Raw genomic sequence first — 54,943 nt, forward strand, 5'->3', positions numbered from 1 at the left:
ACCGCTGCTGAAGGAGCTTTCCGGTGGATGAGCGCACCCGCCTTGCCGACGCGTTTCTTGCGGATGCCGGCTGGGGCGGCGCCCGCCGGCAGGCGATCGCCGGCGACGCCCCGAACCGCCGCTACATCCGGCTGAAGAGCCCGGCCACAGGCGCCAGCGCCGTATTGATGGACGCGCCGCCCGAGGCGGGCGAGGATGTGCGCCCCTTCGTCCGGATCACCGGCTACCTGCGGGGCATCGGGCTGAGCGCGCCCGCGATCCTTGCCGCCGATACAGAGCGGGGTTTCTTGCTGCTGGAGGATCTGGGCGATGACCTCTTTGCCCGGCTGATCCCTGAACGTCCGGAAATGGAGCAGACGCTCTATGCTGCGGCGACTGATCTGCTGGTCATGCTGCACCGTCAGCCGCCGCCGGATCTGGCAAACTACGATCCGCCGATGATGGCGCGCCTTGCCGCGCTGGCGCTGGACTGGTACGCCCCCGGCGCTACGGGAACCAGGGCGAGCGAGGCCGACAAGGCGGCGTTTTTGGCTGAAACAGAGACTGTTCTTGAGGTGGTTCCACCCGGGGGGCGGGTGCTGGTCCAGCGCGACTATCACGCCGAAAACCTGCTCTGGCTACCGGATCGCGACGGCATCGCGCGGGTCGGGCAGCTCGATTTCCAGGACGCGGGCGCCGGCCATCGCGCCTATGACCTCATGTCCCTGGCCGAGGATGCCCGCCGCGACGTGGACCCGGCTTTGGCGGAAAGGCTTATCGCCCACTATGCCCGGCGCACCCGCCTGGATCCGGACAGTTTCCGCAGCGCGGCGGCCACCTGCGCCGCCCAGCGCAACCTGCGCATCCTCGGTGTTTTTGCCCGCCTGTCGCTGCATTTCGGAAAACCGCAATATGTCGACCTGATCCCGCGGGTCTGGAACCTGTTGCAACGCGACCTCGAACACCCGGATCTTGCCGGGCTGCGCGATCTCTGCGCCCTGCCTGAACCGACACAAGCCAACCTGCAAATCCTGAGGGACAAATGCGGCACCATCCCGACGCTGTAATGCTTTTCGCCGCCGGGTTCGGCACGCGCATGGGGGCGCTGACCGCCAACACGCCGAAACCGTTGATCCCGGTGGCGGGCCGCCCTCTGATCGACCATGCGCTGGACCTGACCGAGGGTCTGACCGTGGTGGCCAATACACATTACCTGCCCGAGCAGCTCGAAGCTCACCTGGCACCCAGGGGCGTGGCCCTGTCCCATGAACCCCGGATCCTCGAGACCGGAGGCGGGTTGCGGGCCGCCCTGCCTCTGTTGGGCGAGGGCCCCGTCTTTACCCTGAACTCCGACGCGGTCTGGATCGGGTCAAACCCGCTTGACGTATTGGCCAACGCCTGGCAGCCCGACCGGATGGACGCACTGCTGATGCTGATCCCGCGCGAGAACGCGCGCGGCCACGTGGGCCGGGGCGATTTCCTTGTGGGACCGAACGGCCACCTTTCCCGCGGCCCCGGCCTGATCTACTCTGGCGCGCAGATTGTAAAAACCGAATTGCTGCACAAGATCGAGGATGACGTGTTTTCCCTGAACATCCTGTGGAACCAGATGATCGATGCCGGGCGGCTTTATGGCATCGCCCATGACGGCGCCTGGTGCGACGTCGGACGCCCCGAAGGCATAGCCGTGGCCGAAGCGATGCTCGCCGATGTTTGAGCCAAGCCCCAAACCCCGCGTCTTTGCCCAGGATCCCGGCGTCGATTTTCCCGCCGCCGTGGTCTCAGGCCTGATTGCGCGTTTCACAGATCACCCCCCCGAGGCACTGGCCCGGGTCGAGCTTTACGTCAACACCGCCCGGATGCAGCGCCGTATCCGCACCCTGTTCGACAACGGTCCCGCGCGGCTTCTTCCGCGCATCCGCCTGATCACCGACCTTGCCCGCGACCCGGTTGCCGCCGACATCCCTCCAGCCGTTTCGCCCCTGCGCCGGCGGCTGGAACTTGCGGGCTGGATCACCCAACTGCTCGACGCGCAACCCGACCTTGCCCCGCGGGCGGCGATTTTCGACCTGGCCGACAGTCTTGCGAAACTCATGGACGAGATGCAGGGCGAAGGCGTGTCCCCGGACACCATCCGCGCGCTGGATATTTCCGACCAGTCCGGCCACTGGGCCCGCAGCCTGACCTTCATCTCGGCGGTGGACCGATTCTTTGGCCTCGACAGCGGCGAGGCCCCGGACGGCGAGGCCCGGCAGCGACTGGTGATCGAACGGCTGGCCAAACGCTGGGCGGACACCCCGCCCGACCACCCGGTGATCGTCGCGGGCTCCACCGGCTCGCGTGGCGCCACGGGTCTGTTCATGCAGGCCGTCTCCCGCCTGCCACAGGGCGCGCTGATCCTGCCCGGATTCGACTCTAACCTGCCTGAAAACACCTGGGATCAGCTCGACGACGCCCTTTCTGCCGAAGATCATCCGCAATACCGTTACGCCCATCTGATGCGGCTTTTGAACCTGCATCCCGGGGACATCCGCCCCTGGGTCGACACCCCGCCGCCCAGCCTCACGCGCAACCGCCTGGTCTCCCTCGCCCTGCGCCCGGCGCCCGTGACCGACCAGTGGCAGGTCGAAGGTCCGGCCTTTCAGGGCGTGACCGAAGCCACGCGGAATGTGACCCTGATCGAGGCCCCCTCGCCCCGCGCCGAGGCCACTGCGATCGCCACTGCCCTGCGCAAGGCCGCCGACGACGGGCGCTCTGCCGCCCTGATCACCCCCGACAGGGCGCTGACCCGGCAAGTCACGGCCGCGCTCGACCGCTGGGGCATTTCCCCGGATGACAGTGCCGGTCGGCCCCTGCCCCTGACCGCCCCCGGCCGCTTTCTGCGCCATGTCGCCGACCTGTTCGGACAGCGCCTGACCGCACCTGCGCTGCTGACGCTGCTGAAACACCCGCTGACCAACACCGGCAGCGGCGCGCGCGGCGAGCATCTGCGCCACACCCGCGACCTGGAGCTGGAGTTGCTGCGCCAGGGCCTGCCCTTCCCGACACGGGCCGACCTGGACCACTGGGCCGCCAAGAAGGAGGACCGCCCGGCCTGGGCCGCCTGGGTGGGGCAGATGCTCTGCGGTCACGACACGGTCACGACCCGCAGCCTGACGGAGCACATTACCCACCACCTTGCCCTCGCCGAAACACTGTCCGCCGGACCCGGCACCGAAGGGCCCGGCACCCTGTGGGAAGAACAGCCGGGCCACGAAGCCCTCCGCGTGACCGGACAGCTGGCGCGCGAGGCCGAACACGGCGGCGACTTCACCCCGTCGGACTACCGTGACCTGTTCCAGGCCGTGCTGAACACCGGCATGGTGCGCGATGCGGTGACGCCGCATGCGAACATCATGATCTGGGGCACGTTGGAGGCCCGCATGCAGGGCGCCGACCTGGTCATCCTCGCCGGGCTGAACGACGGCACCTGGCCGGAAATGCCCGCCGCCGATCCCTGGATGAACCGCAAGATGCGCCATGATGCAGGGCTGTTGCTGCCGGAACGGCGCGTCGGCCTTTCTGCACATGACTTCCAGCAGGCCATCGGCGCCAGGGAAGTCATCCTGTCCCGCGCCATTCGTGATGCCGAAAGCGAAACCGTGCCCTCCCGCTGGATCAACCGGCTGACCAACCTGCTGTCCGGCATGTCCGAAGAAGGAAAACGGGCGCTTCAGGAAATGCGCGCGCGAGGAGCGGAGTGGCTGGCTCTCGCTCAGGCAATCGAGGCGCCAACAGTCTCTATCCCGCCCGAACAACGCCCTTCTCCGCGCCCGCCTCTGGCCCATCGCCCCACGCAGTTGAGCGTCACGAGGATCGCCAGGCTGATCCGCGATCCCTATGCGATCTACGCCGAGCGCATCCTGGGCCTGCGCCCGCTGCAATCGCTGCACCAGACACCGGACGCCCCCCTTCGTGGCACGGTGTTGCATGCGGTGCTGGAGCGGTTCGTCAACGAACGCACCGGGGACAACGACCGCGACACTCTCATGGGCATTGCTGCCGAGGTGCTGGAGGACGAAGCCCCCTGGCCCGCCACCCGCGCGCTTTGGCTGGCCAAGCTGGACCGTGTGGCAGACTGGTTCCTGGCCCAGGAGGCCGACCGGCGCACCTGGTCCCGCAACCTCTCCAATGAGGCCCGCGCAGAACACCGGTTCGAGGCGGTGAATTTCACCCTCACCGGCTATGCCGACCGGATCGACGAGGCCAGCGACGGCACACTGGTCATCTACGACTACAAGACCGGCAACCCACCCACCGCCGACATGCAGAAACATTTCGACAAGCAGCTGCTTCTGGAAGCCGTGATCGCCGAACAGGGCGGCTTTGTCGATCTGGGTCCGCGCATCGTCTCGCAGGTCGCCTATATCGGGCTCGGATCCACGCCGAAAGTGGTCTCTATTCCACTGGATCAGGAAGAAATCACCGCCGTCGCCGAGGAATTCGAGGCCCTGATCCGCGCCTATCAGGATCCCGCGCAGGGCTATACATCGCGCCGGGCCGTGCACAAGCAGCGCTTTGACGGCGACCACGATCACCTTGCCCGCTCCGGCGAATGGGACGACAGCCAGCAACCCCACCCGCAGGAGGTCGGCCAATGATCCGAAACGAGGCAAGCCAGGCCCAGGTGGATGCCGCCAACCCGCACAGTTCGACCTGGCTCGCGGCCAACGCGGGGTCCGGCAAGACACGGGTTCTGACCGACCGGGTGGCGCGGTTGCTGTTGGGCGGGGTCAATCCGCAGAACATCCTTTGTCTGACATACACCAAGGCCGCTGCCTCCGAGATGCAGAACCGCCTGTTTGCGCGCCTGGGCGACTGGGCGATGAAAAGCGATGCCGATCTGACCGCCGCCCTGGTCGATCTGGGCATCGATGGCGCCGCCGATCTGCCCCGTGCGCGCCGCCTGTTTGCCCGCGCGATCGAGACGCCGGGCGGGCTGAAGATCCAGACGATCCACAGTTTCTGCTCGTCTCTGTTGCGCCGCTTTCCGCTGGAATCCGGGGTGTCGCCGCAATTTACCGAGATGGACGAACGCGCCGCATCTCTGCTCCAATCCGAGCTGGTCGAGGAGATGGCGGATGGACCCGACCGCGCCCTTGTCGCCGAACTGGCCCGCTTTTACACCGGCGAGGATTTTGTCGGCCTGACCGCCCAGATTGTGCGGCATCGCGACGGGTTTTCAGACGCGGAGCAAGCCGAGGTCTGGTCCTGGTTCGAACTGGATGCGGACTACGACGAGGCGCGGCTGACCGACCAGGCCTTTGCCCCCGGCGACGGCGCCATGCTGGCAGCTCTGATCCCATTGCTGGCAGCTGGCTCCAAGACCGAGCAGGCGGCGGCCGCCAAGCTTGGTACACTCGATGGCGGCAACCTGACCGTCCAGAACCTTCCGGTCCTGGAAAACGTGTTTCTGACCGGGGCCAAGACGAAGCAGCCGTTCAGCGCCAAGATCGGCTCTTTCCCGACCAAGGGCCTGCGCGAGGGGGCCGGGGCCGGACTGATGCCCGGGCTGGAGGGGCTCATGGCCAGGGTCGAAGCGGCGCGGCCGCTCCGAAACAGTCTCTATTCTGCCCGAAAAACGCTTGCGTTGCATCGCTTCGCCCAGCGCTTCATCGACCTGTATGAGATCCGAAAACTGACCCTTGGCTGGCTTGATTTTGACGACCTGATCCGCAAGGCCGGCGCGCTTCTGTCCGATCCGGCGGTGGCGACCTGGGTGCTCTACCGGCTGGATGGAGGGATCGACCACATCCTGGTTGACGAGGCGCAGGACACCAGTCCGGCACAGTGGCAGGTGATCGAACGGCTGGCAGCGGAGTTTACCAGCGGCGAGGGGGCGAAATCGGGCGAGGACCGCACGATCTTCGTTGTCGGCGATCCGAAACAGTCTATTTACAGCTTCCAGGGCGCCGAACCTGCGGAATTCACCCGGATGCGGGACAAGTTCCGCGACGAGCTTCAGCAGATCGGCCAGCCGTTCCAGGCGATGCAGTTGCAGTTCTCTTTCCGCTCGTCGCCAGCGGTTCTTGGCCTGGTCGATCACACGCTTGAGAAACAGGACGGTCTGGGCGAAAGCTTCCTGCATCGCGCTTTCTTTCATGACAAACCGGGCCGCGTCGATCTATGGCCCGTGGTTGAAAAAGTCGAGCACAAGGAGGATCGCGACTGGTTCGATCCCGTCGACCGGCCCGATCCGCAGGATCACCTGTCCACCCTGGCCCGCGCGATTGCCGCAGACATTGCCGAGAAGTTGAAAACAGGCTCTATCACGTCGGAAAAGGGCGAAACCCGGCCGATTGAACCAAAGGATATCATGATCCTGGTGCGCCGCCGATCACCGCTCTTCTTCGCCATCATCAGCGCTTGCAAGGAACTGGGCCTGCCCATTGCCGGGGCCGACCTGTTGCGCATTGGCGGCGAGCTGGCGGTCAAGGATCTGGTCGCGCTGCTGTCCTTCCTCGCCACGCCCGAGGACGACCTGTCGCTTGCCGCCGCCCTGCGCTCACCGCTGTTTGGCTGGAGTGAAGCGCAGCTTTACGCGCTGGCCCAGGGACGGGGCAAGCTCCCGCTGTGGAGGGTGTTGGAAGAACGTGGCGCGCAACATGCGGACACCCACGCCATCCTGCGCGACCTGCGGGATCAGGCGGATTTTCTGCGCCCCTATGACCTGCTGGAACGGGTGCTGATCCGCCATGATGGCCGCCGCCGCCTGCTGGCCCGTCTGGGCAGCGAAGCGGAAGACGGGATCGACGCGCTGCTCTCCCAGGCGCTGGCCTATGAGCGGCTGCAGGTGCCCAGCCTGACCGGCTTCCTGATCTGGATGGAAGCCGAAGAGGTCACGATCAAGCGCCAGGTCGATTCGGCCTCGAACCAGGTACGCGTGATGACGGTACATGGCTCGAAAGGGCTGGAGGCGACAATTGTCTACCTGCCCGACACGACGAAACCGCACCCGCAGGACCGCGACGAGATTGTCGAAGTCGGCGGCCATCCCTGGTGGAAACCACCCGCCACCCAGCACCCCGACGCCCTGGCCGAGGTGATGGACACACGCCACGCGCGCGATCGCGAGGAATGGGTAAGGCTGCTTTATGTTGCCATGACGCGGGCCGAACAGTGGCTGATCGTTGCCGCCGCCGGGGAGGTGGGCAAAACCGCCGAGGACAGTTGGTACGGGCTTGTCGCCGCGGGGTTGGATCAGGCCGGCGCCGTGAAGGCGGAGTTTCCGACCGGCACCGGCAAGAGGTTCGAGACCGGCACCTGGGCACCGCGTCCGGAGGCGGCAACAACGGTGGCGAAACAGGCTCTAACTCTGCCGGAATGGGCCCATACACCCGCACCGCACCGATCCGCAGAGTCCGTCGAAATACTCGCCCCGTCCGATCTGGGCGGGGCAAAGGTGCTGCCCGGCGCGGTTGGCGACGGGGATACCGAGGCGGCAATGACACGCGGCAGCCAGGTACATCTTCTGCTGGAACACCTGCCGCTTTATCCTGAGGCCGACTGGCCGGATCTGGCCGCGCGCCTGCTGGGCACCGGCGAGCTGGCCGCCACGCCGGCCGACTTGCCCGTGCTGTTGGCCGAAGTCACCGCTGTGCTCAAGGCGCCGGATCTTGCACCGCTCTTTGCGCCGGATGCCCTGGCCGAGGTCGAACTGACCGCCCCCGTTGGCGACAAGCGCCTGCACGGCGCGATCGACCGGCTGGTGGTCACGCCCGACCGCGTATTGGCCGTGGATTTCAAGACAAACACCCTGGTCCCCGACCGGCCGGAGCAAACACCCGAGGGGCTCTTGCGGCAAATGGGTGCCTATCACGCCGCCCTCGCGCAGGTCTTCCCCGATCGTCCGGTCGAGACGGCGATCCTCTGGACCCGGGTTGCGAAACTGATGCCCTTGCCCAACGATCTTGTCATGCGCACATTTGGTCGCCTTGACGGGACAGGCAACCATACCTAGGTTCACGACCAACGCCGAATTAGCAGGAGCAATGAAATGGCAACCGTCGCTGTCACCGACGCCACCTTTGATGCAGAAGTCCGCGACGCGGATGTGCCGGTGGTCGTAGATTTCTGGGCCGAGTGGTGTGGCCCATGCAAACAGATCGGCCCGGCTCTGGAAGAGCTGTCCGACGAGCTGGCCGGCAAGGTCAAGATCGTCAAGGTCAACGTGGACGAAAACCCGAATACCCCGGCCCAGATGGGCGTACGTTCGATCCCGGCGCTGTTCCTGTTCAAGGACGGTCAGGTGATTTCGAACAAGATCGGTGCCGCGCCGAAAGCCGCGCTGCAGGGCTGGATCGACGAAAGCGTCTGACCCGCCGGCCTATCCAGCCGCAAGATACAAAAAACCCCGCTCGGTCGAGCGGGGTTTTCTTTTTTCTGGCGCGCCTGCGCAACCAAGCCGAAGCTTAGTCGGCGAGGGCCACACCCAGCAGGACCAGCAGCATGAGCGGGATAACGATGCCAGCCGACGAGGAGGTGGCGGCTTCTTCGACGATGACGGTGGGTTCGACAACGGGGTCGACCAGGGCGCCGGCGTTGGCGGCAGTCGTCGCGGCGGCAACGGCCAGAGCGGCAAGGGTGATTTTTTTCATGTGACTTCTCCATGGGTGGAGCGCGGAACGCGCCCCGGTTTGTGATGGTAATACGGTCAGAAACCGCCAATTGTTGTGAATGGCAAGAGTGATGACGCAGTTTGCGCCCGGTGTTGTCAGATCAGCAACACCTGGGTGCCGGACACGGTCAGCGCAAAGAGCTCGGCGATGTTTTCGTTGTAAAGGCCGATGCAGCCATTGGAGGACTGGCGCCCGATCTTTCGCGTGTCTTGCGTGCCGTGGATTCGGTAGTATTTCCAGCTCAGGTACAGCGCATGCGTGCCCAGCGGATTGTCCGGGCCGGGACCGATGAAATCGGGCCATTCGGGATTTCGGATCTTCATCGACGGGGTGGGTGCCCAACTGGGCCCCTCGACCTTGCGCACAATTCGGGTCCGGCCCCGGCGGGTCATTTCCTCGGTCAGCGGCACGGAGGTCGGGTAGAGCTTGTAGATACTCTCGTCCTCACTCCAGTAGTGCAGTACGCGCGAGGTCGTATCGACAAGGATCGCCCCCTTGCGCAGGTTTTCGAAATACGGCTGCCATTGCAGCGACCGGAAGGACGAGATATTGCGCCGCACGATTTCCGGCTCTTCCTCCATTTCGGTGGTGGAGGCTTCATTCTGGGCGAATGCCGGCGCGGCCATCATGCCGGTGGCGGCCATGGTGGAGCTCAGAAAGGCGCGGCGATTGAGCTTGTTTTCACGATCCTGCGACATGGCACGGCTCCAGTTCGACTGAATTCAATTCTCATATTCTATATTGCCCAAATGCCTCAGTCGCAAATCAAACAAGCATCAATCTGCCGAAAGGGGGCCTGACGGGTTTGATTGACACAGTTCAAACCTATAGATGTGGCGGGATAATTTCCGGTTGAGGTGAAATGCTTATGAAACGTCTGGTCGCGATTCTGTTTGTCTCCGTACTGGCATTGGCGGGCTGCGAAGTTGCCGATGTGCAGACGATAGGCGCGGACGGGAAACCGTTGCCGCGCCCCTACCGCATCGGTGCCGGGTCGAAATCGACGATCCAGTTCCGCATGCTCGACAGCGTCAACGAACTGCGCGCGGCGGCGGGGGCCGGGCCGGTCCAGCTGGACAGCAAGCTGAACGCTGCCGCGGCCACCCACTCCCGCGACATGTCGGTGCAGAACCGGCCCTGGCATTTCGGCTCTGACGGGTCGTCGCCGCTCGATCGGGTGGCGCGCGTGGGCTATACGGGCATCATGCTTGGCGAGAACATCTCGGAAACCTATGAAACCGAGCTGCAAACCCTGTCCGCCTGGATGGAGCAGGCAGATACGCGCGACGTGATCCTGAACCCGCAGGCCGTGAACATGGGCTTTGCCTGGTATCAGGAATCAAACGGCAAGATCTGGTGGACGCTCCTGATGGGCAGCGCCCCGGTGGGTGTGGATCAGCCCTCCAGCTGACCCCCGGACGCGGTTGGTGCCGGCAGGTTTACCGGATAGATGTCCACCGGCGTACCGTTCCTGACCATGGAATAGATCACCTCGATCGCTTCGTCCGAGACCGAGATGCAACCCGCCGTCCAGTCGGGCCCCTTCGGATCCTGTCGGCGCGGCCCGCCGTGGATGAAGATATCCCCGCCCGGGCTGCGGCCCTGCGCCTGGGCGTAGTCCCGGTCGACATTGTTCGGGTAGGAAATCCCCAGGCTCAGGTGAAAGCTGCTTTCCGGGTTGCGACGGTTGATGAAATACCGACCCTCGGGCGTGCGCCCGTCCCCTTCGAACTGCTTGTGTCCCTCCGGCGCAAAGCCAAGATCGACCGAGTAGCTCTTCAGCGCCACGTTTCCATTCATCAGATACATGGTCCGCGTGTCCTTGAACACGGCGATCCGGGTCACTTCCGGCCCATCATACTGCAGGAATTTCGAACGCGGCTTGGCGCAGGAAGACAGGGCCATCACCCCGACCGCCGCTAGGATCGTCATGATATAACGCATGAGCACTGCTGCCTCGTGTTTTCCGATGTCATACACGAAACCGCCCGATCCCGAAAGCCCCGGGCCGCTCAGGTTGTTTTTCAGCGAGTCAGCCCGGCTGCAATCTCGACATGGGTGGACCAGCGGAACTGGTCGACCACTTTGACCGCGCCCAGAGTGAACCCGGCACGGATCAGGATCCCGGCGTCCCTGGCGAAACTCACGGGGTTGCAGGAGACCATGGCGACGCGGGTCAGGTTGCTTGCCGCGATCTCCTCGACCTGTGCCTCGGCCCCCGCGCGGGGCGGGTCGATCACCGCAGCGTCAAAGCGGTTCAGCTCATCGGGCAGAAGCGGGCGGCGGAACAGGTCGCGGGTTTCCGTCGTGACCCGGTGCAACCCTTCGGCGTGCCGCCATCCGGCGTCCAGCGCCGTCATCATCGCATCGATCCCCTCGACTGCGTGCACATGGGCGTGCTCCGCGACCGGCAGGCTGAACGTGCCGCTGCCCGCGAAAAGGTCGACCACGGATTTCGCACCGTCTACCGCGTCCAGCACGGTGGCAAGCAGGGCCGCCTCGCCCGCCTGTGTGGCCTGCAGGAAAGCCCCCGGCGGAGGCGTGACCCGCACCCGGCCAAACAGCTGCGAGGGCGGCACCATCGTCGCGATCACCTCGCCATTCCAGGTCAGGCGCGCCAAACCCTGTTGACCGGCCAGCTGCCCCAGCGCGGTTTCCAGCGCGCGGTCCAGCGGCTTGCCGTCGCGCACGGACACATCCGGCCCCGCGTCGGAGCGCGTGACCGTCACGCTCATCTCGCCCTTGCGCGAGCCGCCCAGCGCGGCCAGGTCTCGCAGGGTCGGAAAGGTGGCAATCAGGTCGGGGTGCAGCAGGTGGCACTCCGGCACTTCGGTAATCACATCCGATTTCGGCGCGTGGAACCCGACCAAGGCCCCTTTCTTGGTGCGCCGCACGGACAGGGTGGCGCGGCGGCGGGTTCGCGGCGCAGAGGTCTCTATCCCGGCCAAATTCGCCTCGATTCCACGGGCAGCCAGTGCCTCGCGCACCACGTTCACCTTCCAACCGGCGACAAATTCATCCGACGCATGCTGCAGCGCACAGCCACCGCAGCTGTTCACGTGGCGACAGGGCGCCTTTACCCGGTGCGGGCTGGGCGTGACGATCTTTGGCGCGGCGATGCGGTCGCCGTCCAGCTCCCCCTCAACGACCTCCCCGGGCAGGGTGCGTGGGACAAAGATCGGCCCATCGGCAATGCCGTCGCCCCTGTGGCCCAGCCGGGCAATCGTGACCTGGGTCATGCCAGAAGCTCCTCTTTCGTCAGGGCAAAGTCCGAGGCGATCCAGCGCGCCTCCAACGTCTTCAACCGCGCGCCCAGCGCCGCCCCCTGAAAGGCGGGCATCAGATCCTGCGCCGAAACAGGGAACCTGCCGCGCGCCCCGTTTCCCAGAGTCAGCCTCTGATTCAGCCCGCGGGGCATCTGCCCATCCGTCATGGCTGCCCGCAACAGGGCCACGTCGCGGGCCAGCCCGTCCCCCAGACGATAGGCGAGCTCCGCGTCCCCTGCCGTCCCGGCCAGAGCCTCGTGCAGGTGATCCAGTGTCCTGACTTCTCCATTGGACAGGCGCAACCGGTCCTTCAGCCCATCGCCTCCCAGGCAGGTCAGACGCCGCATGGCATTCGGCGTCAGGCCGGCCTGGCCTTCCAGATGCACCAGAACTGGCAGGAACCGCGCCTCCGCCCCCGGCAGAACATGGGCCAGAACCCCGGTCTGCACCATCGAGGCCACCGATTGCGACGGGTCCGGCGCCGACAGCAGCTTGCGCATTTCGGACCCGACGCGCTCGTTCGAAAGTGTCTCTAATCCGGCAGAATTCGCGGCGACCGCCGCCAGGCCCTCGGCATCCAATCCGCCCTCGGGATTGCCGTAATGCGCGTGGAACCGGAAAAACCGCAGGATGCGCAGATAGTCCTCGCGAATGCGGTCCTCGGGATTGTCGATAAAGCGCAGGTAGCGGGCGCGCAGATCGGCAAGCCCTCCCAGAGGATCGACGATCGCCCCATCCGGCCGGGCATAAAGCGCGTTCATGGTGAAATCACGCCGATGCGCGTCCTCTTCGGCAGTTTTGGCGAAGGCCACCACCGCGCGGCGCCCGTCGGTTTCCACATCCTTTCGGAACGTGGTGATCTCGAAGGGTTCGTGGTCCACCACAACCGTCACCGTGCCGTGGTCATAGCCGGTCGGCACCGATTTGAACCCGGCCTGGCGCGCCGCTTCGATCACCTGGTCCGGGGTTGCATCGGTCGAAATGTCGATATCCGAGATCGGCACGTCCAGCAGCGTATTGCGCACGCATCCGCCGACGAACAGCGCCTGGAAGCCGGCGTCGGTCAGCATCGCGCAGACCGCCTGCGCGGCGGGGCCGGTCAGCCAGTCATCGGTGATGCGGGTCATCCCTGCACCCGGTCCGCAAGCGCGCGGAGCATGCGGGCCGTGGCGCCCCAGATGTAGTAAGGCCCCCAGGGCACGATGTAATAGTGCCGTTTCGTGCCCTGCCACATGCGCCCTTCGACCGCGAACCGCGCGGGATCCGAAACATGTGAGAAGGGCACACGGAACACCTCGGCCACCTCTCCCGGTTCCGGGGTGGCGTCAAATTCGTCTCTAACCCGTCCCAGAACGGGGGTAACGGTGAAACTGGTCACGGTCTCGTGGAAGGGCAGCCTTCCCAGAACATCCACGTTTGCCGGATCCAGGCCGATTTCCTCGCGCGCCTCGCGCAGGGCAGCCTGTTCCACGGTTTCCGCACCATCCAGCTTGCCGCCGGGAAAGGCGATCTGCCCGGGATGGTGTTTCAGAACCGAGCTGCGCTTGGTCAGAATGACCTGCAGGTTGCCCCGGACCTCGATCACCGGGATCAGCACCGCCGCCGGTCGCAATTTGCGATTTGGCGGCAGCTTGACCCCGGGGTTGAGGTCGAAATCCGACGAGCTGGCCCCCTCGGGAGCCAACGCCGCGCGGATCGGGGCGAAAAGGTCAGTCATCCTGTGCTGCCCCGGACTCCGTAGCCTCGAACCCCAGCGTCTTGGGGTCGAATTCGTAATGCGCACCGCAGAACTGGCAGTCGGCGGTGACGATGCCCTCATCGGTCGTCATGTGCCCGATGTCCTTGGCCGAATAGATCGACATCGAGGTACGCACGCGCTCTTCCGAACAGGTGCAGCCGAACTCAATCCGTTGCGGGTCAAAGACACGCGGCGCTTCCTCGTGGAACAGGCGCAGAAGCAGCTGGGTGGGCTGTACGGTCGGACCGACCAGCTCCATTTCCTCGACCGAATCCAGAAGGATGTTGGCGCGGTTCCAGTTCTCGTATTCATCCTCCGACAGCATGTCGACGGCACGGATGATGCCCTCGTCATTGGGTCCGTTTTCCTCGCCCTGCTCCATCAGCGGCGAGGCCTTGGGCATTTGTTGCAGCATCACGCCACCCGCACGCCAGCTTTCGTCACCGCCAGGCAACATCGAGCGGCCAAAGGTCAGCTGGAACCGGGTCGGCAGCTGTTCGGACTGTGCGAAATAGGCCTTGGCGCAATCAGCCAGGCTGGCCCCCGCGATCGGGGTCATGCCGGTATAGGGTTTCGTCTCGCCGCCCTGGTGGATCAGGATCGCCAGATACCCTTCACCGATCTGGTCGAAACCGGGGGCGTTCGGATCCAGCCGCTCCTCGTCATAGGAGGCATAGGCGCGGATGCGGCCCGGCTCACCTTCCTTCTCGGGGGCATAATAGTCGGTGGCGATCAGACGGGCGGCGCCCTTGCCGCGCACCTGCAGGGACAGCTTCCAGCGCAGCTTGATGGTCTGACCGATCATGGCGGTCAGCATCGCGGCTTCGGCAACCAGGTTTTCGATCGCCGGGGGGTAGTCGTGCTGGGCCAGGACCTGATCCAGCACCCCGTCCAGGCGCAGAACCCGGCCGCGTACGTCGGACTTGTCCAGTTGAAAGGGCAGGATGGTATCATCCCAGGCGATTTTGGCTCCGAGGCTCATGAGGGTTTCCTATTGGCGTTCAGCTTGGCATACCGCGTCTATGTAGGTGCGGCAAGCAAGGGGAAAAGGGCGTGATCCGGCGATTTGGCGAATCAAGACGGTTCGGGCGGCGCTATACGCTGCGTCCGGGGGCCTATGCAATCCTGCCGCGCGGCCGTGACCTGCTTCTGACCCGCCAGCACGAGCCCGATCCCGAGGTGCAGCTGCCCGGAGGCGGGATCGACCCGGGGGAAAGCGTACTTGCCGCCCTGCACCGCGAAGTGTTCGAGGAAACCGGCTGGCACATTGCCAAACCCCGTCGCCTCGGGGCCTTTCGGCGTTTCACCTACATGCCGGACTATGACCTCTGGGCCGAAAAGCTCTGCCACATCTACCTTGCCCGCCCGGTGCGCCCGCATGGGCCGCCAAGCGAACCGGGGCACGAGGTGCTCTGGGCGCCAACAGAGGTCGCCGCCCGCATCCTCGGCAATCCGGGGGACCGTGCGTTCGTCCGGACCTACCTGGCGCCCTGAAATTCGATCATGGTGCAGGATAGGTCATCGGGAAAATCCTGTGTGCCGCAGAACAGGTCAAGGCCCCAGGTCAAGGCCTGAAAGAACTCCGACCCGGTCAGGTTCTGGTTGCGGCGCGCGATCTCCTCGAACCCGGCTTCTTCCAGCTGCTTTCCGTCGTCACCTTCGCATTCGGTAAAGCCGTCGGAATAGAATATCAGCCGCTCCCCCGGCTGCAGCCGGATGCGAAAACTGTCATATTGCGCATCGGGAATCAGGCCGATGGGCATGCCGCCCTGGCCCAGGTACTCCACCGAACCGTCCCCGCGCATCAGCATCGGGTTCGGATGACCGCATTGGGTCATCTCGACCTCGCCCGTGCGCAGATCCAGATACCCCAGCAGCAGGGTGAAATAGTGATCCGACACGATTTCATCATGCATGATCTCATTGAGCCGCCGCGCGACCTCTTGTGGCGGGCGCGGGAAAAAGACCCCGTCGGCCACGCGTTTCAGCGCGACATTGTGGTCCGGCGACCCTTCCGTCAGATAGGAGGCAAGCCGCGCGGTAAGCAGGGCCGAAGCGATTCCATGGCCTGAGACATCGATGGAAAACACCGCCACGCGGTGCTCGTCCAGACGGAAGAACCCGACCAGGTCGCCACCGACATGTCCACAGGGTTTCAGCATGACCGACACCTCGGCCGAGCCGAAATTGCGATACTGATCCCGCACCAGCGCCTGCTGCATCTCGCGCGCTTCGATCAGGTCACGGTCCAGGCTGTCGTAGAGCGTCGAGATTTCCGAAAGCGTCGCGCTGACCAGCCGGTTCTTTTCCTGCAACTCGCGCTGCATGCGCAGGATGCGGTCCCCCGCATTTATTCGTGCGCGCAATTCTTCGGCGTTTGGGGGTTTGGACAGGAAATCATCCGCCCCCACATCCAACCCCTGCGCCACCGCACCCTTTTCCGTCTTCGAGGTCAGCAGAATGAAATAGCCATACTTTTCGCGTTGCAGGGCGCGGAACCGCTGACACAGTTCCAGCCCGTCCATACCCGGCATCATCCAATCCGAGATGATCAGATCAACGTTATACGTATCCAGAAGCGCCAGAGCTTCTTCCCCGCCGGAGGCTTCGATGACCCGGTACCCCTGACGCGACAATGATGCGCCAAGCACGCGGCGCTGAGCCCGGCTGTCGTCAACAACCAGAATAGTCTGCACGACACCGTCCTCCCCCGTGTCGCCGGAACTGGAGCTATACGCGGCTTGAGCACTCACAACATGACCTTTTCCACTGCGAGTCATCGACTCATCTGTCCGAGTTACGCACCCCCGATTTAACAGCCGCTTAAAGCTAAAATTGTCGGGGGCTCGCCCCGGTCCGGTTAACCGGATGGAAAGATGCGCGCGTGATCCTGGGCCCGCAGAGTGAAAGGAATCGGCCAATGATCAGTTGGAACCGCGTGAATGAACTGCGCGATGAAATCGGTGAAGAGGATTTTGCCGAAGTCGCCGAGATTTTCCTGGAGGAGGTCGAGGAGGTGATCGACCGCTTGCGGTGCGATCCGCAACCTGCCCAGTTCGAACAGGATCTGCATTTCCTGAAAAGCTCGTCGCTGAACCTGGGTTTTGACGCGCTGTCGAAAATCTGCAGCACCGGGGAACGCCAGGCCGCGGCGGGCGAATTCGACCCCGCCGGCCTTGGCGCCGTTTTTTCCACGTTCGAAGCTTCGAAAGAGGCCTTCCTCGCTAGATGATGAACTCCGCCAGAACCTCGTCCTGGGTAATGTCCGACCAGACGAAACCTTCGGCATCGAGCTTGGCGAAGAGCGCGTCGAAGTTTTCCGGCGCCGAGGTTTCGATCCCGATCAGCACCGACCCGAAATTGCGCGCGGATTTCTTCAGGTACTCGAACCGGGCAATATCGTCATCCGGCCCCAGCATCTCCAGGAAATCGCGCAGCGCGCCGGGACGTTGCGGCAGGCGCAGCAGGAAGTACTTCTTCAGCCCCGAATAGCGCTGCGCCCGCTCCTTGACCTCCGGCAACCGTTCGAAATCGAAATTCCCGCCCGAGGTCACGCAGACCACGGTCTTGCCCTTGATCTGATCCGCCAGATCCGCCAGCACATCCACCGACAGCGCGCCGGCGGGCTCCAGCACCACGCCTTCGACATTCAGCATCTCCAGGATCGTGGTGCAGATACGGTCCTCCGGCGCGGCCAGCACATGGTGCGGCGGCACACCCTTCAGCGCCGCAAAGGGCCGTGCGCCAATGCGCGCCACTGCGGCGCCATCAACGAAACTGTCCACCTTGTCGAGCTTTACCGGCTCCCCCGCCGCAATTGCCGCGGACAGGCTGGCGCCGCCCTCGGGCTCGACGTAGCGAATGGCGACATCCGGCGCGACCTCACCCAGAAACCGCGTGACCCCGGCCGACAGCCCGCCGCCGCCCACCGGCAACACCACCATATCCGGAGCGCGCCCCAGTTGAGCCATGATCTCGGCAGAAACGGATGCCTGCCCCTCGATCACGTCCTCATCGTCGAAAGGGGCAAGGAAATGCCCGCCCACCTCGGCGCAATAGGCCTGAGCCGCGGCCAGCGTATCGTCGAAATAGTCACCAATCATGCGGATTTCGACCGAGTCACCGCCAAAGATACGGGTCTTGTCGATTTTCTGCTGCGGCGTTGTCACCGGCATGAAGACCACACCGCGCACCCCGAAATGCCGCGCCACATAGGCCACGCCCTGCGCATGGTTGCCAGCGCTCGCACAGACGAAAACGGCCTGATCGGGATCCGCCGCCAGCGCCTTGCCCATCGCATTCAGCGCGCCACGGATCTTGTAGCTGCGCACCGGCGAAAGATCCTCGCGCTTCAACCAGATATCCGCCCCGAACCGCGCGGACAGATGGTCGTTTCTCTGGAGTGGCGTTGCGGGGAAGATCGCCCGCATCTGCTGTTCGGCCACACGGGCCTTTCGGATGAAGTCACTCATAGACACAGGTCTGGCGAATATACGCCGCCGGATCAAGCTCGATACGGCGGGAACAAGCTGATGTCACTTTTTCGCCATGAAAAAGATGTGCCGCCGCCCAATTTTCAGGAAAGATTTGCTGACAGGCAACGAGAAGGTAGTTGGAGATGAAAATCCTGCAGAAAAGCATTGCGGCGCTCGCCATGACGGCGCTGGTTCTTCCGGCGGTTTCGACGACCGCGGCTCTTCTGACCACAGATGCGGCATACGCCAAGGGCGGTAATGGTGGCGGTGGCGGAAACGGTGGCGGCGGTGGAAACGGCGGCGGCGGTGGAAATGGCGGCGGCGGTGGAAATGGCGGCGGCAGCGCCAGCAACTCTGAAAGCGGCGGCGGAAACGGAAACCGTGGTGGCAGCAGCAATCGAGGCGGCAATGCCAACCGTGCCGACAAGGCCCCGAACATTGCCAGCATCCTGAAGGGCGCCAACGCCTATCGCGCCAGCGAAACGGCCCGCCAGAACGCGTCTCCGAACAGCCGCGTTGGCAAGGTAGAGGCCTATTATCAGGCATCGGTGGCAGCCGTTGAGACAAAGACTCAGGTTGAAACCGAACTTGCCGCTTTGACACAGCCGGATGTGAATGATCCCGCCTTCCAGGTCGAGGTCACGACCACGACGGAGGTAATCGACCCGGCGACTGGCGCACCGCAAATCGATCCGGCTACCGGCGAGGTGGTCACGACAACGACCACAACCACCGAATTCAGCCAGGAGCTGTACGATGTGGCCGTCAACGAATACAACGCTGAACTGGACCGTCTCAACGGGTTGGTGGACAGCGCGGAACACGCCGAAAACGACGCGCTGTTGGAGCTGACTGACGGCCGCGGGCTGGACTCAGATGCCGAGGCATTCCTCCGCGAGCAGCTCGAAATCGAGGAATATGTGGAGCCCACCTCGTAACGCGTCTATCGCTCAATGATTTCAAAGGGCGGCCTTCGGGTCGCCCTTTTGCGTGTCAGCCCCACCACCAACCTTGCTCCCACCGACAAGATCGGATAAGCGCGCGAGGAACCGCTCGTGAAAGGGAAAATGATGATCTCGTCCAACACCGCACCGCAATCTGCGCCCAAGAAGGTTGTCCTGGCCTATTCCGGTGGCCTTGATACCTCGATCATCCTGAAATGGCTGCAGACCGAATATGGCTGCGAAGTGATCACCTTTACCGCCGACCTGGGCCAGGGTGAGGAACTGGAACCCGCCCGCACCAAGGCCGAGATGCTGGGCATCAAACCCGAAAACATCCATATCGAGGATCTGCGCGAGGAATTCGTGCGCGACTATGTCTTCCCGATGTTCCGCGCCAATGCGCAGTATGAAGGCCTGTATCTGCTGGGCACCTCGATCGCGCGCCCGCTGATCTCGAAACGCCTGGTCGAGATCGCCGCCGAACACGGCGCCGACGCCGTGTCGCATGGCGCCACCGGCAAGGGCAACGACCAGGTGCGGTTCGAACTGGCGGCCTATGCGTTGAACCCGGAAATCGTGGTGATTGCGCCCTGGCGTGAATGGGACCTGGGTTCGCGCACCAAACTGCTGGAATTCGCCGAGCAGCACCAGATCCCCGTCGCCAAGGACAAGCGTGGCGAGGCCCCGTTTTCAGTCGATGCGAACCTTCTGCACACCTCGTCGGAAGGCAAGGTTCTGGAAGATCCGGCCGAGGACGCGCCCGATTACGTCTACCAGCGCACCGTGCATCCCGAAGAGGCCCCGGACACGCCCGAATTCATTGAAATCGGCTTTGAAAAGGGCGATGCGGTATCGATCAATGGCGAAGCCATGTCGCCCGCAACCATCCTGACCGAGCTGAACGAATATGGCCGCAAACATGGCATCGGCCGTCTGGACCTGGTCGAGGGCCGCTATGTCGGCATGAAGTCGCGCGGCATATACGAGACCCCCGGCGGCACCATCCTTCTGGACGCCCACCGCGGCATCGAGTCGATCACCATGGACCGCGGCGCGATGCACCTGAAAGACGAGCTCATGCCGAAATATGCAGAGCTGCTCTACAACGGTTACTGGTTCAGCCCGGAACGCGAAATGCTGCAAGCCGCGATCGACCTGAGCCAGGAACACGTCACCGGCACCGTGCGCATGAAGCTCTACAAGGGTCTGGCCCGTGTGGTCGGCCGCTGGTCGGATCACTCGCTCTATTCCGAAGAACACGTGACCTTCGAAGAGGACATGGGCGCCTACGATCAGACCGACGCCGCCGGCTTCATCCAGCTGAACGCGCTGCGCCTGAAACTGATTGCCATGCGCAACCGCCGCATCAAGCCCTGAGCTTGCGCGACGTCACCGTTGCTGCAACCGGAATGCCCGCCTAACCATGGCGGGCATTCTGTTTTGGGAGGAACCGATGCCGCTGACTGCCATTGCCGAAGGGATCAACGCCAACCTGCCCGAGGGCGGGTTTGACGGATCGCTGAAATTCGACTGCGGCGCGGACGGGGTGATCGTTCTGACGGGCGGCACCACCTCGACCCGGGATCAGGACACGGATTGCACCATTCGCCTGACCACCGAAAACCTGACCAAGCTGCTGACCGGCAAGCTGAACCCGATGACCGGGGTGATGATGGGCAAGCTGAAACTGTCCGGCAATGCGGGCGTGGCGATGAAGCTGGGGGCGTTGCTCAAGGCGTGATCTTTTCCGCCTTCAACCGCTCATAATACGGCAGCGCCGCCTGAAACACGTCCTGCAAATGTTCCGGCACTTCCGGCAGCACCCCCTCGGCCCCGGCGAAACCCGTGCTGTTCCACACCGCGCCGTACCAATGTTTGGCCCAGACGCCATCATCCTTGTGACCCCCTTTGGGCCAGGACAGCATCGCGGGATCCCAGTCGAGCTCGATCGCTTCGCAGAGTTTATTCAGCATCCCTTCGGGATCGTCGCGGATGTCGTGGCTGTCGATCACCGTGCCGCCGAACTGGTCGAACAGTTCGGCCTGTTGCCGGAAACCGATATCCTCCAACGTCGGGTTTTCCCGTTTCGCCGCGTATGATGCGATCACGCGCGCCGGGTGGCGGATCAGGAAGAGATTGGTGCACTCGGCAATCCAGCCGCGCGGCACACCGTCCACCATGTGCTGGGTCATGTGTTTCTGATAGAAATGCGGCTTGGCCCCGGGGTTCGGACCGGTCAGCGACGCCACCACTTCGTCCGGATCCTGCGATTGGCTCGCCAGGATTTCCCCCTGCATCGGATGCTGAGCCCCGGTCCTTGCCAGATAGGCCGCATAGAACGGTTCATCCACCACCGCGCAATCGGCGCGATTGCCAAAAGAATACATCATCGCCGTCGACAGGTTGCGCGGCCCGGACCACATGGCGATCTTCATGAGGCGATCCTCATTTCGCTATTTCCTGCTGGATCAGAGCCTTGTAGAGCCCGCGCAACCGTTCCGTCACCGGACCCATCTGCCCAGTGCCGATCTGCCGCCCGTCGATCATGCCAACCGGAGTCTGTGCGCCGAACGTGCCGGTCAGAAACGCCTCGTCTGCGCCGTAGGTATCGACCAGCGAGTAGTTGCGTTCAGACACCGCGATCCCGTTTGCGCGGCACAGGTCGATCACCTTGGCCCTGGTGATCCCGTTCATGCAGTAATCCCCGGTCGAGGTCCAAACCTCCCCCTTGCGCACGATGAAGAAGTTGCAGGCGTTGGTCGTGTTTACGAAGCCGTTCACGTCCAGCATCAGCCCCTCGTCCGCGCCGGCCTTTTCGGCGGCGATACAGGCCAGAATGCAGTTCAGTTTCGAATGCGAGTTCAGCTTCGGGTCCTGCGTCATTGGCAGCCCCCGAATATGCGGCACGGTGGCCAGGGTGATCGGGCGCGGAATGGACGGGCGCGAATGTTCCATGATGATGGTCACGGTCGGACCCTGCCGGCTCAATCCCGGATGCTGGAACGGACGGGTTTTCACCCCACGCGTCACCATCAGGCGGGCGTGGGCATCCGTCACCATACCATTGGCCTTTTGTGTCTCTAACACGGCGGAAATGACCTCGTCCCGGGTCATGCCAATGTCCAGGTCGATCGCCTTGGCCGCCTCGAACAACCGATCCATGTGTTCGTCGATAAAGGCCCAGTGCCCGTCATAAAGCCGCAAGCCTTCCCACACACCGTCGCCCAGCATGAATCCCGCGTCATAGACGCTGACGACCGCTTCGGCCTTGGGCACGACCCGGCCGTTCAGCCAGATCAGGATATCCTCGTTGCGGGCGTCCTCTTCGGCCTGATGAGTGGTCACGTGATCGGTCATTTGGCCTCCTGCCTGTCAAGAAATGCATCGGTCTCAGCGCGGGTGGGAATTGCATCGGCGGTTCCAGGGCGCGTCACCTGGATGGCCGAGGCCGCCTGGCCCAGGCGCAGGGCCTTGGGCAGGTCCAGCCCCTGGTCCAGCCCGGCCACGAACGTGCCGATGAAACAATCCCCGGCCCCGGTTGTGTCCACCGGGGTCACTGCGAAGGCCGGCAGGGAAATCTCCTCCGGACCCAGCCAGATCACTCCCTTGGCGCCACGGGTAATCAACCGGTCGGGCAAGGCGAAGTTGCCCAGCGCGGACTGCAACTGCGCGGCTTCGACCTCGTTCATCACCAGAAGGTCGGTATCGGGCAGCATCTCCTGCACCGCCTCCACCGAAAAGGGCGCGGCGGAATAGACCACGCGCATCCCCTTGGCCCGCGCCAGCCCGGCGGCCTCCCGCCCAAGGTTGGTTTCGTTCTGAAGCAGCAGAAAATCCCCTTCCTGTGCGTCGGCCAGGGCCGTTTCAAGATGCGTTAGAGACTGTTTCAGATTGGCGCCCGGGAAAATGACGATCATGTTCTCGCCCGCCTTGTCGACGCAGATATTCGCGTGACCTGTGGCCTCTTCGACCTCCGCCACGCGGGTTTCGACGCCGAAACCCTGCAAGTGTTCAACCCAGGGTCCGCCTTCAACCCCTACCGCACCGACATGTACAGCGCGGGCCCCGGCCCGGGCCACCGCCACCGACTGGTTCGCGCCCTTCCCCCCCAGCCCGGTCGCGTGAGCACTGGCTGCAAGCGTTTCCCCCGGCGCCGGGATATGCGGCACGCGGTAGACATGGTCGATATTGATCGAGCCGAGGTTATAGACGGTCATCTCCCCTCCGGGTTTTCAGCGGAGGGGAGCAGAGATCAGCCGATCTTGCAAGCGGCAAGCATCGCCATGTTCAGGATGTCATTCGCGGTCGAGGCCGACGAGCAAATCTGGATCGGCTTGCCCGTGCCCGACAGAATCGGGCCGATGACCGTGGCGCCCGCAAGCTCCTGCATCATCTTCACCGAGATCGACGAGCTGTGGCGCGCCGGCATGACCAGGATATTGGCCGGGCCGGACAGTTTGCAGAATGGGTACTGCGCCATGATCTCTTCGTTCAGGGCCACATCCGCCGTCATCTCGCCGTCGAATTCGAAATCCACACCGCGCCGGGCCAGTATGTCCGGAGCGACGTGCATCTTTTCGGCGCGCTCCGAGACCGGGTAGCCGAAGGTCGAGAAGCTGACGAAAGCCACGCGCGGATCCAGGCCCAGACCGCGGGCCACCCGGGCGGCGGCTTCGGCGATATTGGCCAGGTCTTCGCTTTCCGGCCATTCATGCACCAGCGTATCCGCAACCAGCACGATGCGCCCCTTGATCAGCAGCGCGGTAATGCCGACCGCGCCGTCCGAAGCCTCGGCGTCGAATACATGGTTGATCAGTTGCAGCACATGGGCCGATTTGCGCGTCGCGCCCGTGACCAGCCCGTCGCCGTGGCCATGGGCCAGCATCAGCGAGGCAAACACGTGGCGATCCCGCGCGGCGAGGCGGTGAATGTCGTGCTGATCGAACCCCTGACGCTGCAGGCGGTCATAGAGGAAATCCTTGTAGGTGGCCAGGTGCTGGGTGTTGGCGGCGTTGACCACGCGCAACTCGCGCACGGCATCGGCCAGGCCCTCGGCCTCGAGCTTCTGTTTCACGTCTTCTTCGCGCCCGACGACCAGCGCACGACCGAAACCGTTGCGTTGATATTGCACGGCGGCGCGCAACACCTGCGGGTCGTCGCCCTCGGCAAAGATCATCGTGGACTGGGCCTGACGCGCCCGCGCCGTGATGCCACGCAGGATCGAGGCGGTCGGGTCCATGCGCGATTTCAGCGTCAGTTCATAGGCGTCCATGTCGATGATCGGACGCCGCGCCACGCCGGTGTTCATGCCCGCCCTGGCGACCGCAGGCGGCACCACATGGATCAGGCGCGGATCAAACGGCGTCGGGATGATGTAATCGCGGCCAAAGGTCAGCTTCTTGCCATAGGCCATGGCAACCTCATCCGGCACATCCTCGCGGGCAAGCTCGGCCAGGGCCTCGGCGCAGGCGATTTTCATCTCGTCGTTGATCGCGCGGGCGTGGATGTCCAGCGCACCGCGGAACAGGTAAGGAAAGCCCAGCACGTTGTTGACCTGGTTCGGATAATCCGACCGGCCGGTGGCGACGATCGCGTCATTGCGCACCTCGTGGGCCTCTTCCGGGGTGATTTCCGGATCCGGGTTGGCCATGGCGAAGATGACCGGGTTGTCCGCCATCGCCTTTACCATCTCCTGCGTCACGGCCCCCTTGACCGAGACGCCCAGGAACACGTCCGCGCCCTCCATCGCCTCTTCCAGCGTGCGCAGATCGGTTTTGACCGCATGAGCCGATTTCCACTGGTTCATGCCCGCGGTACGGCCCTGATAGATCACGCCCTTGGTGTCGCAGACGATGCAGTTCTCATGCCGCGCGCCCATGGATTTGAGCAGCTCGATACAGGCTATGCCCGCAGCCCCCGCGCCGTTCAGGACAATCTTCACATCCTCGATCTTCTTGCCCGACAGGTGCAGCGCGTTGATCAGACCGGCGGCACAGATCACCGCCGTGCCGTGCTGGTCATCGTGAAAGACCGGGATGTCCATCTCTTCCTTGAGCTTCTGCTCGATGATGAAACATTCCGGCGCCTTGATGTCTTCGAGGTTTATGCCGCCGAAGGTCGGACCCATCAGCCTGACCGCCTCGATGAACTTGTCCGGATCCTCGGTGTCCAGCTCGATGTCGATCGAGTTCACGTCGGCAAAGCGTTTGAACAGGACCGCCTTGCCTTCCATCACCGGTTTCGAGCCCAGCGCGCCCAGATTGCCAAGGCCCAGAACCGCTGTCCCGTTCGAGATCACCGCGACCAGATTGCCCTTGTTGGTATAGTCGTAAGCGGTGGCAGGATCGGCCGCGATCCGCTCGCAGGGGACCGCCACACCGGGAGAATAGGCCAACGACAGGTCGCGCTGCGTGGTCATCGGGACCGAAGGCGTAACCTCGAACTTGCCCGGGGTCGGGTCGATGTGAAAGGCAAGCGCCTCTTCGTCGGTAATTCTGGCTTTGGGCATCTGTTCTGTCTCTCGTTGCGGTCGTCCTCGGCGCATCACCCTTACAGGGGGCTTCGCCGGGTCTCAACCGCCTTTTGCGCATGATTATGTCTTTCACCCCGGCATTTTGCGCAATTGTTGAAAAGCTGTTTCCTTTCGTATCGCAATTTTCGGAATTCGCGAACCGTGTGGCCCGGAATTTTGTACAGGACCGGGCTTTCCCTGCTGATTTTCCCGCCCGTCCGCCTTACCCTCCGCACGAGCAGTAGCGGAGTTTGCACGTGTCCAAGACAATCCTCCTGACCGGCGGCGCCGGGTTCATCGGGTCCCACACCTATGTCGAGCTGATGGCTGCGGGCTATGAGGTCGTGATCATCGACGATTTCTCGAACGCCCATCGCGACGTGCCGGACCGGCTGGAGGTCATCACCGGCGGCAAGGTCACTTGTTACGAGGGCGACGTGCTGGACGGCAGCCTTCTGGATCGCATTTTTGCCGAACATGACATTGCCGCCGCGGTGCATTTCGCCGCCAGAAAAGCGGTGGGGGAAAGCACGGAAATCCCGCTCGAATACATGCAGGCCAATATTGCCGGGCTCTACTCCCTGCTGGCCGCGATGAAGAGAGCCGGGGTCTTTACCCTTGTCTTTTCCTCCAGCTGCACCGTCTACGGCGACCCGGACAGCCTGCCCGTCACCGAAGAGGCCCCGCGCAGTTTTTCGCACCCCTACGGGTTCACCAAACTGACCTGCGAACAGTCGCTGGAACAGATCGCCCTTCACGATCCGCGCTGGGCCTTCGGCATCCTGCGCTATTTCAACCCGGCGGGCGCCCATGCCACCGGGCTCATAGGCGAGGATCCAAACGACATTCCGAACAACCTCATGCCCTATATCTCCAAGGTTGCCACCGGCGAATTGGAGCGCTTGGGCGTGTTCGGCAATGACTACCCAACCCCGGACGGAACCGGCGTGCGTGACTATATTCACGTGACCGACCTGGCGCAGGGGCATGTGCTGTCGCTGAAGGCGCTTCTGGACAGCGGCGACAGCCACACGGTAAACCTTGGCACGGGTCGGGGCTATTCCGTGCTCGACATGCTGCAGGCTTACGAACGGGCCTGCGGTTTTGACCTGCCACATGAAATCCTGCCCCGCCGCCCCGGCGATATCGCCGAGGTTTATGGCGATCCGTCCAAGGCGCAGGACGTGCTGGGCTTTCGGGCGCAGCTCGGGCTTGACGACATGTGCGCCAGCTCCTGGAACTGGATTTCCCGCAGAAAGAACACCTGACCCCCTTTCGCCCCCCCGGCCCAATCCGTAATCTGTGCGGACACAGACCAGGGGGCACAGGTGAACGCAGCGAAATCCGCCGTGACGCCGATGATGGCGCAGTATCTCGAGATCAAGTCCGGCTACCCGGATGCGCTCCTGTTCTACCGCATGGGCGATTTCTATGAGATGTTCTTCGAGGACGCCGTTGCTGCGGCCGAGGCGCTGGACATTGCGCTGACCAAACGCGGCAAGCACCTGGGCGAGGACATTCCCATGTGCGGCGTGCCTGTTCATTCGGCCGAAGGCTATTTCCTCACCCTCATTCGCAAGGGGTTTCGCGTTGCCGTCTGCGAACAGATGGAAAGCCCGGCGGAGGCGAAGAAACGCGGCTCGAAATCCGTCGTGAAACGGGGGGTGGTCCGCCTGGTCACACCCGGCACCCTGACCGAAGACAGCCTGCTGGAGGCGCGTCGCCACAACTTCCTCGCCGCCTATCACGAGGTGCGCGATGACGCGGCGCTGGCCTGGGTCGACATCTCCACCGGCGCATTTCGCGTCATGCCCTGCCCGCCCGTGCGCCTGTCCCCCGAGCTTGCCCGCCTCGCCCCACGCGAACTGGTTGTCAGCGAGGGAAAAGAGGCGGATCTGGCCGGAACAGTCACTGAACTGGGCGCATCGCTCACCCCGCTGGGCCGCGCCGCTTTCGACAGTACCGGGGCGGGGAAACGGCTGAAAGACCTCTACGGCGTTGGTGATCTGGAGGCGTTCGGCCAGTTCTCCCGCGCTGAATTGGGGGCGATGGGCGCAATTATCGAATATCTGGACATTACCCAGAAGGGCAAACTGCCGCTGCTGCGCGCACCGGTAAAGGAAATGGCCCATGGCACGATGCAGATCGACGCGGCCACCCGGCGCAATCTGGAGCTGACCCAAGCCATGTCCGGGGGCCGCGAGGGCTCGCTGCTTGCCGCCATAGACCGGACCGTGACCGCCGGTGGCGGACGTCTGCTGGAGCGGCGTATCTCGTCGCCCTCCCGCGACCTGCCCGAGATCCATGCACGGCTTGAAAACCTGCGTTTCCTGCTGGAACAGGGTCGTTTGGCCACCGATCTGCGCGATGCCCTGCGCCGGGCCCCCGACATGGACCGCGCCCTGTCGCGCCTGGGCCTGGACCGCGGCGGCCCCCGCGACCTGGCGGCGATCCGCAACGGGCTGGCCGCGGCTCTGGACATCGCCGGACTTCTGCCCGCCGACATCCCCGCGAAGCTGGCCGAGGCTGGCGCCGCCCTGACCGGCCATGACGACCTGCTTGACCTGCTGGATCAAAGCCTGATCGCCGAACCGCCCCTTCTGGCCCGCGATGGCGGCTTTATTGCGCCGGGCTATGACCGGGATCTGGACGAGGCACGCCAGTTGCGCGACGAGGGCCGCGGCGTGATTGCCGGAATGCAGGCGGACTATGCCGAACAGACCGGCATTTCGAGCTTGAAGGTCAAACACAACAATGTGCTGGGCTATTTCATCGAAACCACGGCCACCCATGCCGACAAGATGCTGAACCCGCCCCTGTCGGAACATTTCATCCACCGCCAGACCACCGCCAATGCCGTGCGGTTCACCACCGTGGCCCTGTCGGAGATGGAAACCAAAATCCTCAACGCCGGCGCCCGCGCTCTGGAGATCGAAAAACGGCTCTATTCAACCCTGACCGGCGCTATTCTGGAGCGAAATGCCCAGATCGCCGAAGCCGCCCGCGCCCTGTCCGAAATCGACCTTGCCACCAGCTTTGCCGATCTCGCCCGGGCCGAGGATTGGTGCGCCCCGGTCGTCGATGACTCGCGCAGTTTCCAGATCACCGGTGGCCGCCACCCGGTGGTGGAACGCGCGCTGAAACGCGATGGCGAACCCTTCATTGCCAATGATTGCACCCTGGCCGACGGCACGGATGGCGCGGATATCTGGCTTCTGACGGGTCCGAACATGGCCGGTAAATCGACCTTCCTGCGCCAGAACGCGCTGATCGCCCTGCTTGCGCAGACCGGCAGCTACGTGCCCGCGCGCAAGGCCCATATCGGCCTGGTGTCTCAACTGTTCAGCCGCGTCGGCGCCTCCGACGACCTCGCGCGCGGCCGCTCGACCTTCATGGTCGAAATGGTCGAAACCGCCGCGATCCTGAACCAGGCCGATGACCGCGCGCTGGTGATTCTCGACGAAATCGGCCGCGGCACGGCGACCTATGACGGTCTGTCCATCGCCTGGGCCACCCTGGAACATCTGCACGAAACCAACCTCTCGCGCGCACTGTTTGCGACGCACTATCACGAGCTGACCCAGCTCGCCGGAAAACTGCCCGGTGTCGACAATGCCACCATCGCCGTGAAGGAATGGGAAGGCGAGGTCATCTTCCTGCACGAGGTCCGCAAGGGCGCGGCCGACCGCAGCTACGGCGTGCAGGTCGCCAAGCTCGCCGGCCTGCCCGCAAGCGTGGTTGAACGCGCCCGCGTGGTCCTGGAGGCGCTGGAAAAAGGCGAACGCGAGGGCAGGCAGCAAAAGGCAATCATCGACGATCTGCCCTTGTTCGCCACCACCCCTGCCCTGGTTGCGGCACCCGCAACCCCCTCGCAGGTCGAAGAAAAACTCGCCGGGATACATCCCGACGAACTCACACCCCGAGACGCCCTGAATCTGGTCTACGAACTCCGAAAGATGCTGGAGGGCTGACCCTCTTTCATCTTTCAGGAAATATCCTGGGGGTCCGGGGGCAAAGCCCCCGGCCGGTCGGATTGCAAAGCAATTCGAAATCAGCCTGGCGTCGATGACACCCCGACCTGCGCCGGCCGGAGCAGCCGATCATGCAGCATGAAACCTTCCGCCATTACCTGGATGATGTCGCCCGCTTTGGTGTTCGGCACCGGGGCTTCGAACATCGCCTGATGATATTCGGGGTCAAACTTCTCGCCCACTTCCGGCGAGACGATGCGAATGCCGTGTTTCTCGAAGATGTTCAGAAGCTCTCGCATGGTCAGCTCAATCCCTTCGATCAGGGCTTTCGACGCCTCGCGCTGCTCTTCGGAAATGGCTTCCATCGCGCGTTTCATGTTGTCGAACACCGGCAGCATGTCGCGCGCCAGCTTCGAGCCGCCATATTGCTCGGCCTCGCGCCGATCCCGCTCGCCGCGCTTGCGCGTGTTTTCCGCATCCGCCAGCGCGCGCATGAAGCGGTCGCGCATGTCGTCACGTTCGGCCCGCAACTGCTCCACCTCGTCGGCGGCCTCCACTTCGGCAGGCCCTGCCGTGTCTCCGTTCTGCTCGGCCATCAGCTCTTCGATCGCCGCTTCCACATCAATGTTATTCTTCGCGTCCGTCATCTATTCCAACCTTCACCCGCGATCCGAGATCAGCTTACCGACCAGTTGCGCCGTGTAATCGACGATGGGCACGATCCGCCCATAGTTCAGCCTGGTCGGACCAATCACACCCACGGCGCCAATGATCTTACGATCAGCGTTCATATATGGGGAAACCACCAAAGAGCTACCCGAAAGTGAGAAAAGTTTGTTTTCCGACCCGATAAAAATGCGCACACCCTCGCCATCCTCGGCCAATTCGAGGAAATCGGCGATATCACGCTTACGCTCCAGGTCGTCGAACAGCGAGCGGATGCGGTCCAGGTCCGCCTGATCCGCCGCATCCAGCAGATTCGACCTCCCCCGCACGATCAGACGCTCATAGGATTCACCCTCGTTTTCCCACAGCGCCGCGCCGCTCTCGACCAGCTCGGCGGCCAGCGCATCCAGCTCCTGCCGCCGCGCCTTGATTTCCGCCACCATGACCCGGCGCAGCTCGCCGATCGTGCGCCCCTCGGCCAGGGCATTCAGGAAATTCGCCGCTTCGCGCATCGAGCTCGGCGTCTGCCCCGGCGGCGGCGTAAAGACGCGGTTCTCCACATGACCATCGGCAAAGACCAGCACCACCAGCGCGCGGTCGTGGGCCAGCGACACGAATTCGATATGCTTGATCGGCGCTTCGTGTTTGGGCGCCAGCACCAGGCTCGCGCCTGCGGTCATTCCTGACAGGGCAGCCCCGACCCGGTCCAGCATCTGTCCGACATCCGGTTCCGTCCCGCCCAGGGTCGCGTCGATCTTCTGCCGGTCGGAGCCGTCCAGCTCGCTCACCTCCAGCAACCCGTCGACGAACATGCGCAGCCCCTGCTCGGTCGGGATACGCCCGGCGGAAACATGGGGACTGTCCAAAAGCCCCATCAGCTCCAGATCCGACATCACATTGCGGATCGTCGCAGCCGACACCTTTTCGGTCAGGCTGCGTGTCAGCGTACGCGAGCCGACCGGCTCCCCGGTCTCCAGATAGCCTTCGACCAGGCGCCGGAACACCTCGCGCGACCGCGCATTCATCTCTTCCAACAGCTTTGGAGCATCCGTCATGCTATCTCGCCTTGCCTTTTCGCGGGCCTTGTGTGACTGACATTTCGACTTTTTACAAAGGGGAATGCCATGCGCCCGTCTGGTCGAAATGTAGATGAAATGCGCCCGATTTCAATTGAAGTCGGCGTGACGAAACACGCCGAGGGCTCCTGCCTGATCAAAGTGGGCGATACGCACGTGCTGTGCACCGCCACGCTGGAAGAGCGCGTACCGCCCTTCCTGCGCAACTCCGGCAAGGGCTGGGTCACTGCCGAATACGGCATGCTGCCCCGCTCCACCACCTCGCGCATGCGCCGCGAGGCATCAGCCGGCAAGCAGGGTGGAAGAACTGTTGAAATTCAAAGGCTTATCGGTCGATCTCTGCGCGCTGGGGTGGATTTCCAGGCCCTGGGCGAACGTCAGATCACCGTGGACTGTGACGTGATCCAGGCCGATGGCGGCACCCGCTGCGCAGCGATCACCGGCGGTTGGGTCGCCCTGCGCCTGGCGGTCAACAAGCTCCTGAAAGCGGGCGACGTCAAGATGGATCCGATCCTCGACAATGTCGCTGCGGTGTCCTGCGGCATCTACGCCGGTCAACCAGTTCTGGATCTGGACTACCCCGAGGACTCCGAAGCCGGCGTTGACGGCAATTTCGTCATGACCGCAGGCGGCAAGCAGATCGAAGTGCAGATGTCCGCCGAGGGCTCGACCTTTACCCGCGACCAGATGAATCATCTTATGGATCTGGCCGACAAGGGCGTGGCCGAGCTGGTCGCGGCCCAGAACGAGGCGGTCAAATGACCCGGGCCTTCGACGGCGACAGGCTGGTCATCGCCTCGCATAACGCGGGCAAGATTCGCGAGATCGGCGCGCTGCTCAAGCCGTTCGGCGTCACCGTCGTTTCTGCCGGCGATCTCGGGCTCGACGAGCCCGAGGAGACCGAGGACAATTTCGCCGGCAATGCCCGCATCAAGGCGCATTTCGCCGCCAAGGCCGCCGGCCTGCCCGCGCTTTCCGATGATAGCGGCATTACCGTTGACGCGCTGGACGGCCAGCCCGGCGTCTACACTGCCGATTGGGCCGAAACGCCGAATGGCCGCGATTTCCCGATGGCGATGACCAAGGTCTGGACGCTGCTTGAGGAAAAATCCGCGCCCGAGCCGCGCTCCGCCGCCTTCAACTGCACACTATGCCTTGCCTGGCCCGATGGCCATGACGAGATTTTCGAAGGCATCGTGCGCGGTGCAGTCTCCTGGCCGATGCGGGGCGATCAGGGCTTTGGATTTGACCCGATCTTCGTGCCCGAGGGCCATTCCCAGACCTTTGGCGAGATGGACCCGGCGCAGAAACACGCAATGAGCCACCGGGCGGATGCGTTCGCCAAGCTGGTTTCGGGCTGTTTTGGCCGGAATAGTGACTGATCTGGCGCTTGAGAACTGGCAAGAGGCCGGGTTCGGCCTCTACCTTCATTGGCCCTTCTGCGCGGCCAAATGCCCCTACTGCGATTTCAACAGCCATGTCAGCCGGTCGATCGATCAGGAGGCATGGCAGCGCGCCTACCTGTCCGAAATCGACCGCTACGCCGAGGCGACCCCCGGGCGCGTGCTGGACAGCATCTATTTCGGCGGCGGAACCCCGTCACTGATGGATCCAGCCTTGGTCGGTGCGATTCTGGACCGTATTTCCGACCACTGGACCCTGGGCAACAATGTCGAGATAACGCTGGAGGCCAATCCGACCTCCATCGAGGCGGCCAAATTCGCCGGATACCGCGCGGGTGGGGTAAATCGCGTTTCGGTCGGCGTGCAGGCGCTGAACGATGCCGACCTGCGCAGGCTTGGGCGGATACATTCCGTGGACGAAGCAAAACAGGCGCTGGCGCTGGCGAAATCCACCTTCGATCGCGTGAATTTCGACCTGATCTATTCGCGCCAGGATCAATCGCTGGACGACTGGCGCGCCGAACTCGACCAAGCGCTCGACATGGGCCCGGACCACCTGTCGCTCTACCAGTTGACCATCGAAGAAGGGACCGCCTTTGGCGACCGCTTTGCTGCGGGTGGTTTGCGTGGGCTTCCGGGCGATGATCTGGCGGTGGATCAGTATTTCCTGACGCAGGAGCTCTGTGAAGCCGCCGGTCTGCCCGCCTATGAGGTCTCCAATCACGCCCGGCCCGGCGAAGAAAGCCGGCACAATATGATTTATTGGCAGGCCGGCGACTGGATCGGCATTGGCCCCGGCGCCCATGGCCGCCTGACCCTGACAGGTCGGCGCATCGGTACGGAAACGCCGCTCTCCCCGACGGAGTGGCTCAAGACCCCCGGCGAAAGCGCCCGGGAAGACATCCCATTGGACGAACAGGCCATCGAATACCTGCTCATGGGTCTGCGCCTGCGCGAGGGGATCGGTCTGGAGCGTCTGAAGTCCCGTTTCGGAATGGCTCTGGACCCACAGAAGCTCAATACCCTGCTGGAGCTGGGTCTGATCGAACTCGACGGCCCCACCCTGCGCACATCACGCGAAGGGCGGCCCGTTCTGAATGCAATCCTGCGTGAACTGCTATCGGATTAGACGCTGAGTTTTCCGCAAATATCGTCGAGCTGATCCAGATCGGCGTAACGGATTGTCACGACGCCGCTTTCCCCGCCCGGTTTGTGATCTATCGTCACCTTCATGCCCATGGCGGCGGACAGATCGCCCTCCAAGGCCCGCGTATCCGCGTCCTTTTCGGGTTTCGTGGAGGATTTGGCGCTTTTCGACGCCGGCTTCGGCCCCTTGGCCAGCCGTTCCGCATCACGCACCGACAACCCTTTGGCGGCAATCTGCTTGCCCAGCCCAATCGGATCCTCGGCCGTGACCAGTGCGCGGGCATGCCCGGCGGTCAGCGCACCGTCGATCACCATGTCCTGCACCTCGTCCGGCAGGTTCAACAGGCGCAGCAGGTTGGCGATATGCGACCGGCTTTTGCCCAGCGCCTCCGAAACTTTCTCCTGCGTGTGCCCGAAACGGTTCATCAGGTCGCGATAGCCCTGCGCCTCTTCAATCGCATTCAGATCGGCACGCTGGATGTTTTCGATAATCGCGACTTCCAGGGCCTCGGTGTCGTTATATTCGCGAATGATTGCAGGGACTTCGTGAAGCTGTGCCTGTTGCGCGGCGCGCCAGCGGCGCTCTCCCGCCACGATCTCGTACGTGTCGTCATCCCTTGGGTTTTTACGCAGGATCAGCGGCTGGATCACGCCCTTTTCCCGGATCGAGTTGGCCAGATCATCCAACCGTTCCTTGGTGAAATGACGCCGCGGCTGGTCCGGGTTGGGAAATATCCGCTCCACCGGCACCATCTGATCCGCCCGGCGCGGCCGATCTGGTGCCGCTTCCGGCTCCTGGCTCACATCCGCCATGAGGGCCGACAGCCCCCGCCCCAATCCGCCGCTCGGTTTCCGTGCCATTGCCGCCTCCTATCGTGCGATCAGTTCTTGAGCCAGCGCCGTATAGGCCAGCGCGCCCTTGGATGCCGGATCATAGGCCATAACCGGCAAAGCGAAAGAGGGGGCCTCGGACACCCGCACATTGCGCGGAATGACCGTGCCGAAGACCAGATCGCCCAGGTTGGCACGCGCATCCTCCTCGACCTGGCGCGACAGGTTGTTGCGCGCATCATACATGGTCAGCACGATGCCCTCGATCCTGAGCCCCTTGTTGGCCGAGGCCCGCACCTCGCGCACCGTCAACATCAACTGGCTCAGCCCTTCCAGTGCAAAAAACTCGCTCTGCAGCGGGACCAGCACCGAATCTGCCGCCACCATCGCGTTGACCGTCAACAGGTTCAGCGACGGCGGGCAGTCAATCAGCACATAATCGAAGCCCAGGGTTTCAATCCCCGGGTCGCGCAGCGCATCATGCAGCAGAAAACTGCGTTTTTCATTGGAAACCAGCTCAATATCGGCCGAGGACAGGTCCGTCGTCGCCGGAGTCAGATACAGCCCCTCGACCCCGGTTTTCATCACCACCTCGGCAATCGGCGCCTCGTCCACCAGCAGGTCATAGGTCGTGCGTTTGCGGTCGGCGACATCCACGCCCAGCCCGGTTGAGCAGTTGCCCTGCGGATCCAGATCTACAAGCAGAACCGCCTTGCCTTGCGAGGCAAGCGCGGCGCCCAGATTGATGGCCGTCGTGGTCTTTCCCACCCCGCCCTTCTGGTTCGTCACGGCTATGATCTTTGGTCGCTGGGGGCGAATCGGGTCAGGCACGGCGGATGTCTCCCAGAGAAAGAATGACGGCTTCGGAACTGGTTTTGCTGGGATATGTATCCGCCCGGAAGGTCCACTTTTCAAGCGCTTCCTGCATTTCCGCCGCGTGGTTTGCTCCTTTCAGGAACAGGGCGCGGCCATTGGGTGACAGGTGTCTTTCCGCGTAGCTCAGAAGTTGGGCTAGCGGGGCCAAAGCGCGGGCAGACAGGATATCCGCGCCCAGGGGGTCAACCTGTTCGATTCGCTTGGAAATCACGTCTGCCTTCACCCCGATCTCCCGCGCGACGGTGCGCAGGAAGGTCGCTTTGCGCAGATCGCTTTCAATGCAGGTCACGCGCAGGTCGGGGCGTTTTTCCGCCGCCAATATAGCGACAATAAGGCCGGGAAAGCCGCCGCCGGTGCCGATATCCACCCAGGTTCGACCTTCGGGCGCAATCTCCAGCACCTGTGCGCTGTCCAGAAAGTGCCGGGTCCAGAGCTGGCCCAGCGTGGACGGCGCCACCAGGTTGATCGCCGGATTCCATTTGGTCAGCAGCCCGGCATACCCGTCCAGCCGCGCCAATGTTTCACGTGAAACATCCACCTGGGTTAGAAAGCCCGCCCTTTCGTCGCTCATGCCTGTTTTGCCCGTTCCGCCTGACGCAGTTTCGCCAGGATCAAGGTCAGCGCCGCGGGGGTGACGCCCTCGACCCGCCCGGCCTGAGCCAGCGTGCGAGGCCGCGCGGCGGCCAATTTGGCCGACAGCTCGTTCGATAGGCCTTCCAGCCCGTGATAATCGAAATCGGACGGGATTTCATGCGCTTCGTCCCGTTGCAACGCTTCGACATCGCGCTTCTGCCGCTCGATATAATTGGCATAGAGCGCATCCTTGGCAATCTGGTCGCGAATCGGCGCCTCTATTGTCTCCAGGCCCGGCTCCAGGCCAAGAAGGTCGTCAAATGCAATGTCCGGGAAGCTCAGCAGTTCAAAACCGCTGCGCTTGGTGCCATCCTTGCGCACCTGAATACCGGTCTTTTCGACCTCCTGCGGAGAAAAGCGGCGGGCGGTCAGCATCTCTTTCGCCTCGGCCAGTTTCTTGACCTTTTCCTCGAAGGCGGCACGGCGCGTCTCGCCAACCAGTCCGAGCTCGATCCCCATTGGTGTAAGCCGCTGGTCCGCATTATCCGCGCGCAGCGACAGCCGGAACTCGGCGCGCGAGGTGAACATTCGATAGGGCTCTGTCACCCCGCGGGTGATCAGGTCGTCGATCATCACCCCGATATAGGAATTCGAGCGCGAGAAGATCACAGGGCCCTGCCCCTTGATCTTGAGGGACGCATTCAGACCGGCCACAAGACCTTGTGCTGCGGCCTCTTCGTACCCGGTGGTGCCGTTGATCTGCCCGGCCAGGAATAAGCCGGGCACGTCACGCAGTTCCAGCGTTTCGGTCAGTGCGCGCGGGTCAACGTAGTCATATTCGATCGCATAGCCAGGCTGGAGGATCTTCGCATTCTCCAACCCGAAGATCGAGCGAACGTAATCTTCCTGCACTTCGACGGGCAGAGATGTGCTGATTCCGTTCGGATAGACGGTATCGTCGTCCAACCCTTCGGGCTCCAGAAATACCTGGTGGCTTTCCTTGTCGGCAAAGCGCACGATCTTGTCCTCGATCGACGGGCAGTAGCGCGGCCCGACCCCGTCGATATGCCCGCCATACATGGCGCTGCGGTCGAGGTTCTGCCGAATGATCTCATGCGTACGGGCATTCGTATGGGTGATTCCGCAGGCAACCTGCCGCGCAAACGGCTTGTCATGCAGGAACGAGAACATCTCGGGCGCCTTATCGCCCGGCTGGCTATCCAGCGCCTCCCAATTGATGGTTTTCCCATCCAGACGCGGTGGCGTCCCGGTTTTCAACCGGGCCAGAGGCAGACCGAAGCCATCGATACGCTCGGCCAGCCGGATCGAGGGCCGGTCTCCCATCCGCCCACCATCCGTGCGCACATCACCGATGTGGATGACCCCGCGCAGAAAGGTGCCGGTGGTCAGGATCACCGCGCCTGCACGAATCTCGGAGCCATCCGCCAGAACCACGCCGGTCACGGTATTGCCCTGCATGATCATGTCCGTGACCTCGCCTTCGATCACCTGAAGGTTCGGCTGGGCGCGAATCTCCGCTTGCATTTCCGTGCGATATATCTTGCGATCAGATTGCGCGCGGGGGCCTTGTACCGCGGGGCCCTTGCGACGATTGAGCAGGCGAAACTGGATGCCTGCCTTGTCCGCAACACGGCCCATGACGCCGTCCAGCGCATCCACCTCGCGCACCAGGTGGCCCTTGCCGAGACCGCCGATCGCGGGGTTGCAGGACATCACGCCGATCCCGTCGATCCGAAGCGTGATCAGCGCGGTGCGCACACCCATGCGTGCAGAAGCATGGGCGGCATCGGCACCCGCGTGCCCGCCCCCGACAACGATCACATCGAAATCAGACTGTTTCACGTGAAACACTCCTTGTTGGCTCATTCCTGATGTTTCACGTGAAACATCGCCTACACAGTTCTATTTTCCCAGACAGAAAGACGCGAAGATCTCGTCCAGGATATTCTCCACATCGATCCGCCCGACCAGAGAATCAAGGGCACGGATCGCGGTACGCAGTTCTTCCGCCGCGAGTTCCGCACGGTCGGGTCCGTTCAATACCTCGATTCGCGCGTATTCCAAAACCTCCAGCGCCTTGAGAATCGCCAGCCGGTGGCGTTCGCGTGTCGCCGTTCCCGCCTGCGCCGCGCGTCCCCGCAGCACCTGAGAGGCCCGCACGATCAGCTCATCCACACCCTGACCGGTCTTGCCTGACAGAGAAAACCCCTCCGCCCCGCGCAAATCCGCCTTGCCATGCGCAATCACATCCCCGTCCTGCGGCGTGACCCCCTGCACATCCCCGGTCTCATCCAACAGGAACACACGCAGATCCGCCGCCGCCGCCCGCGCCTTGGCGCGTTCAATGCCGATCCCTTCGACGTGGTCGTCGGTCTCACGCAACCCGGCGGTATCCAGCACCGTGACCGGCAGCCCGTCCAGTTCCATGCGCACCTCGATCACGTCGCGTGTCGTGCCCGCATATTCCGAGGTAATCGCGGCCTCGCGCCCCGCCAGCGCATTCAGAAGCGTCGACTTGCCGATATTGGGCGGGCCGATGATGGCGATCTCGAACCCTTCGCGAATGCGTTCGGAAATCCGCGCGCCCTCGCCTTCGACCCGCAGGGAGGCCTCGACCCGGTCCAGAAGCTCCAGCACCTCCGGCGAGACATCCACCGGCACATCCTCATCCGCGAAGTCGATCGTTGCTTCCAGCAGCGCCGCGGCGCGGATCAGATCGGCGCGCCAGACCTCCGCCTTGTCGCCCAGAGCGCCGGACAGCACGCGAAACGCCTGTTTGCGCTGCGCCTCGGTCTCGGCATCGATCAGATCGGCCAGCCCTTCGACCTGGGCCAGGTCCAGGCATTCGTTCTCCAATGCGCGACGGGTGAATTCACCGGGATCCGCCAGACGCAGACCTTCGATTTGCCCCAGCACCCGCAGGACCGCGTTGACCACGGCCGACGAGCCATGCAGCTGCAGTTCGACCACGTCCTCGCCGGTAAAGCTTGCCCCGGCGTCGAAGCGCAGCACCAGCGCCTCGTCCAGCACCTCGCCATCCCAGGAAAGCCGCCGCAAGGCCGCATGGCGCGCCGCCGGCAGCGCGCAGAGCTGCGCGCAGGCCAAAAACGCAGATGGCCCGGAAATCCGGACCACCGCCACGCCGGCCTTGCCCTGCGCAGAAGCAAGTGCGTAGATCGTACCCATGACTAACCCATTGATATAGAAGGTTTATGCGTTCATCGAGTCGAAGAAGTCGCCGTTCGTCTTGGTCTGTTTCAGCTTCGAGATCAGGAATTCGATCGCATCCGTGGTGCCCATCGGGTTCAGGATGCGGCGCAGAACATAGGTCTTCTGCAAGTCCCTGCTCTCGACCAGCAGATCCTCTTTCCGGGTGCCGGACTTGAGAATATCCATCGCCGGGAAGACGCGCTTGTCGGCGACCTTGCGGTCCAGCACGATCTCGGAGTTGCCGGTGCCCTTGAACTCTTCGAAGATGACCTCGTCCATGCGCGACCCGGTGTCGATCAGCGCTGTGGCAATGATGGTCAGCGAGCCGCCTTCCTCGATGTTGCGCGCCGCACCGAAGAACCGTTTCGGCCGTTGCAGGGCGTTGGCATCGACACCACCGGTCAGCACCTTGCCCGAGCTGGGCACCGTGGTGTTGAAGGCACGGCCCAGACGGGTGATCGAATCCAGCAAGATCACCACGTCGCGCTTGTGTTCGACCAGCCGCTTGGCCTTTTCGATCACCATCTCGGACACAGCCACGTGGCGCGAGGCGGGCTCATCGAAGGTCGAGCTGACCACCTCCCCTTTCACGGACCGCTGCATGTCGGTGACTTCCTCGGGGCGTTCGTCGATCAAGAGCACGATCAGATAGCATTCCGGGTGGTTCGCCTCGATCGAATGGGCGATGTTCTGCAACAGGACCGTCTTGCCGGTCCGCGGCGGGGCCACGATCAGCGACCGCTGACCCTTGCCGATCGGCGCCACCAGGTCGATGATACGCGCAGAGCGATCCTTGATGGTCGGATCCTCGATCTCCATCTTCAGCCGCTCATCCGGGTAGAGCGGCGTCAGGTTGTCGAACGCCACCTTGTGCTTGGCCTCGGCCGGGTCGGCGAAGTTGATTTTCTCAACCAGGGTGATCGCGAAATAGCTCTCGTTGTCGCCGGGCGCGGATATGATCCCTTCGATCGTGTCCCCGGTGCGCAGCGAGAACTGGCGGATCATGTCGGGCGAAACATAGATGTCGTCGGGGCCCGGCAGGTAGTTCGCCTCGGGCGAGCGCAGGAAGCCGAAACCGTCCTGCAGCACTTCCAGCACGCCATCGCCGCCGATGACCCATTCGTCATCCGCCCGCTCGCGCAGGATCGAGAACATCAGCTCTCCCTTGCGCATGGTCGAGGCGTTTTCGATTTCCAGATCCTCGGCCATCGCCACCAGGTCTTTGGGGCTGCGGGCCTTGAGCTCGGCAAGGTTCAGACGGTCTTGTGACATGAAATACTCCACGCGCTGTTCAGCGCGGTCTTGTGTTCTGTTCCGGGAAACAGCGTACGGCCGGACGGCCTGCTTGACGGCTATCTAAGCAGATGGCCCGCGTGAGTCAACGCATGTGGCACCAGAGGCCACACAGGGCGCGTCAGAACTTGTAGATCACCGAAAAGACGATCACCAGCATCAACAGCGTCGGAACCTCGTTCATCACGCGGTAACGGCGTCCTGTGAGCGTGTTGGTGCCCGCAACGAACTCCTTGCGCCGTGCCGCAAGCCACATGTGAAACCAGGTCATGGCGATCACGCTCAACCCCTTGGTCCAGGGCCAGACCATGTCCCAGCCGACAATGCCCGGTGTCAGAACAAGGACGAGACCGAAAATCCAGGTCGAGATCATCGCAGGGTTCATGATCGCCTTCAGCAGCCGCCGTTCCATGGTCTGGAACAACGTGTCGGTCTCATTGCCCGTTCCCACAACTTCGACGTGGTAGACGAACAGGCGCGGCAGGTAGAACAGGCCGGCCATCCAGGCGATCACACTGACGATATGCATCGCTTTCGCGAAATTGTAGAACGTGATCAGGACGTCTTGCATGTTCTCAGCCTTTGCTCGGGGTGTTCTGGGCGAACCCTCTCGGACCTTCCATATAAAATAAAAGAAAGAAAGAAAAAGATGATGATTTGGATAGGGCCTGTGGACAACGGGGATTATTGATTTGTCCCCAGTGTTCTCCGGGGTGGTCTTGCGCTGTGGATTTCTGCGGGGAAAAGGGCAGCTTCGGTGTCATTTCAAGGCTTTAAAGATGTTAAACTTCGGGGATAACCGCCGGGGCAAATGTTAAACAACCCGGTTTTCCCGCGTTGCAAAGTTTAAACCTTCCACGGTGGATCGACCCGGGAATTTGCGTTAGGGACTCGGGGAGATATTCACAGGCTCGGCGGGGGGTACGATTTGCCCACCAACAGGCCCCCGGAACAAACCGCAAATATCCACAGGGTTGTGAACATGGCGCAACAGATCATCCTGGCCTCCGCTTCGGAAATCCGCGCGCAGTTGCTCAAGAATGCCGGGATCGCGGTCGAGGTCAAGCCCGCCCGGGTGGATGAAGAGATGATCCGAAGGGCGCTGGAGGCGGACGGCGCCGGACCGCGCGATGTGGCGGATGCGCTGGCCGAGGCCAAGGCGTTGAAAATAAGTCGAAAAACTCCTGTTTCTCTGGTTCTGGGATGCGATCAGGTGGCCGACGTCGACCGTGACATCCTGTCCAAGCCTGAGAGCCCGGAGGAGGCGATTGCGCAGCTGACCCGCCTGTCCGGCCAGACCCACCGGCTGCTGTCGGCGGCGGTGATCTGCCACGACGGCAAGCCGATCTGGCGTCACGTAGGCACCGTGCGCCTGACCATGCGGGAGTTGTCCCCCGGCTATGTCACCGACTATGTTCATCGCAACTGGGACAGTATCCGCTGGGCGGTCGGCGCCTACAAGCTCGAGGAAGAAGGCATTCGCCTTTTCTCGCGCATAGACGGCGATTACTTCAACGTTCTGGGCCTGCCCCTGATGGAGATCATCTCCTATCTGATTACGCGTAAGGACTTGAAAATATGAGTGAAAAGCGCATCCCTCTGGCTGGTGTCATTGGCGATCCCGTGGAACATTCCCTGTCGCCGCGCCTGCATGGGCATTGGTTGAAGACCATGGATTTGCCGGGCCACTACATCCCGCTGCGCGTGGCGCCGGAGGATTTGGAGGACGTCATTCGCACCATGCCCAGGATGGGCTTTGCCGGCTGCAACGTGACGATCCCGCACAAGGAAGCAGTGCTGAAACTCGCCGATGTCGTGACCGACCGCGCGGCGCTGATAGGGGCTGCCAACACCTTGATTTTCCTCAATGATGGCAAGATTCTCGCCGACAACACCGACGGGTATGGTTTCATCCAGAACCTGCGCCAGGGGGCGCCGGGCTGGAACCCCAAGGCGGGCCATGCGGTGGTTTTCGGCGCTGGCGGTGCGTCGCGCGCGATCCTTGCCTCGCTGATCGAAGTCGGGGTCGAGGAGATCCGCCTCACCAACCGTACCCGCGCCCGCGCCGATGAGCTGCGCCATGAATTCGGGACCAAGATCACCGTGTTCGATTGGGTGCAGGCCGCCAATCTGGTTGATGGTGCGGCGACGGTGATCAACACGACCTCTCTGGGCATGACCGGCGGCAAGGAGTTTCGCGTGCCGCTGGATGGGTTGACGCCCGGCGCCGTGGTGACTGACATTGTCTATACCCCTCTGATTACACCGCTTTTACAAAAGGCGGCCGAAGCCGGCTGCGTTACTGTTGATGGTCTGGGCATGCTGCTGCATCAGGCGGTGCCCGGCTTTGAACGCTGGTTCGGCACGCGGCCCGAGGTGACGGATGACCTCAGAAAAGCGGTGTTGGGCGATGGCTGATCCCTATCTCATTGGTCTCACCGGTTCGATCGGCATGGGCAAATCCACCACCGCGGCGATGTTTGCCGAGGCGGGCATTCCCACCTGGGATGCGGATGCCGCCGTGCATCGGATCTATGCCCCCGGCGGCGCGGCGGTTGAGCCGATCCGGGCAATTTGCCCGGAAGCGATCGTGGATGGCGGCGTGGATCGAGACCGGTTGAAAGACTGGATGATGCGCGATGCTACCGCCTTGAAACAAATGGAAAAGGTCGTACATCCCCTGGTCGCTGAAGACCGCGCGAAGTTTTTGAAAACCACCGACAGCCCCATCGTTTTGCTTGATATGCCTCTCTTGTTCGAGATCGGCGCAGCAGATCAGGTCGACCTGGTCGTCGTCGTCTCGGCCCCGCCGGAGCTGCAACGCGAACGCGTGCTGGCCCGTGGCACGATGAGCGAGGAACAGTTCACGGCAATCCTGGAAAAACAGATGCCCGACGCGGTCAAACGCGCCAATGCGGATGTGATCGTCCCGACCGAGACCCTTGACGGCGCGCGCAACGCGGTGGCCGAGGTGATCGCCCATGTGAAGGAGACCCTCGCCAATGCGTGAGATCGTGATGGATACGGAAACCACCGGTTTCGACCCGTTCACCGGCGACCGCATTGTCGAGATCGGCGGGATCGAGCTGATCAACCACATGCCGACCGGTCGGACCTATCACCAGTATATCAATCCCGAACGCTCGATGCCCGAGGGCGCTTTCAAGGTGCATGGAATCGGGCCCGACATCCTGGAACCTCCGCAGCCGGTCGAACCCGGCGCCGTGACCCTGCGTGACAAGCCGCTCTTCGCCCAGGTCGGCAAGGATTTCCATGACTTTGTCGGAGACGCGAGGTTGGTGATCCACAACGCGCCCTTCGACATGAAATTCCTGAACTGGGAATGGAAACGCATGGGCCTGCCGGAACTGCCCATGTCCCAGGCGCTGGATACGCTGGAAATGGCGCGCGCCAAGTTCCCCGGGGCGCAGAACACGCTGGACGGGCTCTGCCGCCGGTACGGGATCGACAACGCGAACCGAACCCTGCACGGCGCGCTTCTGGACTCGGAAATCCTGGCGGAAGTCTATCTGGAAATGATCGGTGGACGTCAGCCCGGGCTGGTGCTGAACGTCATGTCCGGCGTAGGTGGGGGCGCGGCCGGGGAAGATTGGCGCGCGCGCCCACGACCCGAGGCATTGCCGTCGCGGATTACAGACGAAGAAGCCGCCGCCCATGCCGAATTCGTTGACGGCTTGGGCGACGGCGCGATTTGGAAAAAATTCAGCTAGGCCAGCGCGTTAGCTAACCGGCTGGCCTTCCTTCTCGGCGGTCGCGCGGCGCTGGATTTCGCGGCGGTACAGCGCCAGAAAATCGACCGTGTCCAGGTTCAGCGGCGGGAAGCCTCCATCGCTTGTGATATCGGATACGATGCGGCGCACGAAGGGAAACAGCATGCGTGGGCATTCGATCAGCAGGAACGGGTGCATCTGGTCTTCCGGCACGTTCTCGATGTGGAAGATGCCGCCATATTCCAGCTCCAGCAGGAACAGCTGATCACCGCTGGCCTTGTTCTTCGAGCTGACGGTGAACTTGGTGGTCACTTCGTACTGGTGCTCGGTCGAGCGCTTCTTGGCGTCCAGCGAAACCTCGACATTGATGTCAGGCTGCACTTCGCCCTGCACACCCTTCTGGGCCAGGACGTTTTCAAACGACATGTCACGGATGAACTGGCCCAGCACCTGCATCTTGGGCGGAACGGGTTGTTGCGGTTGCTGCGGGGCGGCTTCGTCGGCCATTGCGGAAATCTCCTGCGTGTGAACTTTGGTCGGGGGTGTGCTTAGCAGGTCCGTGGCGGGGCCTCAACGACTTGGGTCAAGTCGGGGGCTTTTCGTCGCCTGTCCGAGCGGATATGTCCAGACCATGAGTGATTTGATCCCCGCCTGGGTGGACGGCACCCTGCAACCTGTCGAGAAACTGGCGGCCCATCTGGACGGGCTGCGCCACAAGGCCGTGTCGGTCTTTGTGGTGCACGAAGGCGCGGTGCTGATCCAGCAGCGCGCGGTGGGCAAGTACCATACGCCGGGGCTCTGGGCGAACACCTGCTGTACGCATCCGCATTGGGATGAGGATCCGCGCGTCTGTGCCATTCGCCGGTTGGAGGAAGAGCTGGGTCTGACCGGTGTCGATCCGGTCTGGAAAGATCGCATCGAATACCGCGCTGCGGTCGGCGGCGACATGGTGGAACATGAGGTCGTCGACCTGTTCCTGGCCACGCTTGCGCAACGCCCCGCGCTGCACCTGAACCCGGATGAGGTTCAGGCCACCCGCTGGATCCCGTTGCAAGAGCTTGAGGCCGAAGTTGCCGCCACGCCTGAGAAGTTCACGCCGTGGCTGCGCATCTATCTGGCCGAGCACAGAGGATCAGTGTTTGGTCCAGCCTGACGGGCCATCTACGCCCGGAGGGGTGGGGCGCTTTTGCGGCGTCACATCGGTGAAATCACCGTCGATAACGTCCTCCCCGGACGGATGGTGACGGCTGTCCTGCGCATTCCCCTGCATGCCCATGGTAAAGCTCTGCACCTTTACGCGCGCCGCGACGTAACGCATGACCGCGCGGCGCACACCCGGCACCAGAAGGGCAAAGCCGACCGCGTCGGTAAAAAAGCCCGGCGTCAACAGAAGCGCGCCGGAAAACAGGATCATCGCCCCGTGGGCCAGCGGCTCGGTCGGATTGTTCAACTGGTTGAAACTGTTCTGCAGATCCGCCAGCGCCCGCATCCCCTGCGCGCGCACCAGCGTGGTGCCCAGAATGGCCGTCACCACGACGACTCCCAGGGTCGGCCACAGGCCGATCGCACCGCCAACCTGGATGAACAGCGCGATCTCAATCAGCGGGACGGCGACAAACAGTGCAAAAAGCCACATGTGATCCTCGTTTCTTGATCGGGGCCGTGGTGGACTTGGCCCTTTGCGTCACCTACATAAGGGGCATGCGCGAATGTTTCAAACGCGCCAACAAAGGAGCATCCATGAGTAACGGCATCATCCAGCTTCTGGTTCTGGCCGGAATTGCCCTGTTTCTGATCCTGCGCCTGCGCGACGTGCTGGGCACGCGCGAGGGGTTCGAAAAGCCGCAGGTGACACGCCAACCGGACGAAAAGCGCATGACACGTGACGACCTGCAGGTGATCGACGGCGGGCCGGATGCCGACATCGCCGACCATGTGGATCCGGAAAGCGATAGCGGACGCGCCCTGGCCCAGATGAAACAGGCCGAGCCGAGCTTCAGCGTCGGTGAGTTCCTGGGCGGTGCCCGGGGCGCCTATGAAATGATCCTGATGGGGTTTGAAAACGGCGACCTGGCGCGGATCAAACCGTTCCTGTCGGACGAGGTCTATGAAAGCTTTGCGGGCGTGGTCGAAGATCGCAACAGCCGCGGCCTGAACATCGAGGCCAATTTCGTCGGTCTGCGCGAGCTGAAACTGGTCGATGCCGAGTTCGACGCGAATTCACGCGAGGGCGAAGTGACCGTGCGTTTCGTCGGCGAACAGACCCTCGTGGTGCGCGACAAGGCAGGCGAGATCATCGAGGGAAATCCCAACGAGGTCAAACGCCAGAAGGATGTCTGGACCTTTGCCCGCAGCATGGGCTCCGACAACCCGAACTGGCAGCTGGTCGCGACAGGGGGCTGACCCGTGGCGCTCCGCCTGGTAGCCGCGCTGGCCCTGGCGGCCGCCTCGGTCTCCCCGCTCCATGCGGGGCTGGGCGAGGCCCGGGTCACGATCCTCACCTTCGATCAGCTTGACGGCTGGGCCGAGGATGACCACCAGGCCGGGCTTCAGGTCTTTCTGGACACCTGCCGGCAATTCGATCACGTGGACTGGGCGCCGATCTGCGCCCTGGCCGAAACGCAATCCGATGGGCGCATGTTCTTCGAACTCTTCTTTCGCCCGGTTCTGATCGAAGACGACAACGCGCCGCTGTTCACCGCCTATTACGAGCCCGAACTGCGCGGCGCCCGCCGTCCCGATGCGCGCTACCGTTACCCGGTCTATCGCAAACCGCCGGGTGATGTGTCCTACACCCGGCGCGAAATCGAGGAAGGCGGGGTGTTGCAGGGCCGCGGGCTGGAAATTGCCTGGGTCGAAGATCCGGTCGAGCTGCAATTCCTGCAAATCCAGGGCTCCGGCCGCATCCGCCTGCCCGACGGCAGTTCGATCCGGCTGGGATATGGCGGATCCAACGGGCATCGCTTCCGCTCACTGGGCGATCGGCTGGTTGCGCTGGGCATCTACAATCGCCACCAGGTCTCGGCGCAGGTGATCCAGTCCTGGGTCAGGCGCAATCCCGAACAGGGGCGCGCGCTGCGCTGGCACAACGCCAATTATGTCTTTTTCCGTGAACTGGGCAGGGTGCCCGCAAGCGAGGGGCCGATCGGTGCGATGAACCGGTCGATCACCGCCCGGCGCAGCCTGGCGGTGGACCCGGCCTTCACCCCGCTGGGGGCTCCGATCTGGCTGGAGAAACAAGGCGCCAACCCGTTCAATCGCCTGATGATTGCGCAGGATACCGGCTCGCGCATCAAGGGGGCACAGCGGGCGGATATCTTCATGGGGACCGGCGATCTGGCCGGGATCGAGGCCGCCAGGATCTCGGACCCCGGCCGCATGATCGTGCTGCTGCCGATCCAGCGCGCCTATGCGCTGAAGCCGGAAGGCTGAGGGTTGAGGGCAGAACATGGCGCGCAAACCCAGACATCTGAGCCCCGCAGAACGGGAGCTGTGGCAAAAGGCGACATCAAAGGATGAACGCCTGCATCCGGCCCGGGTCGATCCTGTCGAAAAGCTCGCCAAACCACCGGCAAACCCCGCCCGGCCGGTCAGGATCCAGCATCCGCAGTTCCGCGTGGGTCAAGCGGCCAAGGGCCACGCCCGCCCGCATGACATCGCCCCCGCCATTGCCGACCAGATCGCCCGCCACCCGGTGCAGATGGACCGCAAGACCTTCGGCAAGATGAGGAAAGGCCGGCTGGCCCCCGAAGCGCGGATCGACCTGCACGGGATGACCATTGCCGAGGCGCACCCCGAGCTGACAGGCTTTATCCTGCGCGCGGTGGCGCGCAACTTCCGTCTGGTCCTGGTCATCACCGGCAAGGGCAAGAAGAAGGACGAAGGCGGCCCGATCCCGGTGCGCCACGGAGTGCTGCGCCATCAGGTGCCACATTGGCTGAATACCATGCCCCTGAAGCCCCACGTGTTGCAGATTTCCGAAGCGCATCTGAAACACGGCGGCGGCGGTGCCTATTACGTCTACCTGCGCCGTCGCAAGGGTTAATTCGGCGCGATCACCACATTGGTCACGTTCTGCACCATCAGAACCGTGCCCGGCAACAGCCCGATGTTCCCCGCCCGGTCGTCCGCGAAGCCACGATCCAGTGCCGGGATCGAATTCACAAGCCGCAGGAAGCTGGGCGAGGCCAGCGCGGTGTTGTGACTGCTTTCGGCGTCGTCGAAGGCGGACACATCCAGCACGGTGACTTTCAGCTCCGCCAGTTCCCGGACGTCTTCGATATTGCCCAAACGGTCCCGCCGTCCGGTCAGGGACGCCGAAAGACGCAGGATCCTGTCCTGGCTTGAGCTGAAGATCACGAAGGGCTGCGGCAGCTCGCCAATGCGCTGGGCCTGCTGGCGGAACAGCTCGATATCCACATCCGGCGAGATCAGGATCACCCCCTCGATATGGCGATCGATGAAAGAACGGTCACGAATGGCGATCTGGCGCAGGGTCTCCATGATCAGGAGCGACCCCATGGAATGACCGACCAGGGTGATCTTGCCGCCAGCCGCCGCGATTTCGGTCATCATCTGTTCCAACCCGTCGCGGGCAAACAGCATTGAATCTCGATCATATCCGTAGCCCAACGGGTTGCCCGCGCTGGGCCAGGAATAATGCACCGCCACCTCGGGCATGCCCGTGTCATGCACCACCTGGGCAAAGCGATACATGCCCTCGGCAAAGGTGTTGTTGTAGCCATGCACGAAAAGCGCCACGCTCTGGTTCTCGGCCGGGCGCCGGGCCATTTCCCGCCGCACTTCGGTACGGAATACCTGCCTGTCATACTCGGCGAAATCCCGGGTCAGGAAATGCCTGGACGGGTCCGGTTTGCCGCGCGGCCATTCTATCTGTCCGATTTCGTGTTCGTCCGGGATCGAGATATCAAGCCGCCCGAACCGCAACTGTTGATGGCGTTCGGAGGTCGGGCGACCGTCTTCGCTGAAACCGCGGGTGGTGCCGACCAGGAAGCTGCGCAACGTGCCGCCGTCGCCGGGAAGATAGGTAATCATCCCGCGCGGGGCACAGGCGGCAAGCAGAAGAACAAGAAACAGAACGCGACGCATGGGGAACTCTTTGATGGTCCCCCAAGCGATAGCGTGAACCCGCGCCCCTGCCTAGAGCACGTAGCGGCTCATGTCCGCCGATTGCATCAGTTCGCCCAGGTTCTTCTGTACGAAATCCGCGTCAACTGTGATCTCTTCGCCGGACCGGTCAGGGGCCGTGAAGGACAATTCCTCGAACACCCTCTCCATCACCGTGTAAAGCCGCCGCGCGCCGATGTTTTCCACGCTCTGGTTCACCTCGGCAGCGATCTTGGCCAGCGCCGCGATGCCGTCCTCGGTAAAGCCGACAACCACCTCTTCGGTGCCCATCAGCGCGGTGTATTGACGGGTCAGAGCATTGTCGGTCTCGGTCAGGATGCGCACGAAGTCGCCTTCGGTCAGCGCGCGCAGTTCGACCCGGATCGGCAGGCGGCCCTGCAGTTCGGGCAGCAGGTCCGAGGGTTTGGCAATGTGAAAAGCGCCCGACGCGATGAACAGGATATGGTCGGTTTTCACCGGGCCATGTTTGGTGCTGACGGTGGTGCCCTCGATCAGGGGCAGCAGGTCACGCTGCACGCCCTCGCGGCTGACATCCCCGCCGCGTGCTTCCTGGCGGGCGCAAACCTTGTCGATCTCGTCCAGAAAGACGATCCCGTTCTGCTCGACCGCTTCCAGCGCGGTCTTGGTCACGGCTTCTTCATCCAGGAGCTTGTCCGCCTCATCCGCGATCAGCACGTCATAGCTGTCGCGCACGGTCATCTTCTTGCGCACGGTGCGCTGGCCAAAAGCCTTGCCGAAGATGTCACCCAGGTTCATCATGCCGCCCATGCCCGGCTGGCCGGGGATTTCCATTGCGCCCATCGGGTTCGAATGGTCGGCGACGTCCAGCTCGATGATGGTGTCATCCAGCTCACCGGTGCGCAGTTTCTTGCGAAACATCTCGCGCGTGGCGTCGCGGGCGTCACTGCCGGCAATGGCCTCGATCACGCGATCTTCGGCCTGCGCCTCGGCACGGGCTTTCACGTCCTCGCGCATGTGCTCGCGGGTTTGCAGGATCGCGGCATCCAGCAGATCGCGCACGATCTGTTCCACGTCCCGCCCGACATAGCCGACCTCGGTGAACTTGGTCGCCTCGACCTTGATGAAGGGGGCGCGGGCCAGCTTGGCCAGACGGCGCGAAATCTCGGTCTTGCCGACCCCGGTGGGGCCGATCATCAGGATGTTCTTCGGATAGACCTCGTCACGCAGGTCCGAGGACAGCTGCTTGCGCCGCCAGCGGTTGCGCAGCGCCACGGCCACGGCGCGCTTGGCGTCCTTCTGGCCGATGATGAAACGATCCAGCTCGGATACGATCTCGCGGGGGGTCAGGTCGGTCATTTCGAAATCTTCTCCACGGTCAGGTTGCCGTTGGTGTAGACGCAGATATCGGCGGCGATTGCCATCGCGCTTCGGGCAATGGTCTCGGCGTCGCCACCGGCCTCCATCAGGCCGCGCGCGGCGGCCAGGGCAAAGTTCCCGCCAGAACCGATCGCGGCAATGTCATGCTCCGGCTCCAGCACGTCGCCCGCGCCGGTGATCACATACAGGTCCGCGCCATCGGTCACGATCAGCATCGCTTCGAGCTTTTGCAGGTACTTGTCGGTCCGCCAGTCCTTGGCAAGTTCGACGGCGGCGCGCTGCAACTGGCCCGGGGTTGCCTCCAGCTTGGCTTCCAGCCGTTCCAGCAGGGTAAAGGCATCCGCGGTCGATCCGGCAAAGCCGCAGACCACATCATACCCGCCCGGGCTCAGCCGGCGCACCTTGCGCGCGGTGCCCTTGATCACGGTCTGGCCCAGGCTGACCTGCCCGTCGCCCGCGACCACCACTTCGCCCCCTTTGCGCACACCGATGATTGTGGTGCCGTGCCAGCCGGGAAATTCGCTGTCTGCCATGTCATGCCTCCATTCGTCCAAGGCTATATGGACATGTGGGCGGCGCGGCACAAGCGTTTGCCTGTTCCACACGGTGCGGATAGCCTGCGCCCATGGCCCAACCGAAGATCCTGCGCGTCTATCTGGACCCCATTCCGCTGAAACAGGCGCGCAACGGGGAATTCGGCATTCTGACCCGCATTCGCGAAGCCCTGGAGCCGCGCGGGTTTCGGGTGGAATGGCGCGAAAACAGCGAGGTGGAGCGCCTCACCTCCGCCGCCCGGCGTGGATATGCGCTGTTTTTGATGGACGATCCGCTGCACGGTCGCGCGCTGACCCTGCGCAAGGCCTATTATTACCCCTATTGGCGGATCGAGGCCACGGGCCAGCGCTGGGAGTTCGAGGTGGCAAGAAAGCACTTCGATCCTGACGAAACAGACCCTGTTCAGGCGCAAAACTGGGCAAGCAACTGGCGCAACTGGCTGTTCAAGCAGAAAGGGCTGGAAGGCGTGACCCGGGATGGTCCGGTCTACCTGCCTTTGCAGGGGCGGCTGATGGAACGCCGCTCGTTTCAGACCATGAGCCCGATGGAAATGATCCGCACCGTGCAAGCCGCGACGGACAAGCCGATCCTGCTGGGGCTGCATCCGGGGGAAGACTATTCCGCGGCCGAACGCGAGGCCGTGCAGAAGATTGCGGACGCCGACCCGCGCGTGACTCTGCAGACCGGCGGCATGATCGAAGCGCTGCAATGTTGCGACTACGTGGTCACGCAGAACTCCACCGCCGCGCTGTCCGGCTTCTTCTTTCACAAGCCCGCGGTGCTGTTCGGCCAGATTGATTTTCACCACCAGATGTTGAACGTGGCCGAGTTGGGCCGGGATAGAGCCTTGTCCGAGGTCAAATCAGCCACGCCCGCCTTTGACCAATACCTGCATTGGTTCATTCACCAGAATTCAATCAAAGCGGATGTTCCGGATGCGGATCAACAGATCATCACAGCCCTGCAAAAGCGCGGCTGGGACGTCTGACCTCCCTTTCATCTTTCCACAAATATCCCGGGGGGTTTGGGGGGCTGGCCCCCCAACGTCTTCAGCCTAAAGCCAGCCAGACAGTTCCCGCGCCGCGATGCCCGCCAGCGCCTCGATATGCGCGTCACCGTCGTTCAGGCAGGGGATATAGGTAAAGCTCTCACCGCCCGCTTCCTCGAAGCTTTCCCGGATCTCTTCGTTGATCTCCTCCAGCGTCTCGATGCAATCGGCAGAGAAGGCGGGCGCGATCACCGCGATCCTCTTCTTGCCGGCCCTGGCGAGGCGCGCGACCTCTTCGACCGTATAGGGTTTCAGCCATTCCTCGGTTCCAAACACCGACTGAAAGGTGGTGGTGATGTCCGTATCCACCCAGCCCAGACGCTCTTTCAACAGGCGGGTCTGTTTCTGGCATTGGCAATGGTACGGGTCGCCCTCTTCCAGGTAGCGGATCGGCATGCCGTGGTAGGAGACGACCAGGATATCCGGTTTCTCGGCCATTTCCGCATAGGCGCGTTTCACACTATCGGCCAGCGCGTCCAGATAGGCATCATCATCGAAATAGGCGGGTACGGTGCGCGCGGCAGGCTGGGCTTTCTCGGCCATCAGCGCACGAAAGAACTGGTCATTGGCCGTGCCGGAGGTCGCGCCCGCATATTGTGGATAGAGCGGGAAGAACAAGACCCTATCACAGCCCTTTTCGACCATCTCGCGCAGTTTCGCAGGGGTTGAGGGGTTGCCGTAGCGCATGCAGAAATCGACCTCGACCCGGTCGCCGTAACGCGCCTCCAGCGCGGTGCGCAGCTTGTCGGTCTGGTCGCGGGTAATGGTCATCAGCGGGCTTTCGTTCCGCTCTTCGTTCCAGATCGTCCTGTAGGCCGCACCCGAGGTAAAGGGCCGCTTGGTCAGGATGATGCCCTGCAACAAAGGCTGCCATTTCCAGGCCGGATAATCGATCACCCGCCTGTCCGACAGGAACTCGTTCAGATAGCGGCGCATGGACCAGTAGTCCGTCGCATCCGGCGTGCCCAGGTTGGCAATCAGCACACCCACCTTGCGGGGTTTGATCGTCGGGTGATTGGCGGGCTTGTCCATGGGTCTGTCCTGTCTGGCGCGGTTCCGTCTGAGATAGCGGCTTTTCCCGGCGGGTCAATCGGGCAGTTTGCCCTCTTTTGTACCCAGCGCATCAGCCAGCCGTTGTACGGCCGAGCCCGGGCGCAACGGTTTCTGCTGGCTCTCATGCGGAGCCCAGCCGGTCAGGAATATGAGCTCGAAGGTCGCCGGGATGCGCCCGTCCTGTCCGAATGTGGCGGCGTAGCGCGCGGCGGTCTCAGAAAAAAGCCCGCGCGGCACAGGGCGGCGCAGGCGCTGGGCCAGCGCGTTGCCCTCTCCCATTGCGCGCAGATCGCGCATCAGTGCAAGCGCATCGGAATAGGTGACGTTGCGCAGGGAACTGTCCGCCACCGGCAAGGCAAATCCGGCCCGTTGCAAAAGCGCGCCCAGATCACGGATTTCCCCCATTGGGGCCACGCGCGGCGACAGCCCGCCCATCTGTGCGCTCTCGGCTTCGGCCAGCGCGGCGCGCAGCTGGTGCAGGGTCTGCCCGCCGAACATGACCCCCATGAAAAGCCCGTCCGGCCTCAGCGCGCGGTGGCTTTGAATGAGCTGCCCGACCGGATCATTGGCCCAGTGCAGTGACAGCCCGTGAATCACCAGGTCATGGGCGCCGGGCTCCAGTGCCAGAACCTCGACATCGGGCACGATCACCGCCTCGGGGAAGAATTCCGCCCAAATTTCCGGAAAACCCGCGACGACGGCGGGTTTGGTAAACGTCCTGTTAACCTCTGACAGGCGATCCTGCACCTCGAAGGCGGCTTCACGTTGCAGGAACATGCCCTCGTCGCGCGCACGGGCGCGGTTGCGGGCAAGTTGGGTGAGGTCGGTCAGGATCGGGGGCGTCTCTGTCATGGGCGCGGACCATAACCACGAGGGCAGGGAATGCAATCTCCGCTGAAACTGCTGTTTCCGCCGCAATGTGTGACCTGTGGTGATCCGGTCGAGGCGGAGTTCGGCCTCTGCGGCCCCTGCTGGGGCAAGACCCCCTTTATCGCGGGGCTGGTTTGTGACTGCTGCGGAACGCCGCTTCCGGGGGAGGAGGACGGCACCCGCGTGCTCTGTGACGATTGCATGCCGGACGAACGGCCCTGGGGGCGTGGGCGATCTGCGCTGATCTACAAGGACAATGCGCGGCGGCTGGTGATGGCGCTGAAACATGGCGATCGTCTGGATCTGGCCCGGCCCGCGGGGGTCTGGATGGCCCGGGCGCTCACGCCGATCCTGGACCCGGAGGTTCTGGTGGTGCCGGTTCCGGTGCATTGGACCCGGCTGATGAAGCGCCGCTACAATCAGGCGGCCGTGCTGGCCAAGGTGCTGGCCACCGAGGCGCGGCTTGAGTTTGCCCCGGATCTGTTGATCCGCCCGCGTCGCACGCTGCCCCATGACCGCATGGGCAATGCGGCCCGTTTTGCCAACATGGACGGTGCGATCGAG

The 54,943-nt window shown here is 63.2% G+C and carries 55 protein-coding genes (1 of these 55 cut by a window edge); 26 read left to right on the top strand and 29 right to left on the bottom strand.

Annotated elements, in window-relative coordinates; genetic code table 11:
* The first annotated feature begins 23 nt into the window (after positions 1–23).
* The 5 genes from Q1V43_RS12375 to trxA are packed head-to-tail and all read left to right on the top strand — an operon-like array spanning position 24 to position 8,335.
* Positions 24–1,046 carry a phosphotransferase gene (locus Q1V43_RS12375; RefSeq protein WP_300518367.1) on the top strand — a complete coding sequence of 341 codons (1,023 nt, stop codon included), beginning with the start codon at positions 24–26 and terminating at the stop codon, positions 1,044–1,046.
* Positions 1,022–1,696 (top strand): nucleotidyltransferase family protein, encoded by a 675-nt coding sequence (locus Q1V43_RS12380; RefSeq protein ID WP_300518370.1) that lies wholly within the window; start codon positions 1,022–1,024, stop codon positions 1,694–1,696. Before Q1V43_RS12375 ends, Q1V43_RS12380 begins: the two co-directional genes overlap by 25 nt.
* Entirely contained in the window at positions 1,689–4,619 is a 2,931-nt protein-coding gene (gene addB / locus Q1V43_RS12385) for a double-strand break repair protein AddB (RefSeq protein ID WP_300518373.1), read from the top strand. The genes Q1V43_RS12380 and addB overlap by 8 nt, the downstream gene beginning before the upstream one ends.
* A complete protein-coding gene (gene addA, locus Q1V43_RS12390) occupies positions 4,616–7,978 on the top strand; it encodes a double-strand break repair helicase AddA (protein ID WP_300518375.1) in 3,363 nt (1,120 codons plus the stop codon). Before addB ends, addA begins: the two co-directional genes overlap by 4 nt.
* Positions 7,979–8,014: 36 nt before the next feature.
* Positions 8,015–8,335 carry a thioredoxin gene (trxA, locus tag Q1V43_RS12395; RefSeq protein ID WP_300518378.1) on the top strand — a complete coding sequence of 107 codons (321 nt, stop codon included), beginning with the start codon at positions 8,015–8,017 and terminating at the stop codon, positions 8,333–8,335.
* Positions 8,336–8,429: 94 nt separating this feature from the next.
* On the opposite strand, the gene Q1V43_RS12400 is transcribed toward trxA, so the two are convergent.
* The gene (locus Q1V43_RS12400) at positions 8,430–8,615 is read right to left on the bottom strand and encodes a hypothetical protein (RefSeq protein WP_300518381.1); all 186 of its coding nucleotides are present in this window, start codon (positions 8,613–8,615) and stop codon (positions 8,430–8,432) included.
* Between the two features lie 116 nt (positions 8,616–8,731).
* The gene (locus Q1V43_RS12405) at positions 8,732–9,334 is read right to left on the bottom strand and encodes a L,D-transpeptidase (RefSeq protein ID WP_300518384.1); all 603 of its coding nucleotides are present in this window, start codon (positions 9,332–9,334) and stop codon (positions 8,732–8,734) included.
* 170 nt (positions 9,335–9,504) lie between these two features.
* Between Q1V43_RS12405 and Q1V43_RS12410 the strand changes: the two genes are divergently transcribed.
* Entirely contained in the window at positions 9,505–10,047 is a 543-nt protein-coding gene (locus Q1V43_RS12410; protein WP_300518387.1) for a CAP domain-containing protein, read from the top strand.
* Here the strand turns inward: Q1V43_RS12410 and Q1V43_RS12415 are convergent.
* The 5 genes from Q1V43_RS12415 to Q1V43_RS12435 form a co-directional block, all read right to left on the bottom strand.
* On the bottom strand, positions 10,032–10,580 hold the full coding sequence (locus Q1V43_RS12415) for a L,D-transpeptidase family protein (protein ID WP_300518390.1): 549 nt from the start codon (positions 10,578–10,580) through the stop codon (positions 10,032–10,034). The genes Q1V43_RS12410 and Q1V43_RS12415 overlap by 16 nt on opposite strands.
* 80 nt (positions 10,581–10,660) lie before the next feature.
* Entirely contained in the window at positions 10,661–11,875 is a 1,215-nt protein-coding gene (locus tag Q1V43_RS12420) for a class I SAM-dependent RNA methyltransferase (RefSeq protein ID WP_300518393.1), read from the bottom strand.
* Positions 11,872–13,029 carry a CCA tRNA nucleotidyltransferase gene (locus Q1V43_RS12425; protein ID WP_300518396.1) on the bottom strand — a complete coding sequence of 386 codons (1,158 nt, stop codon included), beginning with the start codon at positions 13,027–13,029 and terminating at the stop codon, positions 11,872–11,874. The genes Q1V43_RS12420 and Q1V43_RS12425 overlap by 4 nt, the downstream gene beginning before the upstream one ends.
* Positions 13,026–13,619 carry a CoA pyrophosphatase gene (locus Q1V43_RS12430; RefSeq protein ID WP_300518399.1) on the bottom strand — a complete coding sequence of 198 codons (594 nt, stop codon included), beginning with the start codon at positions 13,617–13,619 and terminating at the stop codon, positions 13,026–13,028. Before Q1V43_RS12430 ends, Q1V43_RS12425 begins: the two co-directional genes overlap by 4 nt.
* Positions 13,612–14,622, bottom strand: a complete 1,011-nt coding sequence (locus Q1V43_RS12435) for an Hsp33 family molecular chaperone HslO (protein WP_300518401.1) — start codon at positions 14,620–14,622, stop codon at positions 13,612–13,614. Before Q1V43_RS12435 ends, Q1V43_RS12430 begins: the two co-directional genes overlap by 8 nt.
* A gap of 71 nt (positions 14,623–14,693) precedes the next feature.
* Here Q1V43_RS12435 and Q1V43_RS12440 point away from each other — a divergent pair, with 71 nt between their 5' ends.
* A complete protein-coding gene (locus Q1V43_RS12440) occupies positions 14,694–15,134 on the top strand; it encodes an NUDIX hydrolase (protein WP_300518404.1) in 441 nt (146 codons plus the stop codon).
* On the opposite strand, the gene Q1V43_RS12445 is transcribed toward Q1V43_RS12440, so the two are convergent.
* Complete coding sequence (locus tag Q1V43_RS12445) at positions 15,119–16,336, bottom strand: SpoIIE family protein phosphatase (protein WP_300518407.1); 1,218 nt, start codon at positions 16,334–16,336, stop codon at positions 15,119–15,121. The genes Q1V43_RS12440 and Q1V43_RS12445 overlap by 16 nt on opposite strands.
* Positions 16,337–16,560: 224 nt before the next feature.
* On the opposite strand from Q1V43_RS12445, the gene Q1V43_RS12450 reads away from it, so the two are divergent.
* On the top strand, positions 16,561–16,872 hold the full coding sequence (locus Q1V43_RS12450; protein WP_300518410.1) for an Hpt domain-containing protein: 312 nt from the start codon (positions 16,561–16,563) through the stop codon (positions 16,870–16,872).
* Here the strand turns inward: Q1V43_RS12450 and ilvA are convergent.
* Positions 16,865–18,112, bottom strand: a complete 1,248-nt coding sequence (gene ilvA / locus Q1V43_RS12455) for a threonine ammonia-lyase IlvA (protein WP_300518412.1) — start codon at positions 18,110–18,112, stop codon at positions 16,865–16,867. The genes Q1V43_RS12450 and ilvA overlap by 8 nt on opposite strands.
* Before the next feature lie 146 nt (positions 18,113–18,258).
* Here ilvA and Q1V43_RS12460 point away from each other — a divergent pair, with 146 nt between their 5' ends.
* The 3 genes from Q1V43_RS12460 to Q1V43_RS12470 all read left to right on the top strand — a co-directional run bounded on the left by Q1V43_RS12460 (position 18,259) and on the right by Q1V43_RS12470 (position 20,800).
* A complete protein-coding gene (locus tag Q1V43_RS12460; RefSeq protein ID WP_300518415.1) occupies positions 18,259–19,053 on the top strand; it encodes a hypothetical protein in 795 nt (264 codons plus the stop codon).
* Positions 19,054–19,185: 132 nt separating this feature from the next.
* Positions 19,186–20,436 (top strand): argininosuccinate synthase, encoded by a 1,251-nt coding sequence (locus Q1V43_RS12465; RefSeq protein WP_300518551.1) that lies wholly within the window; start codon positions 19,186–19,188, stop codon positions 20,434–20,436.
* A gap of 76 nt (positions 20,437–20,512) precedes the next feature.
* Positions 20,513–20,800 (top strand): SCP2 sterol-binding domain-containing protein, encoded by a 288-nt coding sequence (locus Q1V43_RS12470; protein ID WP_300518417.1) that lies wholly within the window; start codon positions 20,513–20,515, stop codon positions 20,798–20,800.
* Here the strand turns inward: Q1V43_RS12470 and Q1V43_RS12475 are convergent.
* Genes Q1V43_RS12475 through Q1V43_RS12490 form a run of 4 tightly spaced genes read right to left on the bottom strand, consistent with a single transcriptional unit; the run spans position 20,790 to position 25,567 of the window.
* The gene (locus Q1V43_RS12475) at positions 20,790–21,494 is read right to left on the bottom strand and encodes an HAD family hydrolase (RefSeq protein WP_300518420.1); all 705 of its coding nucleotides are present in this window, start codon (positions 21,492–21,494) and stop codon (positions 20,790–20,792) included. The two genes, Q1V43_RS12470 and Q1V43_RS12475, sit on opposite strands and share 11 nt — an antisense overlap.
* A gap of 10 nt (positions 21,495–21,504) precedes the next feature.
* Positions 21,505–22,416, bottom strand: coding sequence for a D-amino acid aminotransferase (locus tag Q1V43_RS12480; RefSeq protein WP_300518422.1), 912 nt, complete (start codon positions 22,414–22,416; stop codon positions 21,505–21,507).
* Positions 22,413–23,276: a ribokinase gene (locus Q1V43_RS12485; protein ID WP_300518424.1), complete on the bottom strand. Its 864-nt coding sequence runs from the start codon at positions 23,274–23,276 to the stop codon at positions 22,413–22,415. Before Q1V43_RS12485 ends, Q1V43_RS12480 begins: the two co-directional genes overlap by 4 nt.
* A gap of 35 nt (positions 23,277–23,311) precedes the next feature.
* Positions 23,312–25,567 (bottom strand): NADP-dependent malic enzyme, encoded by a 2,256-nt coding sequence (locus Q1V43_RS12490; RefSeq protein ID WP_300518427.1) that lies wholly within the window; start codon positions 25,565–25,567, stop codon positions 23,312–23,314.
* A gap of 260 nt (positions 25,568–25,827) precedes the next feature.
* On the opposite strand from Q1V43_RS12490, the gene galE reads away from it, so the two are divergent.
* Both galE and mutS read left to right on the top strand, forming a co-directional pair.
* Positions 25,828–26,838 (top strand): UDP-glucose 4-epimerase GalE, encoded by a 1,011-nt coding sequence (gene galE, locus Q1V43_RS12495; RefSeq protein ID WP_300518430.1) that lies wholly within the window; start codon positions 25,828–25,830, stop codon positions 26,836–26,838.
* A 90-nt stretch (positions 26,839–26,928) separates the two neighbouring features.
* Positions 26,929–29,541 (top strand): DNA mismatch repair protein MutS, encoded by a 2,613-nt coding sequence (gene mutS, locus Q1V43_RS12500; RefSeq protein ID WP_300518553.1) that lies wholly within the window; start codon positions 26,929–26,931, stop codon positions 29,539–29,541.
* Between the two features lie 80 nt (positions 29,542–29,621).
* On the opposite strand, the gene Q1V43_RS12505 is transcribed toward mutS, so the two are convergent.
* Complete coding sequence (locus Q1V43_RS12505; protein ID WP_300518555.1) at positions 29,622–30,137, bottom strand: nucleotide exchange factor GrpE; 516 nt, start codon at positions 30,135–30,137, stop codon at positions 29,622–29,624.
* Positions 30,138–30,200: 63 nt separating this feature from the next.
* Positions 30,201–31,262, bottom strand: coding sequence for a heat-inducible transcriptional repressor HrcA (hrcA, locus tag Q1V43_RS12510; RefSeq protein ID WP_300518433.1), 1,062 nt, complete (start codon positions 31,260–31,262; stop codon positions 30,201–30,203).
* 69 nt (positions 31,263–31,331) lie between these two features.
* Here hrcA and rph point away from each other — a divergent pair, with 69 nt between their 5' ends.
* Genes rph through hemW form a run of 3 tightly spaced genes read left to right on the top strand, consistent with a single transcriptional unit; the run spans position 31,332 to position 33,815 of the window.
* Positions 31,332–32,045 carry a ribonuclease PH gene (rph, locus tag Q1V43_RS12515; RefSeq protein WP_300518436.1) on the top strand — a complete coding sequence of 238 codons (714 nt, stop codon included), beginning with the start codon at positions 31,332–31,334 and terminating at the stop codon, positions 32,043–32,045.
* On the top strand, positions 32,042–32,665 hold the full coding sequence (rdgB, locus tag Q1V43_RS12520) for an RdgB/HAM1 family non-canonical purine NTP pyrophosphatase (protein ID WP_300518439.1): 624 nt from the start codon (positions 32,042–32,044) through the stop codon (positions 32,663–32,665). Before rph ends, rdgB begins: the two co-directional genes overlap by 4 nt.
* Complete coding sequence (gene hemW, locus Q1V43_RS12525) at positions 32,616–33,815, top strand: radical SAM family heme chaperone HemW (protein WP_300518441.1); 1,200 nt, start codon at positions 32,616–32,618, stop codon at positions 33,813–33,815. Before rdgB ends, hemW begins: the two co-directional genes overlap by 50 nt.
* Here the strand turns inward: hemW and Q1V43_RS12530 are convergent.
* From Q1V43_RS12530 to Q1V43_RS12560, 7 genes are all read right to left on the bottom strand, one after another.
* A complete protein-coding gene (locus Q1V43_RS12530; RefSeq protein ID WP_300518443.1) occupies positions 33,812–34,693 on the bottom strand; it encodes a ParB/RepB/Spo0J family partition protein in 882 nt (293 codons plus the stop codon). The genes hemW and Q1V43_RS12530 overlap by 4 nt on opposite strands.
* Positions 34,694–34,702: 9 nt before the next feature.
* Positions 34,703–35,494, bottom strand: coding sequence for an AAA family ATPase (locus Q1V43_RS12535; RefSeq protein ID WP_300518446.1), 792 nt, complete (start codon positions 35,492–35,494; stop codon positions 34,703–34,705).
* Complete coding sequence (gene rsmG, locus Q1V43_RS12540) at positions 35,487–36,110, bottom strand: 16S rRNA (guanine(527)-N(7))-methyltransferase RsmG (RefSeq protein WP_300518448.1); 624 nt, start codon at positions 36,108–36,110, stop codon at positions 35,487–35,489. Before rsmG ends, Q1V43_RS12535 begins: the two co-directional genes overlap by 8 nt.
* Complete coding sequence (gene mnmG / locus Q1V43_RS12545) at positions 36,107–37,984, bottom strand: tRNA uridine-5-carboxymethylaminomethyl(34) synthesis enzyme MnmG (protein WP_300518557.1); 1,878 nt, start codon at positions 37,982–37,984, stop codon at positions 36,107–36,109. The genes rsmG and mnmG overlap by 4 nt, the downstream gene beginning before the upstream one ends.
* Positions 37,985–38,035: 51 nt before the next feature.
* A complete protein-coding gene (gene mnmE, locus Q1V43_RS12550) occupies positions 38,036–39,319 on the bottom strand; it encodes a tRNA uridine-5-carboxymethylaminomethyl(34) synthesis GTPase MnmE (RefSeq protein ID WP_300518450.1) in 1,284 nt (427 codons plus the stop codon).
* 24 nt (positions 39,320–39,343) lie between these two features.
* Positions 39,344–40,615: a transcription termination factor Rho gene (rho, locus tag Q1V43_RS12555; RefSeq protein WP_300518453.1), complete on the bottom strand. Its 1,272-nt coding sequence runs from the start codon at positions 40,613–40,615 to the stop codon at positions 39,344–39,346.
* A gap of 142 nt (positions 40,616–40,757) precedes the next feature.
* Positions 40,758–41,207, bottom strand: coding sequence for a CopD family protein (locus Q1V43_RS12560; RefSeq protein WP_300518456.1), 450 nt, complete (start codon positions 41,205–41,207; stop codon positions 40,758–40,760).
* A gap of 411 nt (positions 41,208–41,618) precedes the next feature.
* Between Q1V43_RS12560 and Q1V43_RS12565 the strand changes: the two genes are divergently transcribed.
* Genes Q1V43_RS12565 through dnaQ form a run of 4 tightly spaced genes read left to right on the top strand, consistent with a single transcriptional unit; the run spans position 41,619 to position 44,367 of the window.
* Positions 41,619–42,218, top strand: coding sequence for a Maf family protein (locus tag Q1V43_RS12565; RefSeq protein WP_300518458.1), 600 nt, complete (start codon positions 41,619–41,621; stop codon positions 42,216–42,218).
* Positions 42,215–43,054 carry a shikimate dehydrogenase gene (locus Q1V43_RS12570; RefSeq protein ID WP_300518460.1) on the top strand — a complete coding sequence of 280 codons (840 nt, stop codon included), beginning with the start codon at positions 42,215–42,217 and terminating at the stop codon, positions 43,052–43,054. The genes Q1V43_RS12565 and Q1V43_RS12570 overlap by 4 nt, the downstream gene beginning before the upstream one ends.
* Complete coding sequence (coaE, locus tag Q1V43_RS12575) at positions 43,047–43,646, top strand: dephospho-CoA kinase (protein WP_300518463.1); 600 nt, start codon at positions 43,047–43,049, stop codon at positions 43,644–43,646. The genes Q1V43_RS12570 and coaE overlap by 8 nt, the downstream gene beginning before the upstream one ends.
* A complete protein-coding gene (gene dnaQ / locus Q1V43_RS12580; protein ID WP_300518465.1) occupies positions 43,639–44,367 on the top strand; it encodes a DNA polymerase III subunit epsilon in 729 nt (242 codons plus the stop codon). The genes coaE and dnaQ overlap by 8 nt, the downstream gene beginning before the upstream one ends.
* A gap of 9 nt (positions 44,368–44,376) precedes the next feature.
* On the opposite strand, the gene secB is transcribed toward dnaQ, so the two are convergent.
* Positions 44,377–44,874, bottom strand: coding sequence for a protein-export chaperone SecB (gene secB / locus Q1V43_RS12585; protein ID WP_300518467.1), 498 nt, complete (start codon positions 44,872–44,874; stop codon positions 44,377–44,379).
* Positions 44,875–44,998: 124 nt separating this feature from the next.
* Here secB and idi point away from each other — a divergent pair, with 124 nt between their 5' ends.
* Positions 44,999–45,520, top strand: a complete 522-nt coding sequence (gene idi, locus Q1V43_RS12590; protein WP_300518470.1) for an isopentenyl-diphosphate delta-isomerase — start codon at positions 44,999–45,001, stop codon at positions 45,518–45,520.
* Here the strand turns inward: idi and Q1V43_RS12595 are convergent.
* A complete protein-coding gene (locus Q1V43_RS12595; RefSeq protein WP_300518473.1) occupies positions 45,500–46,003 on the bottom strand; it encodes an FxsA family protein in 504 nt (167 codons plus the stop codon). The genes idi and Q1V43_RS12595 overlap by 21 nt on opposite strands.
* 104 nt (positions 46,004–46,107) lie before the next feature.
* Here Q1V43_RS12595 and Q1V43_RS12600 point away from each other — a divergent pair, with 104 nt between their 5' ends.
* Genes Q1V43_RS12600 through Q1V43_RS12610 form a run of 3 tightly spaced genes read left to right on the top strand, consistent with a single transcriptional unit; the run spans position 46,108 to position 48,412 of the window.
* On the top strand, positions 46,108–46,770 hold the full coding sequence (locus tag Q1V43_RS12600; protein ID WP_300518475.1) for a Tim44/TimA family putative adaptor protein: 663 nt from the start codon (positions 46,108–46,110) through the stop codon (positions 46,768–46,770).
* Positions 46,771–46,803: 33 nt separating this feature from the next.
* Complete coding sequence (locus Q1V43_RS12605) at positions 46,804–47,799, top strand: murein transglycosylase A (RefSeq protein WP_300518558.1); 996 nt, start codon at positions 46,804–46,806, stop codon at positions 47,797–47,799.
* A gap of 16 nt (positions 47,800–47,815) precedes the next feature.
* Entirely contained in the window at positions 47,816–48,412 is a 597-nt protein-coding gene (locus Q1V43_RS12610) for a Smr/MutS family protein (protein WP_300518478.1), read from the top strand.
* Here Q1V43_RS12610 and Q1V43_RS12615 read toward each other — a convergent pair.
* Genes Q1V43_RS12615 through hslV form a run of 3 tightly spaced genes read right to left on the bottom strand, consistent with a single transcriptional unit; the run spans position 48,409 to position 51,386 of the window.
* Positions 48,409–49,476 carry an alpha/beta fold hydrolase gene (locus Q1V43_RS12615; RefSeq protein ID WP_300518481.1) on the bottom strand — a complete coding sequence of 356 codons (1,068 nt, stop codon included), beginning with the start codon at positions 49,474–49,476 and terminating at the stop codon, positions 48,409–48,411. The genes Q1V43_RS12610 and Q1V43_RS12615 overlap by 4 nt on opposite strands.
* Before the next feature lie 51 nt (positions 49,477–49,527).
* Positions 49,528–50,832 carry an ATP-dependent protease ATPase subunit HslU gene (gene hslU / locus Q1V43_RS12620; protein ID WP_300518484.1) on the bottom strand — a complete coding sequence of 435 codons (1,305 nt, stop codon included), beginning with the start codon at positions 50,830–50,832 and terminating at the stop codon, positions 49,528–49,530.
* The gene (hslV, locus tag Q1V43_RS12625) at positions 50,829–51,386 is read right to left on the bottom strand and encodes an ATP-dependent protease subunit HslV (RefSeq protein ID WP_300518486.1); all 558 of its coding nucleotides are present in this window, start codon (positions 51,384–51,386) and stop codon (positions 50,829–50,831) included. The genes hslU and hslV overlap by 4 nt, the downstream gene beginning before the upstream one ends.
* Before the next feature lie 92 nt (positions 51,387–51,478).
* On the opposite strand from hslV, the gene Q1V43_RS12630 reads away from it, so the two are divergent.
* Positions 51,479–52,396 carry a hypothetical protein gene (locus tag Q1V43_RS12630; RefSeq protein WP_300518489.1) on the top strand — a complete coding sequence of 306 codons (918 nt, stop codon included), beginning with the start codon at positions 51,479–51,481 and terminating at the stop codon, positions 52,394–52,396.
* A 66-nt stretch (positions 52,397–52,462) separates the two neighbouring features.
* Here the strand turns inward: Q1V43_RS12630 and hemH are convergent, their stop codons facing one another.
* The gene (gene hemH, locus Q1V43_RS12635) at positions 52,463–53,488 is read right to left on the bottom strand and encodes a ferrochelatase (RefSeq protein ID WP_300518492.1); all 1,026 of its coding nucleotides are present in this window, start codon (positions 53,486–53,488) and stop codon (positions 52,463–52,465) included.
* A gap of 54 nt (positions 53,489–53,542) precedes the next feature.
* A complete protein-coding gene (locus Q1V43_RS12640; protein ID WP_300518495.1) occupies positions 53,543–54,361 on the bottom strand; it encodes a methyltransferase domain-containing protein in 819 nt (272 codons plus the stop codon).
* A gap of 30 nt (positions 54,362–54,391) precedes the next feature.
* Here Q1V43_RS12640 and Q1V43_RS12645 point away from each other — a divergent pair, with 30 nt between their 5' ends.
* A protein-coding gene (locus Q1V43_RS12645; protein WP_300518498.1) for a double zinc ribbon domain-containing protein crosses the window boundary here: on the top strand, positions 54,392–54,943 show its 5' portion. The gene runs 165 nt beyond the window's last position; 552 of the gene's 717 nt are visible here — the first part of the coding sequence; its start codon is at positions 54,392–54,394; its stop codon lies off the right edge, out of view.

The sequence above is a fragment of the Aliiroseovarius sp. genome (assembly GCF_030148435.1).
GTDB lineage: Bacteria > Pseudomonadota > Alphaproteobacteria > Rhodobacterales > Rhodobacteraceae > JASBTN01.

What these genes read in the sequence shown, in the direction of transcription:
- Q1V43_RS12505 (WP_300518555.1), bottom strand. Translation starts at nt 30,137, where the DNA reads ATGGCCGAGCAGAACGGAGACACGGCAGGGCCTGCCGAAGTGGAGGCC.
- Q1V43_RS12565 (WP_300518458.1), top strand. Translation starts at nt 41,619, where the DNA reads ATGGCGCAACAGATCATCCTGGCCTCCGCTTCGGAAATCCGCGCGCAG.
- addB (WP_300518373.1), top strand. Translation starts at nt 1,689, where the DNA reads ATGTTTGAGCCAAGCCCCAAACCCCGCGTCTTTGCCCAGGATCCCGGC.
- Q1V43_RS12475 (WP_300518420.1), bottom strand. Translation starts at nt 21,494, where the DNA reads ATGAAGATCGCCATGTGGTCCGGGCCGCGCAACCTGTCGACGGCGATG.
- addA (WP_300518375.1), top strand. Translation starts at nt 4,616, where the DNA reads ATGATCCGAAACGAGGCAAGCCAGGCCCAGGTGGATGCCGCCAACCCG.
- dnaQ (WP_300518465.1), top strand. Translation starts at nt 43,639, where the DNA reads ATGCGTGAGATCGTGATGGATACGGAAACCACCGGTTTCGACCCGTTC.
- Q1V43_RS12600 (WP_300518475.1), top strand. Translation starts at nt 46,108, where the DNA reads ATGAGTAACGGCATCATCCAGCTTCTGGTTCTGGCCGGAATTGCCCTG.
- rdgB (WP_300518439.1), top strand. Translation starts at nt 32,042, where the DNA reads ATGACCCGGGCCTTCGACGGCGACAGGCTGGTCATCGCCTCGCATAAC.
- Q1V43_RS12465 (WP_300518551.1), top strand. Translation starts at nt 19,186, where the DNA reads ATGATCTCGTCCAACACCGCACCGCAATCTGCGCCCAAGAAGGTTGTC.
- hrcA (WP_300518433.1), bottom strand. Translation starts at nt 31,262, where the DNA reads ATGACGGATGCTCCAAAGCTGTTGGAAGAGATGAATGCGCGGTCGCGC.
- hslV (WP_300518486.1), bottom strand. Translation starts at nt 51,386, where the DNA reads ATGGCAGACAGCGAATTTCCCGGCTGGCACGGCACCACAATCATCGGT.
- Q1V43_RS12640 (WP_300518495.1), bottom strand. Translation starts at nt 54,361, where the DNA reads ATGACAGAGACGCCCCCGATCCTGACCGACCTCACCCAACTTGCCCGC.
- hemW (WP_300518441.1), top strand. Translation starts at nt 32,616, where the DNA reads ATGCGTTCGCCAAGCTGGTTTCGGGCTGTTTTGGCCGGAATAGTGACT.
- Q1V43_RS12560 (WP_300518456.1), bottom strand. Translation starts at nt 41,207, where the DNA reads ATGCAAGACGTCCTGATCACGTTCTACAATTTCGCGAAAGCGATGCAT.
- Q1V43_RS12400 (WP_300518381.1), bottom strand. Translation starts at nt 8,615, where the DNA reads ATGAAAAAAATCACCCTTGCCGCTCTGGCCGTTGCCGCCGCGACGACT.
- Q1V43_RS12430 (WP_300518399.1), bottom strand. Translation starts at nt 13,619, where the DNA reads ATGACTGACCTTTTCGCCCCGATCCGCGCGGCGTTGGCTCCCGAGGGG.
- Q1V43_RS12490 (WP_300518427.1), bottom strand. Translation starts at nt 25,567, where the DNA reads ATGCCCAAAGCCAGAATTACCGACGAAGAGGCGCTTGCCTTTCACATC.
- Q1V43_RS12425 (WP_300518396.1), bottom strand. Translation starts at nt 13,029, where the DNA reads ATGACCCGCATCACCGATGACTGGCTGACCGGCCCCGCCGCGCAGGCG.
- Q1V43_RS12485 (WP_300518424.1), bottom strand. Translation starts at nt 23,276, where the DNA reads ATGACCGTCTATAACCTCGGCTCGATCAATATCGACCATGTCTACCGC.
- Q1V43_RS12570 (WP_300518460.1), top strand. Translation starts at nt 42,215, where the DNA reads ATGAGTGAAAAGCGCATCCCTCTGGCTGGTGTCATTGGCGATCCCGTG.
- Q1V43_RS12435 (WP_300518401.1), bottom strand. Translation starts at nt 14,622, where the DNA reads ATGAGCCTCGGAGCCAAAATCGCCTGGGATGATACCATCCTGCCCTTT.
- Q1V43_RS12595 (WP_300518473.1), bottom strand. Translation starts at nt 46,003, where the DNA reads ATGTGGCTTTTTGCACTGTTTGTCGCCGTCCCGCTGATTGAGATCGCG.
- Q1V43_RS12410 (WP_300518387.1), top strand. Translation starts at nt 9,505, where the DNA reads ATGAAACGTCTGGTCGCGATTCTGTTTGTCTCCGTACTGGCATTGGCG.
- Q1V43_RS12610 (WP_300518478.1), top strand. Translation starts at nt 47,816, where the DNA reads ATGGCGCGCAAACCCAGACATCTGAGCCCCGCAGAACGGGAGCTGTGG.
- secB (WP_300518467.1), bottom strand. Translation starts at nt 44,874, where the DNA reads ATGGCCGACGAAGCCGCCCCGCAGCAACCGCAACAACCCGTTCCGCCC.
- Q1V43_RS12420 (WP_300518393.1), bottom strand. Translation starts at nt 11,875, where the DNA reads ATGACCCAGGTCACGATTGCCCGGCTGGGCCACAGGGGCGACGGCATT.
- Q1V43_RS12460 (WP_300518415.1), top strand. Translation starts at nt 18,259, where the DNA reads ATGAAAATCCTGCAGAAAAGCATTGCGGCGCTCGCCATGACGGCGCTG.
- coaE (WP_300518463.1), top strand. Translation starts at nt 43,047, where the DNA reads ATGGCTGATCCCTATCTCATTGGTCTCACCGGTTCGATCGGCATGGGC.
- hslU (WP_300518484.1), bottom strand. Translation starts at nt 50,832, where the DNA reads ATGACCGACCTGACCCCCCGCGAGATCGTATCCGAGCTGGATCGTTTC.
- trxA (WP_300518378.1), top strand. Translation starts at nt 8,015, where the DNA reads ATGGCAACCGTCGCTGTCACCGACGCCACCTTTGATGCAGAAGTCCGC.
- hemH (WP_300518492.1), bottom strand. Translation starts at nt 53,488, where the DNA reads ATGGACAAGCCCGCCAATCACCCGACGATCAAACCCCGCAAGGTGGGT.
- Q1V43_RS12405 (WP_300518384.1), bottom strand. Translation starts at nt 9,334, where the DNA reads ATGTCGCAGGATCGTGAAAACAAGCTCAATCGCCGCGCCTTTCTGAGC.
- Q1V43_RS12415 (WP_300518390.1), bottom strand. Translation starts at nt 10,580, where the DNA reads ATGCGTTATATCATGACGATCCTAGCGGCGGTCGGGGTGATGGCCCTG.
- Q1V43_RS12530 (WP_300518443.1), bottom strand. Translation starts at nt 34,693, where the DNA reads ATGGCACGGAAACCGAGCGGCGGATTGGGGCGGGGGCTGTCGGCCCTC.
- Q1V43_RS12380 (WP_300518370.1), top strand. Translation starts at nt 1,022, where the DNA reads ATGCGGCACCATCCCGACGCTGTAATGCTTTTCGCCGCCGGGTTCGGC.
- rsmG (WP_300518448.1), bottom strand. Translation starts at nt 36,110, where the DNA reads ATGAGCGACGAAAGGGCGGGCTTTCTAACCCAGGTGGATGTTTCACGT.
- mnmE (WP_300518450.1), bottom strand. Translation starts at nt 39,319, where the DNA reads ATGGGTACGATCTACGCACTTGCTTCTGCGCAGGGCAAGGCCGGCGTG.
- Q1V43_RS12480 (WP_300518422.1), bottom strand. Translation starts at nt 22,416, where the DNA reads ATGACCGATCACGTGACCACTCATCAGGCCGAAGAGGACGCCCGCAAC.
- rho (WP_300518453.1), bottom strand. Translation starts at nt 40,615, where the DNA reads ATGTCACAAGACCGTCTGAACCTTGCCGAGCTCAAGGCCCGCAGCCCC.
- mutS (WP_300518553.1), top strand. Translation starts at nt 26,929, where the DNA reads ATGATGGCGCAGTATCTCGAGATCAAGTCCGGCTACCCGGATGCGCTC.
- Q1V43_RS12615 (WP_300518481.1), bottom strand. Translation starts at nt 49,476, where the DNA reads ATGCGTCGCGTTCTGTTTCTTGTTCTTCTGCTTGCCGCCTGTGCCCCG.
- Q1V43_RS12450 (WP_300518410.1), top strand. Translation starts at nt 16,561, where the DNA reads ATGATCAGTTGGAACCGCGTGAATGAACTGCGCGATGAAATCGGTGAA.
- idi (WP_300518470.1), top strand. Translation starts at nt 44,999, where the DNA reads ATGAGTGATTTGATCCCCGCCTGGGTGGACGGCACCCTGCAACCTGTC.
- Q1V43_RS12630 (WP_300518489.1), top strand. Translation starts at nt 51,479, where the DNA reads ATGGCCCAACCGAAGATCCTGCGCGTCTATCTGGACCCCATTCCGCTG.
- ilvA (WP_300518412.1), bottom strand. Translation starts at nt 18,112, where the DNA reads ATGAGTGACTTCATCCGAAAGGCCCGTGTGGCCGAACAGCAGATGCGG.
- rph (WP_300518436.1), top strand. Translation starts at nt 31,332, where the DNA reads ATGCGCCCGTCTGGTCGAAATGTAGATGAAATGCGCCCGATTTCAATT.
- Q1V43_RS12470 (WP_300518417.1), top strand. Translation starts at nt 20,513, where the DNA reads ATGCCGCTGACTGCCATTGCCGAAGGGATCAACGCCAACCTGCCCGAG.